At 39.5% G+C, this 57,671-nt stretch carries 46 protein-coding genes and 1 pseudogene (1 of these 47 running past the window's edge); 29 read left to right on the top strand and 18 right to left on the bottom strand.

Annotated elements, in window-relative coordinates; all coding sequences use genetic code 11:
- Window positions 1-414 carry the 5' portion of a pilin gene (locus tag PX700_RS03850; protein ID WP_479519908.1) on the bottom strand. The gene continues 33 nt to the left of window position 1, outside the view, so 414 of the gene's 447 nt are visible here — the first part of the coding sequence; the start codon lies at window positions 412-414; its stop codon lies beyond the left edge, outside the window.
- 493 nt (window positions 415-907) lie between these two features.
- Window positions 908-1,759: a carboxylating nicotinate-nucleotide diphosphorylase gene (nadC, locus tag PX700_RS03845; RefSeq protein WP_479519907.1), complete on the bottom strand. Its 852-nt coding sequence runs from the start codon at window positions 1,757-1,759 to the stop codon at window positions 908-910.
- Window positions 1,760-1,992: 233 nt separating this feature from the next.
- On the opposite strand from nadC, the gene ampD reads away from it, so the two are divergent.
- Both ampD and ampE read left to right on the top strand, forming a co-directional pair.
- Complete coding sequence (gene ampD, locus PX700_RS03840) at window positions 1,993-2,547, top strand: 1,6-anhydro-N-acetylmuramyl-L-alanine amidase AmpD (RefSeq protein WP_479519906.1); 555 nt, start codon at window positions 1,993-1,995, stop codon at window positions 2,545-2,547.
- A gap of 13 nt (window positions 2,548-2,560) precedes the next feature.
- Window positions 2,561-3,412 (top strand): beta-lactamase regulator AmpE, encoded by an 852-nt coding sequence (ampE, locus tag PX700_RS03835; RefSeq protein ID WP_165740943.1) that lies wholly within the window; start codon window positions 2,561-2,563, stop codon window positions 3,410-3,412.
- A gap of 622 nt (window positions 3,413-4,034) precedes the next feature.
- On the opposite strand, the gene PX700_RS03830 is transcribed toward ampE, so the two are convergent.
- Window positions 4,035-4,487 (bottom strand): REP-associated tyrosine transposase, encoded by a 453-nt coding sequence (locus PX700_RS03830; protein WP_415637453.1) that lies wholly within the window; start codon window positions 4,485-4,487, stop codon window positions 4,035-4,037.
- Between the two features lie 869 nt (window positions 4,488-5,356).
- Here PX700_RS03830 and pdhR point away from each other — a divergent pair.
- The 5 genes from pdhR (at window position 5,357) to PX700_RS03805 (ending at window position 13,348) form a co-directional block, all read left to right on the top strand.
- Complete coding sequence (gene pdhR / locus PX700_RS03825) at window positions 5,357-6,106, top strand: pyruvate dehydrogenase complex transcriptional repressor PdhR (RefSeq protein ID WP_007586129.1); 750 nt, start codon at window positions 5,357-5,359, stop codon at window positions 6,104-6,106.
- Between the two features lie 90 nt (window positions 6,107-6,196).
- Window positions 6,197-8,863, top strand: coding sequence for a pyruvate dehydrogenase (acetyl-transferring), homodimeric type (aceE, locus tag PX700_RS03820; protein ID WP_479519905.1), 2,667 nt, complete (start codon window positions 6,197-6,199; stop codon window positions 8,861-8,863).
- Between the two features lie 10 nt (window positions 8,864-8,873).
- Window positions 8,874-10,796: a pyruvate dehydrogenase complex dihydrolipoyllysine-residue acetyltransferase gene (gene aceF, locus PX700_RS03815; RefSeq protein ID WP_479519904.1), complete on the top strand. Its 1,923-nt coding sequence runs from the start codon at window positions 8,874-8,876 to the stop codon at window positions 10,794-10,796.
- Between the two features lie 184 nt (window positions 10,797-10,980).
- Window positions 10,981-12,405, top strand: coding sequence for a dihydrolipoyl dehydrogenase (lpdA, locus tag PX700_RS03810; RefSeq protein WP_479519903.1), 1,425 nt, complete (start codon window positions 10,981-10,983; stop codon window positions 12,403-12,405).
- Window positions 12,406-12,667: 262 nt separating this feature from the next.
- Complete coding sequence (locus tag PX700_RS03805) at window positions 12,668-13,348, top strand: tRNA-uridine aminocarboxypropyltransferase (RefSeq protein WP_415637457.1); 681 nt, start codon at window positions 12,668-12,670, stop codon at window positions 13,346-13,348.
- 10 nt (window positions 13,349-13,358) lie between these two features.
- Here the strand turns inward: PX700_RS03805 and PX700_RS03800 are convergent, their stop codons facing one another.
- Window positions 13,359-13,874, bottom strand: coding sequence for a hypothetical protein (locus tag PX700_RS03800; protein ID WP_479519902.1), 516 nt, complete (start codon window positions 13,872-13,874; stop codon window positions 13,359-13,361).
- A gap of 910 nt (window positions 13,875-14,784) precedes the next feature.
- Here PX700_RS03800 and PX700_RS03795 point away from each other — a divergent pair.
- From PX700_RS03795 to PX700_RS03780, 4 genes are read left to right on the top strand one after another with little or no spacing between them, the layout of a single operon-like run.
- On the top strand, window positions 14,785-15,789 hold the full coding sequence (locus PX700_RS03795) for a Fe(3+) ABC transporter substrate-binding protein (protein ID WP_479519901.1): 1,005 nt from the start codon (window positions 14,785-14,787) through the stop codon (window positions 15,787-15,789).
- On the top strand, window positions 15,789-17,420 hold the full coding sequence (locus PX700_RS03790) for an ABC transporter permease (protein WP_479519900.1): 1,632 nt from the start codon (window positions 15,789-15,791) through the stop codon (window positions 17,418-17,420). Before PX700_RS03795 ends, PX700_RS03790 begins: the two co-directional genes overlap by 1 nt.
- The gene (locus PX700_RS03785; RefSeq protein ID WP_415637461.1) at window positions 17,421-18,470 is read left to right on the top strand and encodes an ABC transporter ATP-binding protein; all 1,050 of its coding nucleotides are present in this window, start codon (window positions 17,421-17,423) and stop codon (window positions 18,468-18,470) included.
- Between the two features lie 48 nt (window positions 18,471-18,518).
- A complete protein-coding gene (locus PX700_RS03780; protein WP_479519899.1) occupies window positions 18,519-19,418 on the top strand; it encodes a Dyp-type peroxidase in 900 nt (299 codons plus the stop codon).
- A 16-nt stretch (window positions 19,419-19,434) separates the two neighbouring features.
- Here the strand turns inward: PX700_RS03780 and argR are convergent, their stop codons facing one another.
- Window positions 19,435-19,902: a transcriptional regulator ArgR gene (gene argR, locus PX700_RS03775; RefSeq protein ID WP_002957753.1), complete on the bottom strand. Its 468-nt coding sequence runs from the start codon at window positions 19,900-19,902 to the stop codon at window positions 19,435-19,437.
- Between the two features lie 225 nt (window positions 19,903-20,127).
- Between argR and mdh the strand changes: the two genes are divergently transcribed.
- Complete coding sequence (gene mdh / locus PX700_RS03770; protein ID WP_193154889.1) at window positions 20,128-21,060, top strand: malate dehydrogenase; 933 nt, start codon at window positions 20,128-20,130, stop codon at window positions 21,058-21,060.
- A gap of 86 nt (window positions 21,061-21,146) precedes the next feature.
- Here mdh and ispB read toward each other — a convergent pair whose 3' ends face one another.
- The gene (ispB, locus tag PX700_RS03765; protein ID WP_415637462.1) at window positions 21,147-22,118 is read right to left on the bottom strand and encodes an octaprenyl diphosphate synthase; all 972 of its coding nucleotides are present in this window, start codon (window positions 22,116-22,118) and stop codon (window positions 21,147-21,149) included.
- A 422-nt stretch (window positions 22,119-22,540) separates the two neighbouring features.
- Here ispB and rplU point away from each other — a divergent pair, with 422 nt between their 5' ends.
- The 7 genes from rplU to PX700_RS03730 all read left to right on the top strand — a co-directional run bounded on the left by rplU (window position 22,541) and on the right by PX700_RS03730 (window position 27,244).
- Window positions 22,541-22,852 (top strand): 50S ribosomal protein L21, encoded by a 312-nt coding sequence (gene rplU, locus PX700_RS03760; protein WP_002957748.1) that lies wholly within the window; start codon window positions 22,541-22,543, stop codon window positions 22,850-22,852.
- Window positions 22,853-22,868: 16 nt separating this feature from the next.
- Window positions 22,869-23,126 (top strand): 50S ribosomal protein L27, encoded by a 258-nt coding sequence (rpmA, locus tag PX700_RS03755; protein ID WP_002957747.1) that lies wholly within the window; start codon window positions 22,869-22,871, stop codon window positions 23,124-23,126.
- 140 nt (window positions 23,127-23,266) lie between these two features.
- Window positions 23,267-24,424: an Obg family GTPase CgtA gene (gene cgtA, locus PX700_RS03750; protein ID WP_007586086.1), complete on the top strand. Its 1,158-nt coding sequence runs from the start codon at window positions 23,267-23,269 to the stop codon at window positions 24,422-24,424.
- Between the two features lie 72 nt (window positions 24,425-24,496).
- Window positions 24,497-24,988, top strand: coding sequence for a type 3 dihydrofolate reductase (gene folA, locus PX700_RS03745; protein WP_415637464.1), 492 nt, complete (start codon window positions 24,497-24,499; stop codon window positions 24,986-24,988).
- Between the two features lie 78 nt (window positions 24,989-25,066).
- Window positions 25,067-25,444, top strand: a complete 378-nt coding sequence (locus PX700_RS03740; protein ID WP_415637465.1) for a DUF3718 domain-containing protein — start codon at window positions 25,067-25,069, stop codon at window positions 25,442-25,444.
- Window positions 25,445-25,754: 310 nt separating this feature from the next.
- Window positions 25,755-26,639, top strand: a complete 885-nt coding sequence (gene galU, locus PX700_RS03735) for a UTP--glucose-1-phosphate uridylyltransferase GalU (protein WP_166419663.1) — start codon at window positions 25,755-25,757, stop codon at window positions 26,637-26,639.
- A 131-nt stretch (window positions 26,640-26,770) separates the two neighbouring features.
- Window positions 26,771-27,244, top strand: coding sequence for a peroxiredoxin (locus PX700_RS03730; protein ID WP_415637466.1), 474 nt, complete (start codon window positions 26,771-26,773; stop codon window positions 27,242-27,244).
- Between the two features lie 104 nt (window positions 27,245-27,348).
- Here the strand turns inward: PX700_RS03730 and PX700_RS03725 are convergent, their stop codons facing one another.
- Complete coding sequence (locus PX700_RS03725) at window positions 27,349-29,475, bottom strand: S8 family peptidase (RefSeq protein ID WP_479519898.1); 2,127 nt, start codon at window positions 29,473-29,475, stop codon at window positions 27,349-27,351.
- Between the two features lie 328 nt (window positions 29,476-29,803).
- On the opposite strand from PX700_RS03725, the gene PX700_RS03720 reads away from it, so the two are divergent.
- Window positions 29,804-30,988 carry a BaiN/RdsA family NAD(P)/FAD-dependent oxidoreductase gene (locus PX700_RS03720; RefSeq protein WP_479519897.1) on the top strand — a complete coding sequence of 395 codons (1,185 nt, stop codon included), beginning with the start codon at window positions 29,804-29,806 and terminating at the stop codon, window positions 30,986-30,988.
- Window positions 30,989-31,272: 284 nt separating this feature from the next.
- Here the strand turns inward: PX700_RS03720 and PX700_RS03715 are convergent, their stop codons facing one another.
- The 4 genes from PX700_RS03715 to coaBC all read right to left on the bottom strand — a co-directional run bounded on the left by PX700_RS03715 (window position 31,273) and on the right by coaBC (window position 37,301).
- The gene (locus PX700_RS03715) at window positions 31,273-32,289 is read right to left on the bottom strand and encodes a Fic family protein (protein ID WP_479519896.1); all 1,017 of its coding nucleotides are present in this window, start codon (window positions 32,287-32,289) and stop codon (window positions 31,273-31,275) included.
- 188 nt (window positions 32,290-32,477) lie between these two features.
- Entirely contained in the window at window positions 32,478-35,276 is a 2,799-nt protein-coding gene (locus PX700_RS03710; protein ID WP_479519895.1) for a S9 family peptidase, read from the bottom strand.
- A 132-nt stretch (window positions 35,277-35,408) separates the two neighbouring features.
- Window positions 35,409-35,996, bottom strand: coding sequence for a nucleoid occlusion factor SlmA (gene slmA / locus PX700_RS03705; protein ID WP_007581932.1), 588 nt, complete (start codon window positions 35,994-35,996; stop codon window positions 35,409-35,411).
- Window positions 35,997-36,107: 111 nt separating this feature from the next.
- Window positions 36,108-37,301, bottom strand: coding sequence for a bifunctional phosphopantothenoylcysteine decarboxylase/phosphopantothenate--cysteine ligase CoaBC (gene coaBC, locus PX700_RS03700; RefSeq protein WP_479519894.1), 1,194 nt, complete (start codon window positions 37,299-37,301; stop codon window positions 36,108-36,110).
- Between the two features lie 143 nt (window positions 37,302-37,444).
- Between coaBC and radC the strand changes: the two genes are divergently transcribed.
- The 4 genes and pseudogenes from radC to PX700_RS03680 all read left to right on the top strand — a co-directional run bounded on the left by radC (window position 37,445) and on the right by PX700_RS03680 (window position 40,184).
- Complete coding sequence (gene radC, locus PX700_RS03695) at window positions 37,445-38,119, top strand: RadC family protein (RefSeq protein WP_024598926.1); 675 nt, start codon at window positions 37,445-37,447, stop codon at window positions 38,117-38,119.
- A 274-nt stretch (window positions 38,120-38,393) separates the two neighbouring features.
- On the top strand, window positions 38,394-38,630 hold the full coding sequence (rpmB, locus tag PX700_RS03690) for a 50S ribosomal protein L28 (RefSeq protein ID WP_016708423.1): 237 nt from the start codon (window positions 38,394-38,396) through the stop codon (window positions 38,628-38,630).
- Window positions 38,631-38,641: 11 nt separating this feature from the next.
- The gene (rpmG, locus tag PX700_RS03685) at window positions 38,642-38,797 is read left to right on the top strand and encodes a 50S ribosomal protein L33 (RefSeq protein WP_004335545.1); all 156 of its coding nucleotides are present in this window, start codon (window positions 38,642-38,644) and stop codon (window positions 38,795-38,797) included.
- A 202-nt stretch (window positions 38,798-38,999) separates the two neighbouring features.
- Window positions 39,000-40,184 (top strand): annotated as a pseudogene (locus PX700_RS03680) (BaiN/RdsA family NAD(P)/FAD-dependent oxidoreductase).
- Here PX700_RS03680 and PX700_RS03675 read toward each other — a convergent pair.
- The 3 genes from PX700_RS03675 to PX700_RS03665 all read right to left on the bottom strand — a co-directional run bounded on the left by PX700_RS03675 (window position 40,181) and on the right by PX700_RS03665 (window position 44,806).
- Complete coding sequence (locus PX700_RS03675) at window positions 40,181-41,299, bottom strand: GGDEF domain-containing protein (protein WP_479519893.1); 1,119 nt, start codon at window positions 41,297-41,299, stop codon at window positions 40,181-40,183. The pseudogene PX700_RS03680 and the gene PX700_RS03675 overlap by 4 nt on opposite strands.
- 181 nt (window positions 41,300-41,480) lie before the next feature.
- On the bottom strand, window positions 41,481-42,587 hold the full coding sequence (locus PX700_RS03670; protein WP_479519892.1) for a DUF917 domain-containing protein: 1,107 nt from the start codon (window positions 42,585-42,587) through the stop codon (window positions 41,481-41,483).
- Window positions 42,588-42,664: 77 nt separating this feature from the next.
- Window positions 42,665-44,806: a TonB-dependent receptor gene (locus tag PX700_RS03665; protein ID WP_479519891.1), complete on the bottom strand. Its 2,142-nt coding sequence runs from the start codon at window positions 44,804-44,806 to the stop codon at window positions 42,665-42,667.
- Window positions 44,807-45,001: 195 nt separating this feature from the next.
- Here PX700_RS03665 and PX700_RS03660 point away from each other — a divergent pair, with 195 nt between their 5' ends.
- Window positions 45,002-45,532: an Lrp/AsnC family transcriptional regulator gene (locus PX700_RS03660; protein ID WP_479519890.1), complete on the top strand. Its 531-nt coding sequence runs from the start codon at window positions 45,002-45,004 to the stop codon at window positions 45,530-45,532.
- A gap of 23 nt (window positions 45,533-45,555) precedes the next feature.
- On the opposite strand, the gene PX700_RS03655 is transcribed toward PX700_RS03660, so the two are convergent.
- From PX700_RS03655 to PX700_RS03640, 4 genes are all read right to left on the bottom strand, one after another.
- Window positions 45,556-46,830: a purine-cytosine permease family protein gene (locus PX700_RS03655; protein ID WP_479519889.1), complete on the bottom strand. Its 1,275-nt coding sequence runs from the start codon at window positions 46,828-46,830 to the stop codon at window positions 45,556-45,558.
- Between the two features lie 397 nt (window positions 46,831-47,227).
- The gene (locus PX700_RS03650; protein WP_479519888.1) at window positions 47,228-48,427 is read right to left on the bottom strand and encodes an AGE family epimerase/isomerase; all 1,200 of its coding nucleotides are present in this window, start codon (window positions 48,425-48,427) and stop codon (window positions 47,228-47,230) included.
- Entirely contained in the window at window positions 48,424-49,401 is a 978-nt protein-coding gene (locus tag PX700_RS03645) for a carbohydrate kinase family protein (RefSeq protein WP_479519887.1), read from the bottom strand. The genes PX700_RS03650 and PX700_RS03645 overlap by 4 nt, the downstream gene beginning before the upstream one ends.
- A gap of 16 nt (window positions 49,402-49,417) precedes the next feature.
- Window positions 49,418-50,719 (bottom strand): MGH1-like glycoside hydrolase domain-containing protein, encoded by a 1,302-nt coding sequence (locus tag PX700_RS03640; RefSeq protein WP_479519886.1) that lies wholly within the window; start codon window positions 50,717-50,719, stop codon window positions 49,418-49,420.
- A gap of 194 nt (window positions 50,720-50,913) precedes the next feature.
- On the opposite strand from PX700_RS03640, the gene PX700_RS03635 reads away from it, so the two are divergent.
- From PX700_RS03635 to PX700_RS03620, 4 genes are all read left to right on the top strand, one after another.
- Complete coding sequence (locus tag PX700_RS03635; RefSeq protein ID WP_479519885.1) at window positions 50,914-53,355, top strand: TonB-dependent receptor; 2,442 nt, start codon at window positions 50,914-50,916, stop codon at window positions 53,353-53,355.
- A 196-nt stretch (window positions 53,356-53,551) separates the two neighbouring features.
- On the top strand, window positions 53,552-55,132 hold the full coding sequence (locus PX700_RS03630; protein ID WP_479519884.1) for a sodium:solute symporter family protein: 1,581 nt from the start codon (window positions 53,552-53,554) through the stop codon (window positions 55,130-55,132).
- A 10-nt stretch (window positions 55,133-55,142) separates the two neighbouring features.
- On the top strand, window positions 55,143-56,384 hold the full coding sequence (locus tag PX700_RS03625) for a glycerate kinase type-2 family protein (protein WP_479519883.1): 1,242 nt from the start codon (window positions 55,143-55,145) through the stop codon (window positions 56,382-56,384).
- Between the two features lie 74 nt (window positions 56,385-56,458).
- Window positions 56,459-57,616, top strand: coding sequence for an ROK family transcriptional regulator (locus PX700_RS03620; RefSeq protein WP_415637486.1), 1,158 nt, complete (start codon window positions 56,459-56,461; stop codon window positions 57,614-57,616).
- Window positions 57,617-57,671 lie beyond the last annotated feature (55 nt).

Below are 57,671 nucleotides of genomic sequence, written 5' to 3'. Positions count from 1 at the left end.
GTTTAAAGCACTTGAGCTAATTGTACATACCCAGCTAACACTACCAGTAGTTGCTGTTGGTGTGAACTTTAAGGTTCCTAAATCCAAGTCGCTAACTGAGGTATCTTTGATTCCGGCTGTTATCTCACCACCTGCACTAACAGTTACTGATTCAACATAGGTTGATGAAATATTCGTATCTAGGCCTACTTTTGCATTAGTTCCACAATCAGTAGTTGCACCAGTCGAAATTATGCATTCACTAACAGCAGTTTTTGCCGACCCTGCAAATGTTATAACTTCACTCATTTTTGCTCGAGTCGTGTAATCTTGATACGCAGGTAGTGCTACTGCGGCTAAAATACCGATGATTGCTACTACAATCATTAATTCAATTAGGGTGAAACCCTGTTGTTTTTGAGTCATTGTTTTCATGTTTCCTCTCCTAAAGGATAGATTTTGTAAGTTGAATCATTTAAGTAGCAAAGTGCTTAACTTAATTTAACCGATTAACTTTACATTTTTACTTAAAATTAATTTTATTGCGCTTTAGCTTTAGAGTATGAAACACAAAAGCTAGGCATGAATTCATTATATTTAGTGCTAACTATAAAAGTTTACTAAAAGCACCACACGTTGTAGCAATAAATAGTATAGGCATAAAGTAGGTAATTTAGTTGTTTTAGTTTTTAAATTTATTTTTTAAAAACTAAAGATAAACTAAAGCTCTAGTTATTTATGACTAGCGTTTAAAATAAGATAGTACAACATAATTAGTTTACCATTTTATTTTAGTATTTAGCACCTACCTTTTTAAAAAAAGCAATTTTTGTTTAATAAAATGTTAAAACTAAGTCTTTCGGGTTATTTAATGCTTTTTTATTCCATATGTCAATCAATTGCGGGTGTTAATTGGTGTTTTTTTGTTTTAAAGCTTCTCAAAACGCATCGATAAATCGATTGATTGTAAATTTTTTGTTAGCGCCCCGCTCGATATAAAATCGACGCCTGCTTGTGAATAGGTTTTGAGTGTTTCTAGAGTCATGTTGCCCGAAACTTCTAATTTTGCACGTTTATTGGTCAAAACCACAGCTTGTTTAATTTGCTCTACACTAAAGTTGTCGAGCATTATTATATCGGCGCCGGCATCAATAGCTTGCTTAAGTTCTGGGAGTGATTCTACTTCTACTTCGACAGGTTTGTTTGGATGGTTTTGTTTAGCTTGAGCTACTGCTTTGTTTATTGTGCCACAAGCCGCTATGTGATTCTCTTTAATTAAAAAGGCGTCAAACAGCCCAATACGATGGTTTGCACCACCACCACATTTTACTGCGTATTTTTGTAATGCGCGCAGACCGGGGATTGTTTTACGTGTATCAAGTAGTTGCGTTGTTGTACCACTTAACTCTTTTACATAATGTGCTGTAGTAGTTGCAGTGCCTGATAAAGTTTGCACAAAGTTAAGTGCAGTACGTTCGGCGGTTAATATTGAACGAGCCGAGCCAATAGCGGTAAATAATGTGCTGTTTGCTTTAACTGAGTCGCCATCATTTATGAGTACATTAACTTCAACACTTGGGTCTACTTGTTCAAATACTTCAAGGATGATGTCTTTTCCGCAAAAAATACAGTCTTCTCGAGTGATTACTTTGGCGCTTGCTTGCTCGTTTTGTGGGATTAGTTGCGCAGTAATATCACCTTCTTGCGCGGTTTGATAATTTAAATCTTCGTCAAGTGCAAGAGTAACAAGCTGAGTAATAAGGGAGTGCGAAATAGACATAGAATGCTCATAAGCGTTAATAAATTAAACAAATTTTACTATGTTTATAAAAGAAAGAGAAGCGATTGCCTTTTCGCCAATCTAAATATAAGCGCAAAGTAAATTAGCACCTACGCGTTGGGCTAAATTATTTGTAGGAGAGGCTTTATACTTCGCTTGTTACTATCATTTTTTTAATAAATCCTTTAGCATCAGCGCTATGTATATCTTGGTATTTATATAATAAACGTATCATGAAAATAGATTTAAGTGGCGTTTTAAGTGCTGTAACGCAGCGGCCTTGTTCGCATTTTGATGAGCGCCCTGTTGAGGCTGAAATTTCTTTATTGGTAATTCATAATATATCTTTGCCAGCCGGGCAGTTTGGAACGCCTTTCGTTGATGAGTTATTTATGGGGAATGTCGATTGTAGCGCACACCCGAGCTTTAGCGACTTAAAGGGGTTACGTGTATCGGCCCATTGCTTTGTAAAGCGCACCGGTGAGGTTATACAATATGTACCTTTTGAAAAGCGTGCTTGGCATGCTGGGCAATCTGAGTTTGAGGGCGTGCCTGCTTGTAATGACTTTAGTATTGGCATTGAGCTTGAAGGTACCGACACCACACCATATTCTTTAGCGCAGTACAAAACATTAACTACACTTAGTAAATCTATAATGCAACGCTACCCAAAAATTACCCCTTCGCGTATTGTGGGGCATTGCGATATTGCCCCAGGGCGTAAAACTGATCCTGGCAGTAGCTTTAATTGGCCATTGTTTTTTAATATGCTTGAACAACTAAGTTAAGAGAGTTATTCCCATGATTTTAGTTTCTATAATAATTGCATTAATACTGGAGCGCTTAGGGGCTCGGTCTAATTACTGGCAGATAAGTTATTACGCAAATGGTTATTTAAATCGCTCTAATAAATTACTTGGTGATAAGGGCTTATTTAGCTCTGCACCGGGCTTTTTAATTTGGCTACTACTCCCGGTAATAGCTATGGCACTAATTTATTGTTTATCTGATTTTGTTTTGTGGCAGTTGGGCATTAATATTGCGGTGCTTTTGGTTTGCTTTGGTTGTGCTAAGCAGCGTGCTTTGTATAAGTCGTACTTAAATGCATTAACGCGAGATGATGGTACTGCTGCGTCATTATATGCATTGCAAATAGGACAAAAACGTACTGAAGGCGAAGAAAATGGCGAAACCTTTGGGCAAACATTGGCATGGGTAAACTTTAGATTTTACTGTGCGGTTATTTTTTGGTTTGTTGTTTTAGGCGCACCAGGTGCGGTTTTATATGCACTGGTACGTACTTTAGCTGATTTAGTACGAGAAGATCATAAAGTAATATTTGCTAAGCGTTTTAAACTTATACATAAACTCCTATTTTGGCTCGATTGGTTACCTGCGCGTATTACAAGCTTTGGTTATTTAGTAATAGGTAACTTTAATAAAGGCACGAGCTGTTGGTTACGTTACGTACTTAACTTTAAATCTCCAAATCGCGAAGTAGTAACATGTACTGCACTTGCTGCAGAGCAAGTTGAAAAGCGTTATTACGGCTGTACCTACGAAGCCACGTGTATGATTAAGCTGGTTAAGCGTAATGTGCTTTTTTACTTAGTACTTATAGCGTTGCTGACATTATTTGGCGGGCTATCGTAGTCGCGATTTTATATTGCGCATTGTGTTTGATGTTTAGTTGATTGCTTGGCTAATGGTCGCGGGGTAAACCCGCTGCTACGATATTGCGTAGTCGCGATTTTATATCGCGCATGTGTTTATGTTTAGTTGATTGCTTGGCTAATGGTCGCGGGGTAAACCCGCTGCTACGGTATTTGCGTAGTCGCGATTTTATATCGCGCATGTGTTTTATATTTAGTTGATTGCTCGCATAAGAGTCGCGGGGTAAACCCGCTGCTACGGTATTTGCGTAGTCGCGATTTTATATCGCGCATTGTGTTTTATGTTTAGTTGATTGCTCGCATAAGAGTCGCGGGGTAAACCCGCTGCTACGGTATTTGCGTAGTCGCGATTTTATATCGCGCGTGTATTTTATATTTAGTTAATTGCTCGCATAAGAGTCGTGGGGTAAACCCGCTGCTACGATATTTGCGTAGTCGCGATTTTATATCGCGCATTGTGTTTTATATTTAGTTGATTGCTCGCATAAGAGTCGCGGGGTAAACCCGCTGCTACGGTATTTGCGTAGTCGCGATTTTATATCGCGCATTATGTTTTATGTGTAGTTGATTGCTCGGCTAATGGTCGCGGGGTAAACCCGCTGCTACGAGTCTAGGTAAATACTGTCCCAATATGGGTAGTCTGCAATGTTTTCTATTAAATTTGCACGTAAAGGGTTTGCTACTATGTACCTAGCACAGCTATTTAAATCTTCGGTATTTCTTATTAAGTGATCATAAAACCCTTTTTGCCAAAGCTTTTGCCTGCCAAATTGTCTATACACTGTGGCTGAGCGTCCTTTGAAGCTTCTAATTACCTCACTTAATGTTGCGCTATCAGATAATTGTAATAACCAATGAATATGGTTTGGCATTATCACGAAAGTATTTGATTTAATCAGTTGCTCTCTTTCTAATCCCCTCATTTCATTGATAATAGCTCTATTAATTATTAAGCTTGTGAATAGGTTGTTTCGCTCATGACAAACTAGTGTAATAGCATAATAGTGGTTTGCTTTTGATACTCTTCCCTTTCGTAATAAATATGAACGATGCATAACATACTCGTATTTTAGCAATCACAGACCCACGAATTTAAAGCATATGCAATTTCTATAAATTTGCGTAGTCGCGATTTTATATCGCGTATTGTGTTTTATGTGTAGGTAATTGGTTGGTAAATAATCGTGGGGTAAACCCGCTGCTACGGTATTTACGTAGTCGCGATTTTATATCGCGTATTGTATTTTATGTTTAGTTGATTGCTTGACTAATGGTCGCGGGGTAAACCCGCTGCTACGATATTTGCGTAGTCGCGATTTCATATCGCGCATTGTATTTTATGTTTAGTTGATTGCTTGACTAATGGTCGCGGGGTAAACCCGCTGCTACGATATTTGCGTAGTCGCGATTTCATATCGCACATTGTGTTTTATATTTAGTTGGTTGCTCGCATAAGAGTCGCGGGGTAAACCCGCTGCTACGATCTTTGCGTAGTCGCGATTTTATATCGCGCATTGTGTTTTATATTTAGTTGATTGCTCGCATAAGAGTCGCGGGGTAAACCCGCTGCTACGGTATTTGCGTAATCGCGATTTTATATCGCGTATTGTGGTTTACTTTTATCCTGATGTTAATTTCTTTAATAAATTCAACTAGAGTTAACACTCTATTTTTCTGGTCAGACCATTTGTTTTCATCTCATTAACTTTGTAATTATTTTTGCAAATTGTGCTTTGTTTAATCTTCGTTCAAAATGCGTTACGCTACGTTACCCGTATAAGTAGACTGTAAATTGACAGCTATTAGGGTTTTTGATACCTTATTGAAAATTTTTGGTATGACCAATTTACCTTTTGGGTAAATCATACTGCTTAAAGCCCCGTTTTGTGGGCTCTTGGTATTTATACAACGCGGACGTTGATTCATGTCTTTAAAGATTAAAGCGGCAAAGTTATCTGATGTTATTTTACAGCAACTTGAGAACATGATTCTTGAAGGCTCGTTAGCACCAGGTGAAAAGTTGCCACCAGAGCGTGAACTAGCAAAGCAATTTGAAGTGTCTCGCCCGTCACTGCGTGAGGCAATTCAAAAATTAGAAGCAAAAGGTTTAGTTACTCGTCGCCAAGGTGGCGGCACGTTTGTAAAAAATCAGCTCGAAGAAGGGCTTACTGATCCACTTTTTGATTTGATTAGTAAACACCCTGAGTCGCAGTTTGATTTACTTGAATTTCGTCATGCATTAGAAGGGATTGCTGCTTACTACGCGGCACTGCGCGGGACCAGTAACGATTTTAGCAAAGTGAAAGAAAGCTTTGATAAAATTGCCCTAGTTAATGATGATTTACAGCAAAAAGCAAAAGCAATTAATGCATTTCACTTTAGCGTGGCAGAAGCCTCGCATAATGTGGTTTTACTGCATTTAGTTAGAGGTATGAAAGCGCTGCTTGAGCAAAATGTATTGCAAAATTTAACTGTTTTATTAAAAAAGTCAGATATTAGCAGTCAGTTAGCCCAGCATAGGCGTTTATTAATGGATGCCGTTATTGACGGTAATCCAGAACAAGCCCGTTTAGCAAGTAATGCGCACTTAGCATTTATAGAAGAAGCACTACTTGAAGCAGGCAAAGAACATTCGCGAATTGAACGTAGTTTAAGACGCACTAAACAAAATTAAGTTAGTACATAACTACTTTGAACACACAAATTAAGTAGCTGTGATATTAAATTAACAATATTCGTATTTTAAACATAAGGAAACCTCCATATGTCTGAAGTCAATAAAATTGACGTAGACGCGCTAGAAACACAAGAGTGGTTACAAGCTCTTGAATCAGTTGTGCGCGAAGAAGGTGTTGAACGAGCTCAGTTTTTACTTGAGCAAGTATTAGAGCAAGCCCGTTTAGACGGCGTTGATATGCCAACGGGTATTACCACGAACTACGTTAATACTATTCCTGTAGATCAAGAACCTGCTTACCCAGGTGATGTAAACCTTGAGCGTCGTATTCGTTCAATTATACGTTGGAACGCGATTATGATCGTTTTACGTGCATCTAAAAAAGATCTCGACTTAGGCGGCCATATGGCGTCTTACCAATCATCTGCTGCATTTTATGAAGTGTGTTTTAACCACTTCTTTAAAGCGCCAAATGACGTAGACGGTGGTGACTTAGTTTATTACCAAGGTCATATTTCTCCGGGTATATATGCACGTGCATTTGTTGAAGGTCGTTTATCGGCTGCGCAACTAGATAACTTCCGCCAAGAAGTTGATGGCGAAGGCTTACCATCGTACCCACACCCTAAGTTAATGCCTGAATTTTGGCAGTTCCCTACGGTATCAATGGGCCTGGGTCCTATTTCGTCTATTTACCAAGCGCGCTTCTTAAAATACTTAGATGGTCGTGGCTTAAAAGATACTAAAAACCAACGTGTATACGCGTTTTTAGGTGACGGTGAAATGGATGAGCCAGAATCACGTGGCGCTATCTCTTTTGCTGCACGTGAAAAACTAGATAACCTTTGTTACTTAGTTAACTGTAACTTACAGCGTTTAGACGGCCCAGTTATGGGTAACGGTAAAATTATTCAAGAGCTAGAAGGCTTGTTTAAAGGCGCTGGCTGGAACGTAATTAAACTAGTATGGGGCAGCGGCTGGGATATTCTTCTAGCTAAAGACACGACTGGTAAATTACTACAGTTAATGAACGAAACTGTGGATGGCGATTACCAAACATATAAAGCTAAAGATGGCGCGTACGTACGCGAAAACTTCTTTGGTCGTTACCCAGAAACAGCAGCACTTGTTGCTGACATGACAGATGACGAAATTTTCGCGCTTAAGCGTGGTGGTCATGAGTCATCAAAATTATTTGCTGCATTTAAAAAAGCAGAAGACACTAAAGGCCGTCCAACTGTAATTCTTGCTAAAACTGTAAAAGGTTACGGCATGGGTGAAGCAGCTGAAGGTAAAAACATTGCGCACCAAGTGAAAAAAATGGACATGTCGCATGTTGCACATTTACGTTCACGACTTGGTCTTGATGATTTAGTATCTGAAGAACAGTTAAAAGAGCTTCCTTACCTAGAGCTTGAAGAAGGTTCCCCTGAGTATAAATACCTACATGCTCGTCGTGATGAACTTAAAGGTTATACACCTAAGCGTATTCCACGTTTTAGCGAAAAATTAGCGTTGCCAGAAGTAGAGGCATTTAAGCCGCTACTTGAAGAGCAAAAGCGTGATATTTCTACGACTATGGGTTTTGTTCGTGCACTTAATATCTTATTAAAAGACAAAGGCATTGGTAAAAACATCGTACCAATTATTGCCGATGAAGCGCGTACGTTTGGTATGGAAGGTTTATTCCGTCAAATCGGTATTTATAACCCGCATGGCCAAAACTATACGCCACAGGATCGTGATATCGTTTCTTACTATAAAGAAGCAACATCTGGTCAAGTGCTTCAAGAAGGTATTAATGAGTTAGGTGCAATGTCGTCATGGGTTGCTGCTGCAACTTCATACAGCACTAACGATTTACCAATGATCCCATTCTACATTTACTACTCTATGTTTGGTTTCCAACGCGTTGGCGACATGGCATGGATGGCGGGCGATCAACAAGCACGTGGTTTCTTATTAGGTGCTACTGCGGGTCGTACAACGCTAAATGGTGAAGGCTTGCAACACGAAGATGGTCACAGTCATATTCTTGCTAATACGGTTCCTAACTGTATTTCATATGACCCAACTTACGCTTTTGAAGTCGCTGTTATTGTACAAGACGGTATTCGTCGTATGTACGGTGATGACCAAGAAAATATTTACTATTACCTAACGCTTATGAACGAAAACTACCATCAGCCAGCTATGCCAGAAGGCGCTGAAGAAGGCATTCGTAAAGGTATTTACAAGCTTGAAAGTTACGAAGGTAAAAAAGCCAACGTACAGCTACTAAGCTCAGGTACTATTATGACTGAAGTACGCAAAGCTGCTTCAATCTTAAGCGAAGAATATGGTATTGCATCAGATGTTTACTCAGTAACATCTTTCAACGAATTAACGCGTGATGGTCAAGATGTTGAGCGTTTCAACATGCTTAATCCTGAAGGCGAGCAAAAAACAGCATTCATCACAAGCGTATTAAACGACTCTGTGACTGTTGCAGCAACGGATTACATGAAAAACTACGCAGAGCAAGCGCGTTCATTCATTCCAAGCAGCAACTACAAAGTGTTAGGTACAGATGGTTACGGTCGTTCTGATAGCCGTGAAAACCTACGTCGTCACTTTGAAGTTAACGCGAGCTACGTTGTTGTTGCTACGTTATCTGAACTTGCTAAACGCGGTGAAGTTGAGAAGTCAGTAGTTGTTGAAGCACTTAAAAAGTTCAACATCGACACTAACAAACTTAACCCACTGTACGCATAAGAGGTTTGCAATGAGTATTGAAATTAAAGTACCAGATATTGGTGACGATGAAGTAGAAGTAACCGAAATACTAGTAAGCGTTGGCGACAAAGTAGATGTAGACCAATCATTACTAAATGTTGAAGGCGACAAAGCATCAATGGAAATACCGGCTTCGCAAGCGGGTACAGTTAAAGAGATTAAAGTAAACGTTGGCGATACCGTTACAACGGGCTCTTTAGTATTTTTGTTTGAAGGCGAGAGTGAAAGCACTGATGAAGAAAATACATCAGCCGCTGCTCCAGCTAAATCTGAAGAGGCAGCACCTGCTGCTTCTACAGGTTCTTCAACTAAAGAAGTAACCGTACCAGATATTGGCGATGATGAAGTTGAAGTAACAGAAGTTATGGTTGCTGTTGGCGACACCGTTTCAGAAGAGCAATCTATCTTAAACGTTGAAGGCGACAAGGCTGCAATGGAAGTACCTGCGCCATTTGCTGGTACAGTTAAAGAAATTAAAGTCGCCGCTGGCGATACTGTTAAAACTGGCTCACTAGTATTTGTTTTTGAAGTAGCAGGCAGTGAATCTGCATCACCGGCTAAAGAGTCGGCTCCTGTAGAAGCGCCAGCAGCTAGCTCAACAGCAAGCGTAGCACCAAGTACTAAAGAAGTGAATGTGCCTGATATTGGTGGCGATGAAGTTGAAGTAACTGAAATTATGGTTGCAGTTGGCGATACGGTGGAAGAAGATCAATCAATCTTAAACGTTGAAGGCGATAAAGCGGCAATGGAAGTACCAGCTCCATTTGCCGGTACAGTTAAAGAAATTAAAGTAGCCGCAGGCGATAAAGTATCGACAGGCTCATTAATTTTTGTATTTGAAGTTGCAGGCAGTGCGCCAGCGGCATCTGCACCCGCTGAAAAATCAGCACCTGAAGCAGCGGCACCAAAAGCAGAGTCGGCACCGGCTCAAGCAGCACCTGCAAAAGCAAGTAACGAAAGCTTCACAGAAAACAGCGCGTATGCTCATGCATCGCCAGTTGTTCGCCGTTTAGCGCGTGAGTTTGGTATTAACCTAGCTAACGTTAAAGGCACTGGTCGCAAAGCCCGTATAGTTAAAGAAGACGTGCAAAACTATGTTAAAAACTTAGTTAAGCAAGTTGAATCAGGTCAGCTGTCTGCTAGCAAAGGTAATGCTGGTGGCGGTGAGCTGGGTCTTATTCCATGGCCTAAAGTAGATTTTGCTAAGTTTGGTGAAATTGAAGAGCAAAAACTGTCTCGTATTCAAAAGCTGTCGGGCAAAAACTTACACCGTAACTGGGTGCAAATCCCACATGTTACACAGTTTGACGAAGCTGATATCACAAGCCTTGAAGTATTCCGTAAAGAGCAAAATGTGCTTAGCGAGAAGAAAAAACTGGGTGTTAAAATTACGCCTCTTGTGTTTGTAATGAAAGCAGCTGCAAAAGCACTTGCTGAATTTCCAAAATTCAACTCATCGCTTTCTGAAGATGGCGAAAGCTTAATTCTTAAAAAGTACATTAACATTGGTGTTGCGGTTGATACGCCAAACGGTTTAGTTGTACCAGTGTTTAAAGATGTTGATAAAAAAGGCATTATTGAACTATCACGCGAGTTAATGGAAGTATCTGTTAAAGCACGTGACGGGAAGCTTACATCGTCTGATATGCAAGGTGGTTGTTTTACTATTTCAAGCCTTGGTGGTATTGGCGGTACGGCATTTACGCCGATTGTTAATGCACCAGAAGTGGCTATTTTAGGTGTATCTAAATCTGAAATGAAACCTAAATGGAATGGTAAAGAGTTTGAACCTAAGTTAATGGTTCCACTTTCTATGTCATACGACCATAGGGTGATTGACGGCGCATTAGCAGCACGCTTTACTGTGACTCTTGCAAGTTACATGAGCGATATTCGCCAATTGGTGATGTAATCGTTAGATAATAAATAGAATCAAATCCCAGCCAGTTGTTTTTAGCTGGGATTTTTACCATTTGCAATGATACAATCTTTGTACGAATTGCATCACTTTGTGCGCTGCTTACTCTTTCTGCCTTGCAGAAACATGGCAGTTAAATTTTAGGGCAGTGTCCCGTTCAAACAATTAAGGTAAAAGCATGAGCAACGAATTAAAAACTCAAGTTGTTATACTAGGCGGTGGTCCTGGTGGTTATTCTGCGGCTTTCCGTGCTGCTGACTTGGGCTTAGAAGTTACATTGGTAGAATCTCGTGAAACATTAGGCGGCGTATGTCTTAATGTTGGTTGTATTCCTTCAAAAGCACTTTTACACGTAGCTAAAGTGATTGATGATGCAGCTGAAATGTCATCTCATGGTGTTACTTTTGGCGCACCAAAGATCGATCTTGACCAAGTTCGTACTTGGAAAGATTCTGTAGTTGGCCAGTTAACTGGTGGACTAGAGGGCATGGCTAAAATGCGTAAAGTGAAAGTTGTATCTGGTTACGGCAAATTCACTGGCAGCAATACTTTAGTAGTTGAAGGCGCAGATGGCGCAACAACTATCACGTTTGATAACGCGATTATTGCAGCAGGTTCTAAACCAGTTAACTTACCTTTCATCCCACAAGATGACCGTGTAATTGATTCAACTGGCGCGCTAGAGCTTAAAGATGTACCAGAAAAACTACTTGTACTTGGTGGTGGTATTATCGGTCTTGAAATGGGTACGGTTTACCGTGCTCTTGGTTCTGCAATTGATGTTGTAGAATTTGCTGACCAATTAGTGCCAGCAGCTGATAAAGACATTATCAAGATTTACCAAAAATACGTAAGCAAAAAATTCAACGTAATGCTTTCAACTAAAGTTGTTGGCGTTGAAGCTAAAAAAGACGGCTTATATGTAACATTTGAAGGTAAAAACGCACCAGCAGAACCTGTACGTTACGATAAAGTGCTTGTTGCTGTAGGTCGTACTCCAAACGGTAACTTACTTGATGCAGATAAAGCAGGCGTAAACGTTGATGAACGTGGCTTTATTAATGTTGATAAGCAATTACGTACTAACGTTGACCATATTTTTGCCATTGGTGACTTAGTTGGCCAACCTATGCTTGCGCATAAAGCGGTTCATGAAGGTCATGTTGCTGCAGAAGTTATTTCTGGTCAGAAGCATTTCTTCGACCCTAAATGTATTCCTTCGATTGCTTACACTGACCCAGAAATCGCTTGGGTAGGTGTTACTGAGAAAGAAGCAAAAGAGCAAGGCTTAAAAATTGAAACTGCGGTGTTCCCGTGGGCAGCATCTGGCCGTGCTATTGCATCTGCTCGTACTGAAGGTTCTACAAAACTTATTTTTGATAAAGAAAGTGGTCGTATAATCGGTGGTGCTATGATCGGTATTAATGCGGGCGAAATGCTTGGCGAAATCGGTTTAGGTATTGAAATGGGTGCAGATGGTGAAGACTTAGCGCTTACTATTCATGCTCACCCTACATTGAACGAATCAATCGGCCTTGCAGCTGAGATTTTTGAAGGTTCAATCACTGACTTACCAAACAAAAAAGCAGTTAAAAAGAAGTAATTTAACTTTTTAGCATTTGTTTGAACAACCCAAGCCTGGCTTGGGTTTTTTTATGGGTGAAAGAACAGGTTTTAAATTACAGTGTTTTAATTATGCGTAGGCGCGGCTTTATGCCGCGCTTTTTAAATTAAAAACTTGCGCGAGGTATGCTCCGCATACGGGTTTTTATTACTGATTGCTAAAATTCTCGTCACAGCCCTTACATATCTATTACCATCAAATATAGTTACAATGCGCGCCTAATTAATTGAAGGTAAATACAGTGAAAAATGCAGTTTTGGCATTACGTGCTCAGCAAATAAGTGAATCTCGCCGTGAATTCAATGCGCGAGGCGGTAAATTAGATCGCTGTGAACAATGCTTAATAGCTAAACATTACTGTATTTGTAAAGGTGTTGAGCACGCTCAGTGCGATGCTGCTGTATGTTTACTGATGTACCATAATGAAAGTTTTAAGCCGTCTAATACAGGGCGATTAATCGCAGAGATTGTTCCTAATAACTATGCGTTTAGATGGGATAGAACAGACCCAGATCCTGCTTTTTTAGCTTTAATAAACGATCCCCAATATCAGCCAATGGTAGTATTTCCTGCTGAAGATGTAGAAGAGGGAAGAGCCATTACCGAAGTGAATATTGAAGAGGGTAAAAAGTTACTATTTATATTTTTAGATGGTACGTGGCGCGAAGCTAAAAAAATGATTCGTAAAAGCCCCTACCTAGATAACTTGCCAGTACTTTCTGTCACTGCTGATAAACTATCTGATTACCGCTTACGTGTTGCCCCTCATGCGCATCAGCTAGGCACTGCTGAAGTGGGGATTATGGTGTTAGCACTTGCGGGTGAAGTGGATGCCTCAACAAAGTTGGAGCAGCACTTTATTAAGTTTCGTGATGCGTATTTATTGGGTAAGCGCAATAAAGGCAGGCCATTAGAAGACTAAATTTATGCAGCTAAGCAAATGCTTGCTGCTCTTTTAAGTGAGTTATTGCTTTGTTTTGAATTGCCCTGAAGCCTTCTTCAGAGGTTAATTGCAAAACCGTATTATAGAGTTGGCTTATACTATTATGAGCCTGAATAAATGAGGTACAGTCCTCACCAATCATTTCTTTAGCTTCTTCGACTCGCTTTAAAAAGTAACAGCTAATATTGGTTTTTCCCTTAAAGTTAGTAGTCGCAATAGCGTTAGATATTCTATTAAGCTGATAACTAAACTCATCAGATCTGGCACCTTCTCCCCACTTGCCGGTGCGAATATCACTTTCTAATTGGATAATTACGTTAATTATATTTTTAAATTCGCTTATTGGCATATCAAAAAAGTTATAACCTGCAGGATTAAACAATACTTTATAAGGATTTTCTTGAGGAGTTTCCGTTGTAAAAATTCCGATAGGGCTAGCTGTATTTATGCTTGATGCTTTTAGTGAGAAGGTATTGCTTTGGGTCGTCTTAAAGTTCATGTCCATTGAGTATTTATAATCCTTATATTGTTTAGTTATCGGCGCAGCCTATTAAAAATTTAGTGAAATTTAAAACAAATACTCAGTTTCTTATCGATAAATAGACACCGCGTCTAAATCGATTGATGGTACTTGCTAAGTCCCAAATTTTAGACAAAGAAAAGCGCGCTCTATCTCTAGGCGCGCTTGCGGAATCTTCTAATTTTCTGCATCCTGCAATTGAACTTAATCAACTCCAATTTTTACTAATCCATGTTTATTACTATATTACTTTTTAGTTCTATGTAATGTAGGCCATCCGGGCCTGTATCCTTAAATTCCTAAACATCCTGTAGGGTAAATACTATTACCAAATCCTTAATTACACTTCCTAGTGTATCCCTATTTTAACCAATCCATTGTGTTGCCTTAAAAGGCCTGTCCTTTTATTCCTTCAACATCCTGTTGAACAACTTAGCCTGTTGTTATCCTTATTCGCATCTTCCTGACGCTGTCCTTTTTTACAACATTTCGTTGTGATACTCATCCTGAGCCTGTCCTAAATCCGTATTTTACTGGTAACCTAATCATTGGTTGGTTGAGTAAGCAGTCCATTTCCTTTTACTCAATAAGCGTCGTTGCTTGGTTGATGCGTAAATTATAGTGCAATAGAGCAACTAAAATAGGGATAAAACTACATTCAATTAGTATTTCTGCAATGGTAATAAAAATAAAACTCATATAATACAGTTTGTTAGTTGTTTTTTGAGTGTTTTTTATCTTGATTTTTACTCATTAGCTGTCACATCCGTGAGATATCTCTTACACGGCATTTCCTTTTTGGGCGTTATTTACATATTTACATTTATTTAAAGTGTGCACTTTTTGAATGAGCACGGTAGAATTCGATGATAATAACAATTATTTAGGTGAAATAATGAAGACAGTATTTACACTTGTTTTAGGGTTAGCAGTATCGGCACCTGCCTTTGCAAGTGACGTTGTTAATATCTATTCTTTTCGTCAGCCGTTTTTGATTCAGCCAATTTTAGACGATTTTACAAAACAAACGGGAATAAAAACCAATGTTGTTTTTGCTAAAAAAGGGTTAATTGAGCGTGTTAAACGCGAAGGTAAACATAGTAAAGCTGATTTAGTATTAACATCTAACTTTAGTGCGCTTATTCAATTAGAAGATTTAAAATTAACACAAACTATAAAAAGTGACAGTGTAAATAATAACGTGCCTGCAGCTTTTCGCGATGGCGACGGGCAATGGGTTGCGCTTACTAAGCGAGTGCGTAATGTATACTCATCAAAAGAGCGAGTTGGCGCATTACCTGAGCTCACTTATGAAGATTTAGCTGACCCTAAATACCAAGGGCAGATTTGTACGCGTTCTGGCAAACATCCATATAATTTAGGTTTAGTGGCTTCTATGATTGCACATCATGGTGAAGCGCAAACTAAAGAGTGGCTTGAAGGTGTTAAGGCTAATTTAGCACGTAAACCGCAAGGTAACGATCGTGCTCAAGTTAAAGCCGTTAAAGAAGGTCTATGTAACTTAGCATTAGGTAATAGTTACTACCTTGGCAAAATGCTAGAAGATAAAGAACAAAAAAGTTGGGCAGAGGCCGTAAATATTAACTTTCCGAATCAAACTAATCGTGGCTCACACATAAATGTATCGGGTGCGGTTATTACCAAATATGCTAAAAACCCTGAAAATGCGTTAAAGCTCATAGAGTATATGACCGACAGTAAAGCACAAAATATGTATGCCTCATTAAATATGGAGTATCCAGTTAAGTCGGGTGTTGAACTATCAAGTTTGGTTGCCTCTTGGGGGAGTTTTAAAGAAGACAGCTTGCCACTTGATGAGATAAGTAAATATCGTCCGTTAGCACTTAAGCTAATTGATGAGGTGAAGTTCGATCTTTAATGACTAATAAATTTAAGCTGTCTAAATGGCAGCTCTTTGCGTGGTCGACAGGCTTAATACTATCGGCTCCGTTGTTTTTTCTTCTTTTTGAATCTCTACAAGGTAGCTCTGAGGTGTTTTCTCACCTGTGGGATACCGTGCTTTGGGATTACATAACCAATACCGTATTGCTTGTTTTAGGTGTTTGTGTCCTTAGCTGCGCCATTGCATTACCTCTTGGCTGGCTAACAGCTTATTGTACTTTCCCCGGTAAAAAACAGTTTGAATGGGCACTTATGCTGCCCCTTGCTATGCCCACCTATATTATTGCCTATGTATACACTGATTTATTAGATTATGCGGGCCCGGTGCAAATAGCGCTGAGGGAATGGTTTGGCTGGCAATCACCTAATGACTATTGGTTTTTTGATATTCGTACATTACCCGGCGCCATAGTTATGATTGCCTTGGTGCTTTATCCGTATTTATTTTTAATTTTTAAAACGGCTCTTCGCGAGCAGTCATTTAAATTAGTACAAGCTAGCCAGTTAATGGGGCTATCTCCTTGGCAAAGTTTTTTTAAAGTAAGCTTGGTGCTTTCTCGTGGGGCAATTGTTGCGGCTCTTGCGCTTATAAGCATGGAAACCATGGCTGACTTTGCAACCGTCAGCTATTTTGCCGTAAGTACATTAACGACTGCCGTATACGATACGTGGTTTGGTTATTACTCACTTACAGCGGCAGCTAAAATATCGGGTGTGATGTTATTACTGTTATTTTTAGCATTAATGGCAGAGCGCTTTAGTCGTCGTAACCAAGCGGTATTTGAACGCCAATCAAGTGTAAATAGTGAATCTCTCTATGTATTAAAAGGAAAGTCAGCTTGGCTCGCAACGGCATTTTGCAGCTTTATTTTACTTATCGCGTTTGTAATTCCTATTGCAGTACTTATAAATTACGCCATTACCTACTTTGATAAAGCATGGAATGTAGAGTTTTTTAGTTACGCTTGGCAAAGTTTAAAAGTGGCAGGGGTTGTGAGCCTAATAACGATTACGCTAAGTATTTTTGTTGTGTTTTATCAGCGCGTGGCAAAGCAAACATATCCGCTTATTCCAGGGCGTTTAGCAAGCACAGGATATGCGTTGCCTGGAACAGTACTCGCTATTGCGGTTTTATTACCTCTTACATTATTAGAAAACACCATTAATACCGTGCTAGAGAGGTATAATTTAGATATTGGCTTACTGCTTACAGGTAGCATTCTTACTATTATTATTGCTTATATTGTTAGGTTTTACGCCATTGCACACGGAGCAATTGAGTCGAGTTTTTTACGTATTAGCCCATCACTTGATATGGCAAGCCAATCAATGGGTAAAAGCCAAGGGCAAACGCTGCGTTTAGTGCACCTACCTTTACTGCGAAGAGGATTGCTTACTGCTGCATTATTGGTATTTATTGAGTGTATGAAAGAACTGCCGGCTGCGTTATTGCTCAGACCGTTTAATTTTGAAAGCTTAGCTACTCATGTATTTCAGTATGTGAGTGACGAGCAATTAGAGCTTGCTTCAATATCGGCATTATTTATTGTTATTGTTGGGTTTATTCCTTTGTATTTTATTAATCGTTCTATGGAGCAGCGTAGTTAAATGAGTAGTTTAATTTTACAAGGCGTGAGCTATCACTATAACGGTACACAGGTTATTCACGATTTAGATTTAACGGTAGGTAAAGATGAAATAGTATGCTTACTTGGTGCGAGTGGATGCGGCAAAACGACCACATTAAAAGCGATTGCAGGTTTAATTGAAGCCAAGCAAGGGTCTATTTTTATAGACGGTAAATTAGTGAGTGATGAGCAATCGTTTGTCTCGCCAGAGCATCGCAACATCGGCATGATGTTTCAAGATTATGCGTTGTTTCCGCATTTAACGGTAGCAAATAATATCGCATTTGGGCTTAGTAAAATGAGTAAAGCTCAAAAGCAGCAACGCGTTGATGAAATGCTTAAGCTTGTGCATTTAATTGGCTGTGCCGACAGGTTCCCGCATCAGTTATCGGGTGGTCAACAGCAGCGCGTAGCTATTGCTCGTGCATTAGCTTATAAGCCTAGTTTATTGCTACTTGATGAGCCCTTTTCAAATATCGACACACAAGTACGCTTTGAATTAATTGCCGATATCCGCCGAATTATAAAGGCAACTCAGGTATCTGCTGTGTTTGTTACACACTCAAAAGAAGAGGCGTTTGCCTTTTCAGATACACTTGCCATTATGCATCGCGGTAAAATTGAGCAACAAGGCACGCCTGAGCAGCTTTTTGCAGCGCCATGTTCAAAGGAGGTTGCAGAGTTTCTGGGTCAGGGCATATACTTAAGCGCAGAAGTGTTAACCGCAACTGAATACAGAACACCATTTGGTTTAGTCGAATCTTATGTTGAGAGTAAGCATAACGTAAGCGTAGGGCTTATATATGTGCGCCCTCATCAAATAGAATTAGTGGCAGATAACCAGAGTGACAAGTTCAGCAAGCGAGCTACAATCATAAGTCGTCGCTTTATTGGTTCGGCGTATGTTTATTCGCTTGTTATTGATGAACAAGAAATTGAAGTTGCTGCACAATATGGCCAGTCATTTGAAAATAATGAACAGGTTATAATAAAAATAAAACCTCACACGGTGAATTTTTTCGAATCGTAATTAATTTGTTATTCGCTGTGTTTTTATCTGTAAAACTAAGGAATAACAATGGCGCAAGCGCAATCAGGGATTTGTGCTGAAGCAAACTTACACGGTTTGCACTTATTTTTTAATGTGTTTGATGGTCAAGATGAATCACTTCGCGCAAAGTTAAAACAAGTAAGCGCTATTGAAGAAGAGTTTAGCGATCAATTTTCAGAATCAATGCTCTCTTGTATGGTTGCTATTGGTGCCCAGTATTGGCCGCATATCCTCCCTGAATACATCCCAAGCGAATTACAGAGCTTTCCTAATATAAACCACAGCGATCACCAAATGAGCGTACAACCGTGCGATTTATTTGTGCAAATTCGCTCTGACCGTGAAGACGTTAACCATTTATTTGCGCTGCAAATTTTAAAACTATTTGCCCCCGATGTTGAGCTGGTGGAGCAAATTCGTAACTTTCGCTTTTTAGATGGTCGTGATTTTAACGGTTTTATTTATGGTGGCGACACCGCGCATGGAAGAAAAAAGCGCGCTACGGCTTTAATTAGTAACCCTGGCAATTTTGAAGATCAGGGGAGTTATATTCATGTTCAGCGTTATAAGCATGACTTAACTATGTGGCAGCATTTATCATTGAGTGAGCAAGAACAAATAATGGGGCGTACGCGCCTTGATAACACACTAATTACCCCCGCGATTGAAACCAGCCATGCTTCGCGAAGTGAGCTAAAAGACGAAGACGGCCAACCGCTACTATTAAATCAAAGCATGCCTTATGGCGATGTATATGAGCAGGGAATGTTATTAATTACATGTGCTTGTACGGGTACTGCATTTGAAAAAGTACTTAATAGCCGTTTAGGGGAAGGAGATTGTTACGACCACTGGCTTGATTTTACTCAAGCCGATATGGGTTCTGCTTTTTTTGCACCTTCAGTCGGGTTTTTAAAACAGATTTAGTTTACTAATTTAGTTATTAAACCGTATCAAATAAAATGCGAACACGTTCAAGCGTTACGTCTATTTCAGATATTTTAGCTGGGGCGATAAAAATAGTATCGTCGCCTGCAATTGTGCCTAGTACGCCATCTGCTTTACCTAATGAATCTAATAAGCGCGCAATAAGCTGAGCCGCACCAGGGCTGGTACGAATGATGATCATCATTTCGTTGTGCATAATGTCGATTACTAATTGGCGTAACGGGCTCTTGGCCGTAGGTACACCCATTTCAGCTGGTAAGCAGTAAACCATTTCTTGTTTAGCATTACGTGTGCGTACAGCGCCAAATTTACTTAACATGCGTGACACTTTACTTTGGCTAATGTTGTCAAAGCCTTGATCTTTTAACGCATCAACTATTTCGCCTTGAGAGCCAAAGTTTTCTTCTTTTAAAAGCGATTTAAATGCTTTTACTAGTGCTTCTTGTTTATCTTGTGGTTGCATAGTCTTCATTCGTTTTTGTTATTTATGCCGTAAATTCTACACAATAATGAATAATTATGCAGCAGTTGTTTAGTTAACTTGCCAGTTTGATGCGTTAAATCACAAAAGTTTACGACTATGGTCGAAAATATACTTGAAATAGACAGGATAAATTTGTTTTTAGTCGCTAATTTCATTATCTTAAGAGCCACAAATGTTTCCTACCTCAAATTACGGAGAATTCCAATGAAAGTTGCTGTATTAGGTGCTGCAGGCGGTATCGGCCAAGCGTTGTCTTTATTATTAAAAACAGGCTTACCAGCTGGCTCTGAATTATCACTTTATGATGTTGCACCAGTAGTACCAGGTGTTGCGGTTGACCTTTCTCACATCCCAACAGATGTTAAAGTAGCAGGTTTTGGCGCAGATGAATTAAACAAAGCGCTTGAAGGCTCTGATATCGTTCTTATCCCAGCGGGTATGCCACGTAAACCAGGTATGGATCGTGCTGATTTATTTAATGTAAATGCTGGCATCATCAAAACGTTAGCAGAAGGCATTGTTGCTAGCTGTCCTAAAGCGTTAGTAGGTATTATTACTAACCCAGTAAACGGCACAGTTCCAATTGTTGCTGAAGTATTTAAAAAAGCAGGTACTTACGACGCTAAACGTGTATTCGGTATTACTACGCTTGACGTTATTCGTTCAGAAGCATTTGTTGCTGAACTTAAAGGCGTAGACGTAGCAACTGTTAAAGTACCAGTAATTGGCGGTCACTCAGGAACAACTATTCTTCCTCTACTTTCTCAGGTTGAAGGTGTTTCTTTCACTGATGAAGAAGTTGCTGCACTTACTCCACGTATCCAAAATGCGGGAACTGAAGTTGTAAATGCTAAAGCCGGTGGCGGTTCAGCTACATTATCAATGGGCGCAGCTGCTGCTCGTTTTTGTATGTCTTTAGTTAAAGGCCTACAGGGTGAAGACGTTGTAGATTACGCTTACGTTGCTGTTGAAAATGGCGATGCAGAGTACTTTGCACACCCAGTACGTTTAGGTAAAAACGGCGTAGAAGAAATTCTTTCTTATGGCGAACTAAGCGCATTTGAAACAAAAGCAAAAAATGACATGCTTGAAACACTGAAAAAAGACATCAAAGAAGGTGTTGATTTCATGGCGTAATAGCCAAAGTAGAATAACAAAAAAGCCTGCATTTGCAGGCTTTTTTATTGCTCAGAATTAATGTCACACTGTGTAACTAGTTAAAACTAGTGGTCGCGGTCAACCGCAATACGTGCAAGGCTTATGAGCGCTTGCTTATAGTCAGACTCTTCTAAAAAGTCTAAACACGCAATGGCTTTGTCAGCTTCAAGCTCTGCTTTTTGCATTGTAAACTCAAGCGCATTGGTTTGCTTTAGTGCCGATAAAATTTCTTCTAAATGCTCCATACCATTGCAGTGCTCTATTGCGTCACGAATAAGCTGCGTTTGCTGCTCGCTACCATTTTGCATAGCATAAATAAGTGGAAGCGTTGGTTTGCCTTCAGCTAAATCATCACCAATGTTTTTACCCAACTGCTCAGCATCTGCATTGTAATCGAGTACGTCATCCACTAACTGAAACGCAGTCCCTAAATGCATGCCGTACAGGTTTAGTGCATCAAGCGTGGTTTGATCTTGCTCAGTGATAATAGCAGCAAGCCCTGTAGCGGCTTCAAACAACTTAGCCGTTTTAGAGTAAATAACCTGCATATAACTGGCTTCGGTTGTATCTGGGTCGTTGCAGTTCATTAGCTGCAATACTTCGCCTTCAGCAATAATGTTTGTTGCATCGGCAAGTACTTGCATAACCTGCATTTTTCCAAGGCCAACCATAAGCTGAAATGAACGAGTGTAAATAAAGTCACCAACCAATACGCTAGCGGCATTACCAAATTCAGCATTTGCTGTAGGCGTGCCACGTCGTAAGTTTGATTCATCAACAACATCATCATGCAATAGCGTTGCTGTATGAATAAACTCAACAATTGTTGCAAGCGTTATGTGATCTTTACCCTGATAACCGAGTGCTTTGGCCGCTAAAATCGCCAGCATGGGACGAACGCGCTTGCCGCCACTGCTAACTATATATAAACCAAGCTGATTAACTAACGCCACATCTGAGCGCATTTGCGCATGTATAAGTTGATTGACGTCATTCATATCGCTTTCGATTAACGCCTGGATAGCTTTTATATCCATTGATCTCCGAGCCAATTTTTATGTGTGAACGGCGCAGATTGTACAACAAAAAATGCACTAGCTCGATATTTTGTGACGATTGATTGAAAAAACACTATTAAAGTACTTAATTTAGCCTGAATTAGCCAAGATAACTGATTAATTGCTAATCAATATACCCTTTACGGTGTGCTTAGATATTAAGCTGTGAGGGTTATATTTGAGTGCATTAATTTATTTCGTCCAAGAGTTAAAAAGCGCTTGGCAAAAGGGCTAATTAATATAAAATGGGGTAAATATTGAATTGCTCTCAAAGCAGCTACTTTTTATTCATTTTAATTACAAAATAGGCTTGCTAGTTATTTCGCGTTAGCGTAAACTTCGCGCCCTATCGAAGAATATTTTAGTTGCGCCGATTTGAGGGTGCACAGACGGAGTTAATTATGTACGCGGTTTTCCAAAGTGGTGGTAAACAGCATCGTGTGACTGAAGGTCAAACGATTCGTCTTGAAAAATTAGACGTTGAAACTGGTGCGGCAGTAGAATTTGATTCAGTACTTTTAGTTGCTGATGGTGAGAAAATCGAGATCGGTGTACCGTTCGTAAACGGTGGCAAGATAACAGCTGAGGTTGTTTCACATGGTCGCGGTGAGAAGATTAAGGTTGTTAAATTTAGACGCCGTAAGCATTCTCGTAAGCAAATGGGCCATCGTCAATGGTTCACTGAAGTTAAAATCACTAGCATTAGCGCTTAATTAGAGGTACTTAGAAATGGCACATAAAAAAGCAGCTGGTAGTACTCGTAACGGTCGCGATTCAGAAAGCAAACGCCTAGGTGTTAAGCGTTTTGGTGGCGAATCAGTTCTAGCGGGTAGCATCATTGTTCGTCAGCGTGGAACTCGTTTCCACCCTGGTACTAACGTAGGTATCGGTAAAGACCACACTATCTTCGCAAAAGCAGATGGTAAAGTTCAATTTGAACAGAAAGGTCCTTTAAACCGTAAATACGTAACTATCGTAACTGAGTAATCAGTAAGGTAGTTAAAAACCCCGCCTTTGCGGGGTTTTTTGTTTTGTAGTCAGTCAAAATATATACCCAAGCCTGCATTTGTGTTGGCTTGGGTATATAATAGAGTTATTAAACAAGCCAATCCCTAAAGTGAGTAATCATGAAGTTTGTAGATGAAGTAGAAATTCGCGCAGAAGCTGGAGACGGTGGCAGCGGCATCGTGTCTTTCCGTCGTGAAAAATATGTTCCAGATGGTGGACCAGACGGCGGTGACGGTGGAGACGGTGGTAGTGTTTATCTACAAGCTGATGAAAACTTAAATACCCTGATTGACTATCAGTTTGAGCGCTTCCATAGAGCCGAACGTGGTACTAACGGTCGTAGCCGTAACTGTACAGGCCGAAAAGCCGATGACTTATTTGTTATGGTGCCTGTAGGCACGCGCATCATGGATGTTGATACCCAAGAGGGACTTGGCGACTTAACTCAAGATGGTCAACGGATTTTGGTTGCAAAAGGTGGTTTCCACGGCTTGGGGAATGCACGTTTTAAATCAAGTACTAACCGAGCACCTCGTCAAAAAACATTGGGCACACCCGGTGAAGTACGTAACTTAAAGTTAGAGTTACTATTATTAGCTGATGTAGGCTTACTTGGGTTACCAAATGCAGGTAAATCTACGTTTATCCGCAGTGTATCGGCAGCTCGCCCTAAAGTAGCTGATTATCCGTTTACGACGCTTATTCCTAATTTAGGTGTAGTTCGTCCTGAAGCAAATAAATCATTTGTTATAGCGGATATTCCGGGTCTAATTGAAGGTGCATCTGATGGTGCAGGCTTAGGTATTCGCTTCTTGAAGCATTTAGAGCGTTGTCGTGTGTTATTGCACATTATTGATGTAATGCCGGTAGATGGTTCAAACCCTGTTGATAATGCATTCTCAATTATTAACGAGCTACATCAATACAGCCCTAAATTAGCTGAAAAACCACGCTGGTTAGTTTTTAATAAAATAGATTTATTACCAGAGGATGAAGCAAAAGCGCTTTGTGAAGCGATTGCAGAAGAGCTGGGTGAAACTGAAAATATTTATCATATTTCAGCAATCAATAAGCTTAATACTCAACCTTTAATCCATAACATAATGACACTACTTGATAGCATGCCTAAAGAGAAGTTTGTACAAGTTGAAGATGAAGAAGTTGAATTTAAGTGGGATACCTATCATGAAAAAGCCACTAAAGGTAAGGGCAATGATGATGATTGGGACGACTGGGATGAAGATGATTACGACGTAGAAGTAGTCTACGAGCGTTAATTAAATAGAATTTATTAAAAAGGAGCTTATGCTCCTTTTTCTTTGTTAAGAATAAAGTACTAGGTGTTTATTATGATAATTTCAATGATTGCTGCAATGGCAAATAACCGTGTAATTGGCCTAGATAATAAAATGCCATGGCATTTACCAGCAGATCTTCAGCATTTTAAAAAGGTAACTACGGGTAAGCCGGTGATCATGGGTCGTAAAACATTTGAGTCGATAGGTCGTCCTTTACCAGGGCGTCGTAATATTATTATTACTCGAAATAGTGAATATACTGCGCAGGGCATTGAAACTGTAACTACCCCAGAAGCCGCATTAAAGCTAGTTTGTGATGTAGAAGAAGTAATGATTATTGGTGGCGGTAATATCTATGAGCAATTTTTACCAAAAGCTGATCGCTTGTATTTAACTTTTATTGATTTAGATGTTAATGGCGATACACAGTTTCCTGATTACAATAAAGTCGCTAATTGGAACGTAAAAGAAGAGCAAGATAACCTTCCTGATGAAAAGAACAAATCTAGTTATAAGTTCGTAACCTTATATAAAGCACGTTAACATTATTGCGTAATTTTTAGTAGGTTGATATAATATTAAACAGTCTATATAGGAATAAAGTACCATAAAGGGTTTGTCATGTTTAAATTATCAAAGCTAGTAGTAGTTACTGCTGTTGTAGCAGTAAGTTCGTTTTCGTATACCGCACCTGTAAGTGCAGAAGATCAATTAGCAGTATCTATTTGCGAATATATTGCTGCAGACGATAAAAACCGATTACGTAGTAAGCTTAAAAGTTCTCGCGTGAAAATTCGTAATATTTATGATGCAGTGCAATGTAACGGTAATAACTTGCTACGTCATGCCGTTGCTAGTAATGCAGTGGATACTGGTGAGTATATAGTTAAAAACTTATCAAAAAGTGCGTTAGCTGATGGCGCTGATATTAGTTGGGTAGAAGGCAATTTTGCTAGCTCACCGCTTATTGCAGTGATTAAAGAGCGTGCTGGTCTTTAGTTATAAAACATTTTATAATTTTATCATCAATATTGTGCGTCCAAAAGTTGATAGCCTAGGGTTGTTATAAATAATAACACTAGGCTAACATATATTTAAGACGGTAAAGAATTCGTCTGTTTCTTAACCTCCCACTTTCATGCAAGATCATTAATAAGCTTCATAACTGACCAGCCTGCTTTAAACTGCCATAAATATTCCTTTCAGAAAACAGCTTCAAATTTGTCTTTTCAAAAGATGTAACTTTATTCAGCTCGTATCTATTTTGAATCTGGTAGTTTATTTACAAACTTAAACACCAAGGATAGATATGAAAGCTGTAATTCCAGTAGCAGGCTTAGGGACGAGAATGCTCCCTATGACAAAAGCTATTCCAAAAGAAATGCTCCCAATAGTCGATAAACCACTTATTCAATATATTGTCAGCGAATGTGTGTCTGCTGGTATTAAAGATATTGTATTAGTGACACATAGCTCTAAAAATGCAATCGAAAACCACTTTGATACAAGTTACGAGCTAGAAGCGACTCTTGAAAAGCGGGTTAAACGTGCTTTATTAGATGAGATTCGCTCTATTTGTCCGCCTGATGTCACCATTATGAGTGTACGCCAAGGTGAAGCTAAAGGGCTAGGGCATGCTATTTTATGCGCGAAGCCGATAGTAGGCGACAATGATTTTGTCGTACTCCTGCCAGACGTGATACTTGATGCTTATACAGCAGACCAAAAAACTGAAAACTTAGCCGCAATGATTAAACGCTTTAAAGAAACTCAAGCAAGCCAAATAATGCTTGAGCCGGTAGCTAAAGAAGACGTTAGTAAATATGGTATTGCTGATATAAACGGTGTTGAGTTAATGCCAGGTAAAAGTGCTGCAATTAAAGCGATGGTTGAAAAGCCCGATGCAGATTTAGCACCTTCAAATCTTGCAGTTGTAGGGCGATATGTACTGAGTAAAAATATTTGGCCTCTACTCGCAAAAACCTCTGTAGGTGCTGGCGGTGAAATACAGCTTACTGATTCTATTGATGCGTTAATGGCGCAAGAAACTGTTGAAGCATTTCATATGAGTGGCCGCTCTCACGATTGTGGAGATAAGCTCGGTTATTTAAAAGCAATTGTAGAGTACAGCATGCGGGATAAAAAGTTAGGTAATGACTTTTCTCGCTTTATAAACGATTTAAATTTACCTTAACTGCAGAGCATATTCTACGTTCTACACTAGGCTGCTCTGAGCTACTAAGTTAGCCTTACTTTTTCTACACTGTAATAAATTACGTAGTATAGTTGTTACTTATTCTGTATTAATCTTTTCAAGGAACTACCATGATTGAGCAAGGCCAAGAATTACCAGCGGTTACACTAACGCAATTAACTGACGATGGTATGCAGTCTCTTACAAATAAAGAGTTGTTTGAAGGTAAAAAAATCGTGTTATTTGCAGTACCAGGTGCATTTACACCAACGTGCTCTAACGCACATTTACCTGAATTTATTACCCTTGCGGATAAAATTAAAGCAAAGGGCGTTGATGCTATTTACTGTGTATCTGTTAATGATGCATTTGTAATGAAAGCATGGGGCGACTCACAAAACGCACAAGAAATTTCAATGCTTGCTGATGGCGATGGAAGTTTTACTAAATCGTTAGGGCTTGATAAAGATACTGCTGGTTTTGGTGGTGTACGTTCAACGCGTTACGCTATGATTATTGAAAATGCAGTAGTAACTGGTTTATTTGTAGAGCAAGACAAAGAGTTTGTTGTAAGCCGTGCAGAAGCAGTACTAGAGAAGCTATAACAGTAATAAAGTATAGACTTTAGCTTTAATTACTCAGCTATTTATTATAAAAAAACCGATGTTGAAAACAACATCGGTTTTTTATTTACGGTTAAAACTTAAAGCTACGGTTGGTATTGCCCGCTAAGTGTTAAACCAGAGAAAGTGCTATAAGCGTTAACGCTTAAGTGCCAAGTACCTGCTTGCGGGTTTGTGAATGTACATGTTTCTGCATTGCCACTTTTATAAGGGCGACAATCGTACGTAGTTGTTGTTGGTTGGCTGCCGTATTTAACAAATAAATCTGCATCACCACTTCCGCCTGACGTTGTTACTGTAAATGTACTCATTCCTGCTGGCACATCTAACGTGTAATGTTTCCACTGACCAGTATTGGCTGTCACATCGCTTATAGTGCCGCCGCCTGCTTGTGGAGTACCTGAACCGCCACCCGATGATGAACCACCAGTAATATTACCTACCAAGCTAACAGCTGAATACGCAGAGTAGCCGTTAAGCATTACGTGGTAAGTTCCCGCAGTAGGGTTATCAATAGAACACTCTTCGCTATTACCGCCCTCATAAGGACGACAATCATAGGTAGTCGTTGTAGGTTTACTGCCTGCACGTACGTATAAATCAGCATCGCCAGTACCACCACTCATAGTGAATGTTACGTTAGTTGCACCGCTTGGTACGGTCATCGTGTAAAATGCTTGTGCATTTGCAGCCCCACTTAAACCTGTTTTAGCTTCACCATTAATAAGCTCGCTATCACCGCCTGTAGGCGGAGTAGTGCCGCCACTTGCTGCTGCCACTGCTGCGGCTGCATCAACAATACCCGTACCACAGCTAGTACATGTAGCAGGGAACGAACGGGTTGTTGATTTTAAAATACTTTCTATTTCGTCAGGCGTTGCATCTGGTTTTGCTTGCTTAATAAGTGCCGCAACACCAGCAACATGAGGCGCAGCCATTGATGTACCTTGTGAGTAGCCATAGCTGTCGCTTGAAGGTGTAGACGAACCTGAGTTATAAGTTGATAAAACACCCTCTGAGTCGTTTGCAAAACTTTGTGCGCCACCTGGCGCTGCAACATCAATGTTACTACCATAGTTTGAGTAATAAGCTCGGCCGCCATTACGACCAACCGATGCAACGTTTACTACACCATTACAGTTACCTGGATTGTAGTTTGCTGAGTTATCGTTATCGTTACCTGCAGCAATAACAACCACAGTGCCGTTACTACGTGCAGTGTTAATTGCATTTTGAGTTGTAGAGCTACATGAACCGCTGCCACCTAAACTCATATTTATTACATCTGCAGGGTTTGAGTTAGCAGGAATGCCTGAAACACTACCGCCAGATGCCCAAATAATACCATCTGCAATATCAGAGGTTAAACCACCACACTTACCAAGTACACGAACAGGAACTACTTTTGCGTTATAAGCTACACCAGCAACGCCTTCGCCATTGTTAGTTACTGCTGCAACTGTTCCAGCAACGTGAGTACCATGCCAGCTAGAGTTTTGTGCACCGTTAGTGCCACATTCATTCGCAGCAACTGCATCACCAGGATCTCGAGCATCGCTATCGCGACCACCGCCGTCATTCGCTACCGATAGGTTAGAGATCATATCGTAACCCGGTAAAATATTAGCATTTAAATCGGCATGTGGGCGGTAACCCGTATCAAGTACAGCTACAACTACACCGCTACCTGTTGCAGTATCCCATGCAGTAGGTAAGTTTAAACCACCGGCTTGCTCGTAGTAATGCCATTGATCATCAAAGCGCGGATCGTTAGGAGTCGAAAACGGCTTTAACATTTGATCTACTTCAATGTATTCCACATTGCCTGAATTAACCATTTCTTGCATAAATTCTTGCGCTTCTGCTGTACTTAATTTTTTATCAGCACGCATGACGTGGTGGTTATTAAGTGCCATTGCACGAATATATTTAGCTTTTACTTTGCCTTTTTTAGGAGCGAAGTTTTTAACAAAGCTCTGTGCACGCTTTTTCATATTAGACGGACTTGCGTCTGCAGTTGAAAAACTCGCCATTTCGTTATTATTTTTATATTTAATAATGAACTGAGTTTCAAAGCCACCTTGGCTTTGTAGCTTAGCTGACGTTTCAGCCATTGAGCTTGAAACCGATTGAGCCATGCCTGATGTTGCAGCAAAAAGCGTACTAACTGTAAGTGCAATTGCGCATTTTTTAAAAGTTTTACTAGTTGTCATAATTATCCCTAGATTTTTATTTATTATTTCGCGATGTAAAATCACGATGCGGGAACGAAAGTAAACTATCTGTTAACCAGGTTAAAATATCAATTTAGTATGTACCTCTTTCATTTAGTTATAACTCAGGTTTTTAGCGGTTTGCTCGTTGTTTAGTATTTGTTATATAAATTAAAAATAAGTATAAAGGATTGTTTTATTGTGAGGGTAGTTATTCCCCACTTATTACTGATGCGTTTTTGTTGTGTTATTACCAATAATTCAAATGCTGCGTTGTTAGCTATCAAACTTTGCTATAATCGAGCAAATTTTTTAATGAGATAAATAAATGACCCAAGTAGATGTAATTGTAATAGGTGCGGGAGCAGCAGGATTAATGTGTGCAGCGCAAGCTGGATACCGTGGCCGAAGCGTTACAGTACTTGATATGGGAAAAAAACCAGGTCGTAAAATTTTAATAAGTGGTGGTGGGCGTTGCAATTTTACAAATGAAAATGCAACTCCGGATAACTACTTATGCACAAACTCTCATTTTGTTAAATCATGTTTAAGTCGCTATACACAGCATGACTTTATTGAGCTGGTGGACAGGCATGGCTTGGCGTATCACCATAAAACACTAGGCCAGCTTTTTTGCGATAACAATGCACAAGACATTGTTGATATTTTACTGACCGAATGTGAGTGGGCGGGAGTAAATATAAAGCTACGCAATGAAGTGATCAGCGTATCAAAAACCGAAACTGGTTATAGCGTTACCACAGAGCAAGATACATTAACCTGTGAGTCGTTAGTTATTGCATCGGGTGGCTTAACTATGCCTAAACTGGGTGCAACACCAATTGGCTATAAGGTTGCAGAGCAGTTTGGGTTAAATGTATTGCCAACCATGGCAGCACTTGTACCATTTACTTTGCACCAGCACGATAAAGACCGTTTTGAAGGACTTTCGGGAATTAGTATCCCATGTGAAGTTTCAAGCGAAGACGGCACTGTATTTAAAGAAAATATCCTCTTTACTCACCGAGGGTTATCGGGCCCTGCAATATTACAAATAAGCTCATTTTGGCGAGCAGGGCAGGCTGTAACTATAAACCTATTACCTGAAATTGATTTAAGGCAGCAACTTGCTGACTGGCGAGAAACGCAAGCCCAAAAGTCGTTAAAAAACAGCCTTGCGACCATTTTACCTAAACGCTTTATAGAAATACTGCACGAAAGCAAAGCGATTCCAGATTGTAATATTAATCAGCTTACACATGCTCAAATAGATGAGTTGGTAAATTATATTCACGCTTGGCAAATTAAACCCAATGGCACTGAAGGTTATAGAACAGCAGAAGTGACATTGGGCGGTGTAGATACCGACGAGTTGAGCTCAAAAACCTTTGAAGCCAAAAAAGCCAAAGGCCTATACTTTATCGGCGAAGTAACCGATGTAACAGGTTGGTTAGGGGGCTACAATTTTCAGTACGCCTGGAGCTGTGGATTTGCTTGTGGGCAGTATTGCTAAATTTTTATAAAGCGTAATAGTCTTTGTCTATATATTAAAAATTGTAATTCAGTAGGCTTAAATAAAATTAGGTCTACTGAAAGTACATTGAACCTTGTACTTTATCGTATTTTTGTTGTTATTTATCTTCCCAGTAACGTTAGCTTTATTAAGCTATCAATTACCTCAAGGTTAAATAATTTACGCATTCACGTACGCTATACACTCTTCTTATTTGTTCACGCTTTTATCACCTTAAGCAAGTTGCTGCTAAAATTTATAACTTGCACCACTTGAATGTTTTCTTACTCAACTAACCTGTATTTTTGCAATTTGCTGTTTGGTTTATCAGGTATTGTCATTTCAATTAGCGCGGCATCTATAGCTGGTTTTAGGTAGCGTTCTCTAAAGTGCTTTCTATCTTTTAAATTCAATTTTGCCTGTAATTGTTTTCGATTTAAAGAACCTTCCACTTGGTATAGCACATTTAACAAGGCTTTAACTTGTGGGGTCTGTTGGGGTTTTTGTGTTGGGGTTTTTTCTTGGGGGGTCGCTTCTTTGTCTGATAATGAATCACTAAATGCTAAAAGCATACGTAAAACATTTTCGAGTATGTATTCTATAAAGGCGCAGGAGTCGCCTGTTTCTGTACTGGTACCTATTGCTGCATGGTACTGCTCTTCACTCATCGCGACGATGCTTTCTATAGGTATTAGATCAAATAATGGATTCCATTGTTTTAATATTTGGGTGTGCCAAATACACCCAATACGGCTATTACCATCAACAAAAGGATGTATAAATTTAAGCTCATAGTGAAACACCGAACTTTTTATAAGTGGGTGTTGATCGGAACTTGTAAGCCAGTTAAATAGCTCTTCCATCATTTTTGGAATGTGCAAAGCTTGTGGAGCCATTTGCAATTTTTTGCCTTTGTCGTCGACATTGCTGGAGCGGTAATTACCGGCGCCAGCTCCTTGCGATAGCGTGAGGATTTTATGTCCACTCAAAAAGTCACTGCAGAGATTAGTATTCAAATTAGGTAATTGGTTGTACGTATTAATAATATCGCTTTTCTCTTGAGCAATTTCAGCCGATAAAAAGTCATCATTACGATGTAGTGTATCTATTTTTCGGCTTGTTAAATCACGGTTTTCAATAGCGAGAATGCTTTGAATCTGGTTTTCAATAATGTTCTCGCGATCTTGATTTATGTCGTGTTTACTATAAAAAGCAGACAACTTACCAAGGGCTTCGGCAATATCAGAAATATAATGAATAGTTTTTGTTGTGATCGTAAAGGGAGGTTGAAATTGACTCATGAAATAATACATTTTAAGCTTTGATTCTATCTATAAGATACGCTGATCACACTCAAAAGTCAGCGTTATTGGTACAATTTAAATTATTAAAACAAGATAAAGCCCTCTTTATAAAGAGGGCATGAATAAGCTGTGCCTAAAAGCAGGTAAATAATAGCCAATTAATTTGTTAGGATGAAAATCTGTTTTCACTCTTCTATAAACGCTTCGCCTTGTGTCATCCACTTAGCAGCTGGTTTGCCTTTTAAGTAATGATCAAAGTACTGCATCATACGCACTGAAAAATCGACCTGATTAGGAAATTTTTTCAAGTGGTGTGGTTCACCTTCGTATTGTAAAAATGTAGCATCTTTTCCTGCACGGCGTAGCGCTAGGTAATACTGCACGCTCTCATGCCAAGGCACTGCATCATCTTTGTCGCCAGACATGATTAAAATAGGCGTATTAACTTTGTCTGCAAAAAATACCGGTGAGTTTTCTATATAAAGCTCTGGTGCTTCAAATAAGTTTTTACCTATACGGCTTTGCCCTGTTTCGTATTGAAATTGGCGTGCAAGACCTGACTTAAGACGAATGCCACTATACGCGCTGGTCATGTTAGATACTGGCGCACCCGATACAACCGCTTTAAACATATCTGTTTGGGTAATCATAAACGCACTTTGATAACCTGCCCAAGAGTGACCTTGTAAACCAATTTTATTTTTATCGGCTATGCCTAAATCTATTAATTTTTGGGTGGCGTTTATCATGGTTTGCGTTGACGATTTACCCGGGTGACCTATTTCAAAACGAATGTCAGGTAAAAATACTGCATAACCGTTTGAGGTAAACATAGGGAAATTAGGGCGATGGTTTAATTCCATTTTTGGAAAATCAAACATACGCTGGCTCATGTAACGGTAAAAATACACAACTACAGGCACTTTATCGCCTTTTTTATAGCCCGCTGGTTTTATTAGTACGCCTTGTAGGTCTTCGCCATCAAAACCTTTATAGCTAATTAGCTCTGGTTTTTCGCCCCATGCAAAACTACTAATTTGTGGGTTTAGCGTGGTCACTTGTTTTGGTGCGCTAAAGCTAAAATCTGTTTGGTAGTAATCAGGAAATTGACTATAAGTTTGCTCGGTAAATATGTATTTATCAGCAGTTTTTGCTTTTTTAACTACATCAAAGCGTTTATTACCGCTAAGCACGTTAGTGATTGTGTTAGTGGCTAAGTCGAGTTTTGCAACTTCGCTTTGTTTAGTTTGTAAATTAATAGCAGAGACAAGCAATGTATCGCCTTTTTTAAAGCCCACTTGGGTTTTATCAAGCTTAATAACACGGTACTGCGTATTGCTTTGTTTACCATTAGTTAAGCGTTTAGCTTGCTTAGTTTTTACGTCAAACGTCCAAATATCGTATTTACTATAAGCAAGCACTTGGCTGCTATCGGTCATCCAACCAGCAAAACCATAACCAGGTTGAGTAGATGGGTAGTCGTGTTTGTCATCAGCAAAGGTTGCCTGAATAGCTTTTGTAAGCGGTGTTACTTTATTGTTTTTTAAATCTTTTAGCTGTATTTGGCTATCGTTAAAATAAGCCGCAAATTCACCATTTGGTGCAAGGCTTGGTCTAAATGGATAGTTGCTAATAATGGGGGTTTGCTTACCTGTATTTATATTTACTGCAAAGTAATCAGCAAAAAAACCGCCGTACATTATTTTTTCTAGGTAGGGAATGTTAGATGAGCCAAGTAAAGAGGCATCTCGCTCGGGGTTTAGTGCAACTTCAGGCATATTAGTGGTACTTAGCTGTACCACTTTTTGCGAATTAACGTGATATACCGCGCTGTAATGGCGATTTTTATTAACTTCGTTCCATTGTTGTTCTTCTCGTGGTTTTATTTGCGCATCGTTGTTGTGCCATACATCTAAACCTTTATGCTCACGTATGGTATCAAAGTCGTACAGTGAGGCTTCGTCGGTATATACTTTGGCTTTTACTTTAGCTGCTAATTTTGGATGGTTTTCAAAATATAAGCGCTCGCCATTTTCTGACCACTTGAGAGAGGCTGTTTTACCTAAAACCCATGTTTTATCAGGTGATGTTATTGTTGAAAGTTTATCGTTTTTATATAGCTGTAAACTATAGCTACGGCGACGCGTGTCATCATTTACATAATTACCCAATGTAAACGCTGCAATGTTGTCAGTTGGGTGCCACGCTATTTTATTTGCGATTACGCCCGGCTCGTCAATTAATACACTGCTATTAAAGTCACTTAGCTCAATTAACGCTATTTGGTTGTTATTACCATCGCTGTAACTTTGACTCACTAATAGCTGGCTGTTGGCTGAGTTAATAGCATAGCTAAATACGTTTTCTATTGTATGGGTGCGTTTATCAGATAAATTTACGATAACAAGCGCATAGCTCTTATCTTTTTTATCGGGCGTGATAGCGTTGTCTTCTTCGTTTTTAGTGCTATCGCTTTTAGTACTATCGTTTTTAGTACCGTCGGTTTTATCGTCTGCTTTTTTGTCATCGTCTTTTTTATTTAAACGATAAGCAAGCCACATTCCGTCATCAGATAACGTGTAATCTTTTATATCAGCAAAGCTTTGTTGTTCACCTGATTGTGTATTTACGAGTACCAAGTTATTTTTAAGGGTGTCTTTTTTTTTGGTTGTTTCTTTTTCAAGTAAGGTAGGTACTTGTGTAAAAGCGACCCAGTTAGCTGCTTTATTAATATAAGGCTTAGTGCCGCGCTCTACTTCTGCGATGAGTGTATTGCTTTGTAGTGAGTAAACTTGGCCTGTTGCATTACCACGATACGGCGTTGCACTAAAAGTGAGTACTTGACCATTGTCAGACAGTTGCGTGCTTTTAGCTGATTTAAAACCAAATACATCTTTAAATTGTAGCGATTCTTTAGCGTGTATGGCGGCGCTAGTTAAGCTAGCAATGAGTGCTGTGCTTAATAGGGTGAGTTTTGTTTTCATTATTGATTCTCATATTATGACATGGTTTCATTGTAACGAGTTTGGTTCATAATTCGAGCGGATCAGATAAATAGCAGCTACATACGACAAAACGACCCGTAGGTCGTTTTTTAGTATTTAATTTAGCAAACATTACAGCCAAATTTTTTGTAGCTCAAGCCATTGTTTTTCAAATTGAACACTTGGTTTTGCTTTAAAGTCGCTGCGTACAAACTGATTCATTTTGCCTTCAACGTAGGCAAGTAAAAAGTTTGCAAGAGTAAGCTCATCACTTTGGAAGTTTTTACCTTCACGTAATTTACGCTCACGAAGTACTTGTTTAAACTGAGTTTCTAGTTTTTCAAACAGACTTTGTACACGCTCGCGTAAACGTTCCTGCTCACCTTGTAATGCGTCGCCGGTTAAAATACGGGTAATGCCTGGGTTTTTTTCAGCAAAGGTTAGAAGTAATAATAAAATGTTGTAAATGCGCGTTTGACTTTCTTTTTCGTTTTCAATAATAATATTTATACGCGATAAAAGAGTGTCTTCAATAAACTCAATTAAGCCCTCAAACATACGTGCTTTGCTAGGGAAATGACGGTACAGCGCGGCTTCAGATACGCCTACTTCAGCAGCTAGTTTTGCTGTAGTGATGCGTTGACCTAAATTAGTTTCTAACATTTGTGCGAGTGCTTGCAGTATTTGCTCTTTGCGATTACTTCTTTTTGTCGCAGGCATGAACATTCCTTTTTATTAGTTATTCTTAGTGGCGCAGTTAAGAACCCTAGTCATTTTTTGTTCAAATGAATGGCGTATGTTAATGTTTTATTCAGTTTGTTTCCAGCCTTTTTATAGATGTTTAGCCAGCTGTTCGATCACCTTGAGCGCTATTTCTGTTTTACTTGTTGTTGGTAATTCTAGTTGTTCATTATGCCAGTACAGTGTTAAAGCATTATGATCTGAATTAAACCCTAAGCCACTTTTTGATACGTCATTAGCGCAAATCATATCTAGATTTTTATTCTTTAGTTTACCTTTAGCATAGCTTTCTACATTTTGAGTTTCGGCGGCAAATCCAACAGTATAAGGGCGGTTTTGTGTAAGGTTGGCAATGGCTGCAATTACGTCAGGGTTTTTAGTTAAAGTAAGAGTGAGTTCGTCGTCTTGCTTTTTCATTTTTTGAGTCGCAATGTTTGTAGCTCGATAATCTGCTACAGCGGCGCAGCCTATAAATGCATCTGATTGTGGTGCATAGGTAAGTGACTCAGTTAATAACTGCTCAGCGCTTTCAATATTTATTAAATTTACGCCAGTAGGGGCTTTAATGTTTACAGGGCCTGAAATTAAATTAACCTTAGCACCGAGTTGCAACGCGGCTTCTGCCAGTGCATAACCCATTTTTCCAGAGCTGTGATTTGATATAAAACGTACCGGGTCGAGAGGTTCACGCGTTGGGCCTGCTGTTATTGTAATTGTTTTTCCTGCAAGTAATTGCGGTTGCTCTTTTGCTATACATAGCTCAACTAGCTCATGTGGCTCTAACATGCGTCCAGCGCCGATATCGCCACAAGCTTGCTCACCTTTACCTGGGCCCCAAATAAGTACGTTACGTGCTTTTAATGTGGCTAAATTAGCTTGTGTAGCTGCGTGTGCATACATTTGCTGGTTCATTGCTGGTGCAACGGCGACTTTTGCAGGCGTTGCCAGCAGTAACGTCGTTAGTAGGTCGTCAGCAATGCCGGCTGCCATTTTAGCAATAATATTACACGTCGCTGGAGCAACTAAAATTAAGTCAGCCCATTTTGCAAATTCAATATGCCCCATTGAAGCTTCAGCAGAAGGGTCTAGCAATGAGTCAGAGACTGTTTCGCCACTAACGGCTTGCATAGTTAAAGGGGTAATAAAGTGCTTAGCTGATTCAGTCATAACTACTTTTACTTCACAACCAGAGTCTTTTAATCGCCTAACGAGTTCTGCACATTTATAAGCTGCAATGCCGCCGGTAATACCTAGTACAATTTTTTTGTTTGTTAAGTTAGTCATGGTTGTTCATCAGTCTTATTAAATATTGCGCTTAAAATAACAAATCTTTACCCGTACAGCGAAGTTTTTTAATTCGAAATAACAGGCTAAATTTTAAATTTGCATTACATTTATAAGACACTTTCGCCTCTCAAGGATGAATAATGCAACTTACTTCACTACCAAACTCACTGCGACCTCGTGAAAAATTGATCGCAAAAGGGGCTAAAGCACTCAGTGACGCAGAGCTTCTTGCCATATTTTTACGAACAGGATTGCCAGGAATGAATGTAATTGAGTTGGCTCAGCATTTATTAAACGAGAATAAAACACTGCATAATCTGTTTAATGCCAGTATTGAAGAGTTTTGCTCTCAAAAGGGGTTAGGGACTGCTAAATATGTACAGCTACAAGCTGTGTTAGAGCTAAGCCAGCGTTATATGCAGGAGCGTTGCCAACGAGACGCCGTGTTTAATTCGCCAAACTCAGTTTACGATTACCTGACTATTCAAATGCGAGGCTTGCAGCAAGAAGTATTTATGGTGTTATACCTAGATAGTCAAAATAGATTAGTAAAAGACGAAATACTTTTTTATGGCACAATTAATTCTGCCAGTGTTTATCCGCGTGAGGTGGTAAAGGCTGCCCTTAAAAATAACGCAGCCGCTGTTATTTTTGCGCATAATCACCCAAGCGGTATTGCAGAACCGAGCCAAGCAGACAAACTTATTACTAATAAATTGCAGCAAGCACTGCAATTGGTCGACATAAGTGTGCTTGATCACATCATTGTGGGCGGAGAAACGTGTGTTTCGTTTGCCGAGCGAGGCCTGATTTAGCTTTGTTAGATACAGAAGTGTGTTAAAAATGAGCTGTTTAACGTATTTTGGCAAATTAGTTTAATTTAAATGCAGTTTTTACTTTCCCTAAGGGCATTCGATCTTTATAATTAGCCGCTATCAAATTTACATATATGAGCTGATTGGATAGATCAGTGTTTGATCTTTGCCTGTAAAAGCTGTATAAAGAGCGCCCTTCGATTTATCTCTAGGGCAGAAATACACGGCCTTAGATTAAATTAAGCTCGAGCGAAGTTATTGGAGATATATAGACATGTCTAAAGTATGTCAAGTTACAGGTAAGCGTCCTGCGGTTGGTAATCACCGTTCACACGCGAGAAACGCGACTAGACGTCGTTTCCTACCTAACCTACAAACACACCGTTTCTGGGTTGAAAGTGAAAAACGTTTTGTAACATTACGCACTACTACTAAAGGTATGCGTATTATCGATAAAAAAGGCATCGACACGGTTCTTACAGAAATCCGTGCTCGCGGCGAAAAAGTTTAAGGATCTGAATCATGCGCGATAAAATCCGTTTAGTTTCAACTGCCGGTACTGGTTTTTTCTACACTACTGACAAAAACAAACGTAACATGCCTGAGAAGATGGAAATCAAAAAGTTTGATCCAAAGATTCGTAAACATGTTCTTTTTAAAGAAGCTAAAATTAAGTAATTTTAGTTCTTTTAGAATTTAAAAACCCAGCTTAGGCTGGGTTTTTTGTTTTTTGTAATAAATAGAGTCGATTGATTAACTCAAGCGCTTATATCAATTCGTTAAAGTGTTCTAATGTTTATGCTGATTGGTACAATTAAAAAACTAAATTTGTTGTTTCGTCTTAGCTATAATCGAGCAATTTTTTTAATGAGATAAATAAATGACCCAAGTAGATGTAATTGTAATAGGTGCGGGAGCAGCAGGATTAATGTGTGCAGCGCAAGCTGGATACCGTGGCCGAAGCGTTACAGTACTTGATATGGGAAAAAACCAGGTCGTAAAATTTTAATAAGTGGTGGTGGGCGTTGCAATTTTACAAATGAAAATGCAACCCCGGATAACTACTTATGCACAAACGCTCATTTTGTTAAATCATGTTTAAGTCGCTATACACAGTATGACTTTATTGAGCTGGTGGATAGACATGGCTTGGCGTATCACCATAAAACACTAGGCCAGCTTTTTTGCGATAACAATGCACAAGACATTGTTGATATTTTACTGACCGAATGTGAGTGGGCCGGAGTAAATATAAAGCTACGCAATGAAGTGATCAGCGTATCAAAAACAGAAACTGGCTATAGCGTTACCACAGAGCAAGAAACATTAACCTGTGAGTCGTTAGTTATTGCATCGGGTGGCTTAACTATGCCTAAACTGGGTGCAACACCAATTGGTTATAAGGTTGCAGAGCAGTTTGGGTTAAATGTATTGCCAACCATGGCAGCACTTGTACCATTTACTTTGCACCAGCACGATAAAGACCGTTTTGAAGGACTTTCGGGAATTAGTATCCCATGTGAAGTTTCAAGCGAAGACGGCGCTGTATTTAAAGAAAATATCCTCTTTACTCACCGAGGGTTATCGGGCCCTGCAATATTACAAATAAGCTCATTTTGGCGAGCAGGGCAGGCTGTAACTATAAACCTATTACCTGAAATAGATTTAAGGCAACAACTTGCTGATTGGCGTGAAACACAAGCCCAGAAGTCGTTAAAAAAACAGCCTTGCAACTATTTTACCTAAACGCTTTATAGAAATACTGCACGAAAGCAAAGCGATACCAGATTGTAATATTAATCAGCTTACACATGCCCAAATAGATGAGTTAGTAAATTACATTCACGCTTGGCAAATTAAACCCAATGGCACAGAAGGCTATAGAACAGCAGAAGTAACACTTGGCGGTGTAGATACCGACGAGTTGAGCTCAAAAACCTTTGAAGCCAAAAAAGCCAAAGGCCTATACTTTATAGGTGAAGTAACCGATGTAACGGGTTGGTTAGGGGGCTACAATTTTCAGTACGCCTGGAGCTGCGGATTTGCTTGTGGGCAGTATGCTTAGGCGTTAACTTTATTTAGATTTAGCTGTTTTATATAGTCTGGATAAGCGGTAATAGTTAAATTGTTATCGCTACAACAGACTAAATTACGGCCATTATTTTTAGCTTCGTATAGTGCTTTATCAGCCCGTTCCAATACCTTTAGTACAGTATCACCCGTTTGAATAGGGGCTAAACCTATACTGATAGTAAGAGATATATTTGCAATTGGATGAGTGCCCACATACTCTTTTAGCTGATTAGCTTGTGCCACCGCATCGGTTATGGAGGTGCCTGATAAAATAACAGTAAACTCTTCACCTCCCCATCGTGCAATTAGAGAGCTATTTGGCATTTTATTTTTTAGTGTATTGGCAAATTCACTTAAAACGCTATCACCTACTAAATGACCATAAGTATCGTTAATGTTTTTAAAGTAATCTATGTCGCAAATAAGTAAGCAGTTAGATGTTTTTGACACTTCATTTTTAGCAATTAACTGAGATAATTCAGAATCAAATTTTTGTCTGTTATACAGGCCAGTCAATTTGTCTGTCTCAGCTAAGTGTTGTATTTCTATATTACGCGTTGCTAAATGTTGGTAGGCTGAAAACCGTGTTTTTTCGTAAAACCTAAAAATCAAAATATGCGCAAGGCCTACTTCAATAAGATTAAATAAAGAGCCTAAGCCAATTGTTATGGTTTGCTGCTGTTGTAAGTAAACAAGATATGCGCAAATAGTAAAAGCGACTGCACTAAATAGGCTTCCCCAGTTTCTTCCAACTAAAAAAAAGCTAAAAGGCGGGATTAACGTCGCCCAAAATAAAGAATGTGCATGCCCACCTACAGAAATAACAAACATCATTATTAAGCCAACGACCATTAGGGTAACAGCCCATGCGGCTAAATTTACGTTAGCTGTTTTGTTAAACCAAGTATAAATACCTAATGATATAAAAAGCCCTAGAGCATCAATAAATGCAATGCCATAACTTTCAAAGTAAAAAAGGTTGAGGAGTGTTAAAACCAAAAAATAAATTGTAGTTATTAGCAAAGAGTTAGCTATTAAGCGCGTGCGCCAAAAATCTTTATGATCTTTAGGGTACTGTGGAAACTCTTTGTACCAAAAACCTAACATAATGAACAACTCTTTAACCTCTGAATTTAGTGATTATTACTTATCTTAGGCTTTTATTATAGTTTTTTAACTTCAATTAAAAGGGTATTACAGATTGGAAGCGAGTTATTTATATGAAAGCTTAACGGGTTAAGCGCTAACCACGCTAAGCTTTATAATAATTCAGGTTATAGCTGAATAGTTAACTCTTTATAGCAGGGCGATAATCACTCTTAACGCCTGCGTAATTAGGGCCAAATATAGAAAGCCCTTTTGGCGTTGTGAACTCAACAGGTGCTGGCAAAATAATAACGGATACAGGCATATCTATTTCATAATTTGGGTTGGTGATTGGCGTACCCGCTTGTGTGTTTAGGCAACAAATTAAATCAGGGATGGTAACGTGGACATCGTCATTTAAAAACGCTGCCATATTTTCGTTTTTAACTGTAATTTTATAACTATTACCAACAAACTCACCAGTACCAGTAAGAATAACTTCACCTATAGTAAACCCTTCAAGTGTTTTAAATTCAAAGGCACTAACAACGCCTTTAAACGCAACGAACCCTTTGCCTTGTTTTGCAACTACATTAATCGTGTTGTCATTTGAGTTATTGGCTTCACGCATTGCTCTTCCAAGCTTTAATGCTTTACTTATCGTGCCGTGAATAACTGCATCTTTCATTTGTTCAATAGGAAGAATATGATCGATAGCTGCTATGTCGTTACGGCTTATTTTAGCCAATGCTCGCACTACGGTCTCGGCGCGTAAGTCGTCCATTACGTTTTCACAAATAAAGCACTCGCCAAATTCGTTAGCGGTAATAATTGGTGCTGCAGGTAAGTTGTTTAAATAATAGGTTGAGTGGGTTATTTCAGGGACTGCTCGCCCAGCAGGGTCTGCATCAATAATATAGCCGTCAAACATAGCCGCTAAATAAAAAGATACCGCAGTATTGGAACCACCTAGTTCGCAGCAAATAGTCCCGTAAATAGACTCTTTATTCATGTACTCAAGGGTGCGTTCGTAAGCTGCTAAAATAGAATGCTTACTTGTACGTGGGAGGTTAGCATAAGCGTGTTCTTCATCATCTGTTAGTGGCGAAATAGCCCCTAAAATATAAGGCGTGCATACAAGTTCGCCTGCGGGTACTTCATCTGCGCTAATAAGTTTAAACGTTTTGCCAAGTGCAAGGGCTTCGTCAATATAATTTATGCCTTCGCTTAGCTCACCGCCACCGCCAGTACCTAAAATGGCGCAGCCGTATAAAATATCAATAAGTTGTTCACGATTAAGAATTTGCATGTGTGTATCGCTATTAGTTATATAAAAAATAAGAGGCTGCTTTAAGGGTATTTAAAGCAGCTATTTGAGAATTGAGATTAAAAGTCGTAGCTTAGCTCTACGCCGTAACTACGTGGTTTATTAGGTTGGCGCGCAAGTTCAGTAATCCCGTCGCCATATAAAAATATATCTTCAATGGCACGTTCATCAGTGAGGTTGTCGACGTAAACTTGCACCGTCCACTGCTCAGACTTAACGCCAATACCTGCATTTAGGTAGGTATAACGTGATGACTCTACATCTGGAATATCAATGCTAAAGGTTTTAGGGCCTTCAATTAATAGCTCGGCACGGGAGAACAATGACCACTGGCCGTTTAATTGCGTATTATGATTGGCCGATATGCTGTAGTTATATTCAGGTACCCAAAACTGTGGTTTGCCAGCAAGCTCTGGGCGCAGTTCAAAACTTTTTATTTCTGAATCAATAATACCGGCGCTTAGGTTTATGCTTAAGCTGCTGGTGGCTGCATAGGCCGCCTCTAGCTCTAGGCCTTTGGTTTGTACTTCATCAATTGATAAGTTTTCGAGGGTGAAGGAATCTACGTTAAATTGCGTAAATTGGGCATCGTCTTGATCAATTATAAACGCGGCGCCATTGAGTGTTACTTTGCTATCAAACAAGGACGTTTTAAAGCCCATTTCGTAACTATCAGACACTTCTTGATTAAATGTACGGCTAATCCCTTCTGCTGGTTCGTTAAAACCGCCACTTCTAAATCCGTGCGAATAACCTGTATATAGCAAAAAGTCATCAGTAACTTGATATCCTAAAGTTACTTTTGGCTGTAATTGGCTAAACGACTTTTTAGCGTAAGTATCTGTTTTATTGGTTGGGTCAAACGATTCTCGCGTATCATGATCGTAGCGTAGAGCCGCGGTTAGCTCTAACTGCGAGGTAATGTCGTAGTTAAATTGCCCCGCAAGGGCCCATGCATCGCTGCTGTTATTATCGATAATAGATAAGTAAGGTTCATCGTTTGCAAAATCTTTACGGGTGAGTATTTGTGCACCAGTAAAGTCATCATAAAAAAGTACCGCAGTGTCGCGGTCGCGCTGTTGATAAAATGCCGACACAGACCATCTAAATTCCTGATCTGACTGAGATATAAACCGAGACTCAACAGTTAACGATTCAACATCGTATAATCCCTCAGTTCCAAATGGGGCTCTAAACAAGCCATCTTCATCTATAAACGTCGCATCGGCTGAGTAGTCGCCATCGTAAAAATGCTCATTTTCAGAGTTACTGTAGGCGGTTACAAATTCAAATTTACCCAGATCGTAATGCTGGGTCAGCTTAGCGCTTAGCTCATATACATCGCGCTCGTCTTCGTTAATAATATTTTGCGAGGTATTAATTGAGAAGTCTTCAATGGTGTCATCGTTTACGCCTTGATAGTAAGCAAAACCTGCTTCGCTTGACGTGTATTTGCCTTTAAGATTTATTGATGTGTCTTCAGTTAATTCAAATTCTAATTGCGAAAATACAGACTGTTCTTTTAATGGATCGGCTTTATCGCCCGTGTAAGTATTTTTAATAAGGCCATCGGTATCTTTTATATAACCACCGGCTCTAAAATAAGCGGTGTTTTCATCATTTAACGACCCTGACACAACTGCATTTAGGTTATAGGTATTACCATTACCAATTGAGCCTTTTACCTTACCTTCAAAGTCTTCAATCGGTTTTTTTGTCGTAACAATCACCGCACCACCAATTGCGCCTCTGCCGTACAACGCACCTTGTGCGCCACGCATAACTTCAATGCGTTCAATATCTACTAAGTCTTGGTTAATAAACTCTAAATCGGGGGCGGTTACACCATCAACAACAAATGCAAGCGGCGGATCGCCCACTTGCGGTGTAATTAACCCACGAATAGTTATACGCGCAAGGCCGGGTCTAAAGTTATCAAGTTGCGATAAATTAGGCGTTAAATTAGCAACATCACGAAAGCTGGTAATACGAGATTTTTCAATAGTATCGGCGCTAAAGGCGGTCACAGAGTCTGGCATGTTTTGAATTGACTCAACACGTCCTCGAGAAATAACAGAAATTTTTTCGATAGTGTTGGCTGTATTATTTTGTTCTTGTGCATTAACGTGTGACAAGCACGATAAACTCACCGCCGATGCTAAAAGCGTTTTATGGAATTTTGTTCTATTGTATCTGCTCATGTTATATGTCCTAATGTCACGACTAAGGTAATGTTTTTAACGTACAAACATTGTCGCTTTTTCAGACAAAATAATATTTTGTAAAACCTTAAATGAGCACAAACATATTGTGAAAATATCCAATAGGCGCTAAGTTTTATGTACATTTTGACAATAGGTTTACAAAATTAATTATTTTTTAATGTGAAACCAGTTATGAAAAAAACAATAAAAATAGACAGATATAACCAAAAAATATTAGCGATAGTGCATCTTACTGCCGATCTCACCAATGTAGAGTTAGCTGAGCGAGTAAACCTTTCTCCTAGTGCGTGTTTTCAACGCGTTAAAGCATTAAAAGAAGCCGGGTATTTTCGTACATTTCATGCCGATATAAATCTTGAACAAATATGTGAACATGTATTTGCTTATATGGAATTTACACTTGAGGACAACAGCTTAGCAGCTAGGCGTAAGTTTTTAGCTGAAATACACGATATCCCCGAAATAATGGATTGCATGCAGCTAAGTGGTGATATTGATTATATTTCGTTTTGCTGTTTTGCCGATATTCAGGCGCTTAACGCAATGTGCGATAAGTTAACGGGCAGTAGTAATTATACGATTAAAAAATTAACTACACGTATCGTGCTTGAGCGAGCCAAGTTCTTTTTGGGCTACCCGCTTGAAAAACTAAAGTGGCGAGACGAAATGAAAATAGAAGAAGACGAACAAGGCGCTGATTAAGCGCCTTGTTTAGTTATAAGTACTTATGGTTTGTTAACTGGTTTTGGCTTGATCAATTTTACAAAAAAAGTATAAGTAATTGCGGTTAAAATAATGGCATCAATAACGGTAATGCCACTCAATGACACGTTAAATATCGCCCCATTACACACTGCAAATGCCGCACCTACAAACCAAGCCGTAAATGCAGGTACAGAAAAGCGCGCGTTATTAGTAAGCGTATTTGCGTTATACGCGTGAGGTTTTATAAATAATGCATCAACAATAATAACGCCTGCAACGGGCACAAAAATATCTGACAAAAAAGCCAAAAAGCTAATAAACATATCTAAAATATTTATAAAAGCGGCACCAATTCCTACTAGCCCTAATAAAACAATAACCCACTTTTTATGCCAGTGCGCAAAAGTAGCCTCCACACTGAGTGCGGTACTGTATAGGTTTAACGAATTTAAAATCCAACTTCCTGCAATTACTATAAAAAATGCCGAAAAACCTAAATTAAGCGCTAGCATTAAACTCAATATTTCGGTTTCTTGCATGGCGGCGGCTGCAAATACAGCAACAAAAATAACGAGCAGTTCAATAATCATATAAGCAATAAAAGAGGTGTATACGCCGCCACGTTTTTGTTTAGAAAAACGGGTTATATCGGGCAAGATAATTGCGCCAATAATAACGCCACCAACAATAGCGGCTACAGCATCTTCAAGTGATAAGTCAGCCGACTTTTCTAAGTTTATAAAATCAACGAATGGCATGTTATCTAATGCGCCAAATAGCATCATTGCGGTCACTACAGCTAAAATAGGGATCATAATAGAAGCCAGTACATTAATAGCTTTAAATCCGTATAACGTAGTTATTAGCATTGCGCAGCCAGCAGCTATATCAATTGGCCACTCAGGCATAATAATATTAAATTCAGCACTTAGTAGGCGTACTACTGCATTCGAAAATAAGTCAATATTTACCCCAAACCAGCCAATTAATGACAAAGCAAAGGCTATATTTACAATGCCAGCACCGGCATTGCCAAACGCTATTTTTACTAACAAATAAGAGCTTAAGCGGCTTTTTACACCTATCGAGCCCATGGCACCGCCAATGATGGTTAAAATAATTGAGCCAATAACTAATGCCCAAAGCGTATTGCTTACACTCGAATTATGATGAATTTCTAAGCCGGTAATAAAGGTGGGCAGTGAAAAACTTAGCATTGCGGCTATGGCTGCAATGCGCGGCCAAGCAACAAGTTCTTTGGCGTTAATTGTGTGGCGGTCGTTCCCGTTAGGCATTACCTGTTTCTCTTTTTTATTATCTTTAATATTACTATACGCCGCTGGCGTGCAAAATTTTTTACTATTGCTGTGTTATTCAAAATATTAGGTTTTAAAAGTAGGGCGTGTACAAAATTATATTTTGTAGTAATACCAACCTGCATAAATCTTTGATCAATTTAACGAATTAAATTGCACTATAACGTCGTTAAAAATTTTTTATTTAGAACAACTAGATACAAAAATTTTTGCCTAGTTCTAGCGTAATTTTCTCAACGTTAAATAGACCCCGTATATAAGCAGATTGGTATAATTATTATTGTGTATTCAAAGGCGCTACCAATTAGGCAAAAAAAACCGCCAAAATGGCGGTTAAAAGGTCTACACAACACAACAAAATATAACTATTTTTTCGTTATTTTAATAACGCCAACACATCAAAGCAGGCACCCATAGTGTGGTAATCAGTTTTACCAATAGGGCTTTTTTCGGTATCCATTTTTTTGTTATCTACGGTTAAAATTCTAAACCACGCACCGTATTTATGATCAACTAAATGCAGCCACGAATACTGCCAAATTTTGTCGTACCATTGCTGGTATTTTTCATCACCTGTTGCTTGATAAAGATAGGCAGCACAACACAGAGTTTCGGCTTGAACCCAAAAGTATTTATCGTCATCGCAAATAGTTTTATCTGGGGCAAAACCGTAGCAAATACCGCCGTGTTTTTTATCCCATGCTACATCTATTGAGTTATCAAATAATGCTTGAGCGCGCTCGATAAGCCATTTTTGTGGTTTATGTTTATTTAAAAACATAAGCAGTTTTGACCACTCTGTTTGATGACCAGGCTGAAAGCCCCACGGACGAAATAAATTTTTAGGATCGTCTTTGTTGTACTCTAAATCGACCTGCCAATTTATATCGTAATGCTCCCAGATTAATCCGCCCATTAAATTAGCTTGGCGATTAATCATGTTGTCGGCAAGAGTAAGCGCACGGTTTAAAAATATCTCGTCTTTTGTGGCTTCATAAGCCGCAATAAGTGCTTCGCAAGTGTGCATGTTGGCGTTTTGGCCACGGTATGAATCGCACTTTGTGAAGTCGCTGTTGTGCTGATCTTTATATAATCCGGCTTTTGCATCCCAAAAATGTGTTTCCATTGTTTGAAATGTATCGTTGAGGTATTCACGCGCCTCTGTAACGCCCACACGGTATGCCCAGCTGTACGCTAAAATAACAAACGCAAAACCATAACAATGGTTAGTGTTATCAAGCACGGTAGCTTGGCCGTTTTCAACTTTTAATAACCAGTTGTAGCCGCCAGTTTGCTCAACAAGGTGATGCTTACGAATAAACTCAATCCCCGACTTAACACGATTAAGATACTTTTCGTCATTAAAGGTTTGATACGCGCGTGCATAGTTAAATACAAAACGAGTAGAGCTTACTAAATGGCGCGTTTGTTTATCAAACACCTCACCATTATCAGAAAAGTTTTGGTAAAAACCACCGTGTTCGTCGTCAATATTTGGCTCGTAAAACGCTAACGTGTCGCTAATGTGCTGCGTTAAAAACTCATGGCTTTTAAAGTTATCAGGTGTGCTTTTCATAGTGCGCTCCTAAAATCATTTAGAGATTTTTCATTAGGTAGGGAGTTAAATGCCCCTTTGTAAGATGCGGCGTGGGCACCACATAACGAAGCAAATTCAAAAATAGTATTTAGCTTTGAATTATTTTCACAAAGCGTACTAAAGCTCACAGGTGTAAGTGCTTGTAAGCCTAGTTGATATAATAGGCCACCTACAAAGGCATCGCCGGCGGCAGTAGCATCAACCATAGTTACTTTTTTAGGGATAAGCATTTGTTTGCCGTGTTTAGTAAACCAATACATTGGGTTACTTGCATCAGTAACTACAAATAGCTCACAGCCGTTACTCAGTGTTTGGGCAATAAATTCATCACTCGATTGCTCACCCGCAAGGTATTCAAGCTCTTCTTTTGAGGCTTTAATAATTGAGCAGTCTTTTAATAATGGTAAAATATGTTCGCGAGGGTTGGCATTGCTTGGCCACAAATTAAGGCGCAAGTTAATATCAAAGCTCACAATTGAGTTATTTTGTTTTGCAAATTTAATACCGTAAGCGGTGGTGTTTCTGATGTTTTCGTCGGTTAACGTGTTTGAGCAAATATGAAAAATATCGCATTGCTCAAACCATTCGCTACTAAAGTCATTATTACTAAAGTGCAGATCGGCGGTGTTATCACGATAAAACTCAAACGTACGATCGCCGTCGTTATCAAGTGACACAAATGCAAGGGCGGTTTTGGCTTGGTTGGTAAAACGCATAAAATCGGTTTTTACACCTTGCTCTTTTAATGCGTTATGTAAAAAATCGCCAAAGCTATCAGTGCTTAGCATTCCTGCAAAGTAGGCATTACCGCCTAGCTTTGCAATGGCTACGCTTACGTTTGCAGGCGCACCGCCTGCAAACTTTGTAAACGCTTCGTGTTCGTTGTTGTTTTGGCTCAATTTATTTGAAAGTAAATCAACCAGTACTTCACCAAAGCATATTGTGTGTTTCATGATGTTGCCTTAGTTGTTAGTCAAGTAGCCAATGTAATGCTATTGCAGCTGTCCACGAGAAATCTTTACCACCACAGCCTGCGCCTGTTTCTGGGTTAAAGTATTCGTAGTAGCCTGACTTAACAACGAGGTTGCGTGTATCATCTTGAATTTTTTCAGCAGTTGTTACAAAACCAGCTTCTTTAAGGCCTGTGGCTATCATCCAGTTAATGTGTAACCAAATAGGGCCGCGCCAGTAGCGTTGTGGCTCGTATTTTTCTTCTTTAGGGTGGGTAGAAGCCACACTAAATTGGCTCGACTCAATAAAATCTTCAGTGGCTGTATTAATTATTTTAGTTTGCTCATCGCTTGTTAAACCTGCATATACAGTTAATAGCGCAGCTGATGTTTTAACTTTCGCTAAGCTGTTAGTTAATACATCACGACAATAAAAATACTGACTTTGCTCACACCATAAAGTGTTTATGGCTTGCTCTGTTTTTTGTAATCGCTGTGCTAAGTAATCAGTGCGGGCATCGTTTAAACCAAGTTGTTCACCCATTTTGAGTAAATCTTTGGTTGCACGGTGTAAAATAGCAATAATACCTAGGTCATTCATTTTGTACGGGCTGGTTTCGTAAATTACTTTACTGTCAAAGTTGTTACGTTTAAAAAAGTCTACAAGGTATAAAAAGCGGTCGTATTCACTTTTATGTGGACGTTGAGAAGAGTCTACATGGCTTGTATCACGGCGCGTATATTCCCAATCCACACATGGCACAGCTTGAAGAGCGTCATCCCACGATGGACTGTTATCCATGCCCGACTCCCACGGGTGGTAGGTTACAACTAAACCTGTTTTTTCAGGATCTCGGTCGTTGTACCACCATAAATGATAGTCAACTACTTGTGAAAATAACGCTTTAACTTTCTGTTCTGCAAGTGTTTTGTCTTTCGCACTGGCAAGCATCTCCTTCATTACAGTAGCAACTACTGGCGGCTGTGAAATAGAGGTACTTTTGATTTTTTTATCCGATCCCCATACGTCAGGACCTGGAAAATAAGTATCTGAATCTTTATGAAACAAGATGTGCGGCACCATGCCGTCATCCCATTGGCCTGAAAATAACACATCAATTTCTTGCCATGCGCGGCTTTCGTCAGACTTCATCCAACCTAGCGCTGTAATGGCTGAGTCCCAGTTCCACTGAAACGGGTATAGGCCATGTGTTGGTACTGTATAGCCACCTAAGTCGTTTGCTATAAGTGTTTTAGTAGCAAGGTCTGCAAGCGATGAAGCCGTTGCTGAGTCAATTTTACCGCTGTTTATAGTAGTCATATTGGGTGCTCTTTGTGTGTTATTTTCGATTTGGATAATATTAAAGCACTCATTATGGGTTGTAAATGTTTTTTTTCTGTGCTTAAATCCTGTTCGAAGTAACAAAAAACTAACATGTTCACTTGATTATTTCGGCTTTGCTTAGCCACACTCTAAGTAAATACACAGACAACTAGCACAATTGGAGAATACCCGTGAATAAAACTACGATCGCCTCTATTGTATCTTTATGCCTCGCACAGGGCGCTTATGCAGCAGAAGAAGCTGCACCAGATACAGCAAAAAAAGCTAACAACGTTGAGCGTATTATCGTCTCTGGTACCAGTAAAGGGCGTGTTATTTCAGACACTCCACAATCAGTAACATCTATTAGCGAAGACGAGCTGGTAAAGCTTTCTTCAAGTAGCCAAGCAGATGTGCTTCGCTATATTCCGGGTATTAAAGTAGAAGGCGGTGGCGGTGAAGTAGCTACAAATCTACAAGTCAGAGGATTACCATCGTCGGGTCAATTCCAGTTTACGCCGCTGTCTTATGATGGTTCACCTAGTTTGAGTGTTTTTGGTTTGAACTCATCGGCGTTTGATGTGTATTACCGTAACGATTTGGGTATTGAACGCGTAGAGTTTGTGCGTGGTGGTGTATCTAATTTATTTGGCCAAGGCTCTGTGGCCGGCATTATTAACTATATTTCTAAAACGGGCAGTGATGATCCGCAAAGTACCGTACAAATGGAGCTTTCTGATCAAGGGCGTACACGCTTAGATTTTGCAACGAGCGGTCCACTTAATGAAGACGGCTTATATTACGCATTTTCTGGTTTTTACCGTTACGACGAGGGCCCGTTAGATACAGGCCTTGAGACTAAAGGTACTCAGTTACGTGGTAATATTCGTAAAGAATTTGATGATGGCTCTGGATCATTTACGGTTTACGGACAGTACATTGACGACCAAGCTCAGTTTTATTTACCTATTCCACTTGATGGCGAAAGCCGTGAGCGCTTAATCGGTAACGATGGTCGTGAAGTAGAATCACTGCAAACAGCGCAAGTATCTAACTTAACGTACGATACAGCAAATGGTCGTTATGAATCGCCAATCAGTGATGGTGTGGTTACTAAAGGTGGTTCTATTTCAGTGGTATTTGAAAAAGAACTCGCTAACGATTTTTCTATTAACATGCGCAGTAAATACGCTAAATACCAACACGAATTTAATTTATTTTTAGATGGCGACGGTATTATTAATGTACCTGAAAGCCAAGACGACTTTTTAGCTAACCGTGGCTTAGGTGATGCAAGCGGCGCTGAGTTTTCTTATGTTAATTCAGGTATCGCACTTGCAAGTGATGACTTACTATTTGCTAACCGCATTTTAGACCGTGACCGCCCAGCTGAAGATTTTTCTGCAGAATTTAATATCATCAAAAGTATTTATGTAGGTGATTTTAGCCATGATATTACAGTCGGTACATTTTTCTCTCACAGTGAAGCCGACGACGATAACGTTATTACGACTTACTTAGGTGAATTTAATAACAACCCTCGCTTAATCGACTTAACGTATACCGATGTTAATGGCGACGAAATTCAGTACACACAAAATGGCATTAGTGGCCCAGGTATTTCTTATACTAACCAAACCATTAGCGCTACCCGCCGAGCACTTTATATAGCGGATCAAATGGAAAGTGACGATTGGATTTTTGACTTTGGTGTTCGCTACGAAGAAATTGAAGGCAAAATTAGCCGCGAAGGCAGCCAAGTTGTACAAATAAATAATGACCCATCACTCGCATCTAACTTACAAGTAAACACAACCGGTAGTGGTGTAATGACCTACGGTGAAGTAGATACTTCAGAGTTTGCTGTATCGGGGGCGGCGTTATATCGCTTAACTGATAATTTAAATGTATATGCCAATGCATCTCGCGGGTTTTTCTTCCCAGAAATTAGAGGTATTCAGTTTAATGACTTAGGCGAACCAGCTAGCTACGAAGCTGAAATTGTAGAGCAGGGCGAACTAGGTGTTAAGTTTTTTGATAACGACTTTAGCGGCAGTGTTGCGTTATTTAGAACTGACTTAAAAGATAGACGCAGCGTAGACTTTGTAAACGATGGTAACGGTGGCGTATTAGAGCTGCCAGTAATGCAGTCAACTAAAGCAACCGGTGTTGAGCTTACAGGTCGTTACGATATTACTGATGAGTGGGCTGTTGATGCCAACATGACCTACACCGATCACGAATTTACTGAATTTGATTCAGACCCTTCTATTATTGGTAACGAGTTACGTCGTAAACCAAAAATACTATTCAATACATCTATAAGCTATACCACAGATGACTGGGATGCTTCTATTTATCATAACTTTACAGGTAAAAACTTTGCTAACGATGCAAACTCTGTAGAACTTGATTCATTCCATTTATTTAGATTTGATGCAGGTTATAACTGGCAAGTTGCACCAGAGCAAACAGTACGCTTAAGCGTTGGGGTATTTAACCTGTTTGATTCTGACGGTGTTACTGAAGGTTCGCCACGTTTAGGCAATAGCCAAACGGCAGATAATCCATACTTTGTAGGTCGCCCGATTCTCCCACGACGCGTTACTTTAAGAGTTAAATACGACTTTTAAATAAATGCTTTATGCCTATTAACTCACTTTTGGGTTAATAGGCTTTTTGCATTGTGATGCATTTTTCAGCTAAGTTAGTTACAGGTTTACCTTTTTGAATACGATTGTTTAGTAAAAAGGTAAAGGCAGGTAGCCGTTTGGTATTTTAATTTTGAAAAGGCGCAGTGTTTTCATATTGTGAATACGCGAATTAATTATGAATATATTAGATTTTTCAATAGTTGCTCTTTATCTTGGTGCCTTATTGGTAATGGGATTTATGCTACGCGAACAAACCAATAAAAATGATTACTTTTTAGGGGGCAAAAGCTTAGGTTGGAAACCATTGGCTTTGTCGGTAATGGCCACTCAGCTTTCGGCTATTAGTTTTATTTCGGCTCCTGCATTTGTTGGTTTGCGTGAAGGTGGCGGTATGCAATGGCTCTCGTATGAGCTGGGTGTTCCGCTGGCGATGATTTTAATTTTAGCAACTATTTTACCCAAGCTTTATAAAAGCGGCATTGTTAGTATTTACGATTATTTAGAGATGCGCTTTGGCCGCTCAACCCGTGTACTTATTAGTGTGGTGTTTCAATTTAGTCGTGCGTTTGCCACCGGCATTATGATTTACGCGGTATCGCTTATTCTACAAGGCACCATGGGAATAGAAGCATGGCAGGCCATTGTATTAACTGGCGTTATAACTGTTTTATATTCACTACAAGGCGGGATGAAAGCGGTAGTATATGGTGATGCGATTCAAATGATCATCATTGTACTGGGGACTATTGCTTGTATAGGGTTTGGGCTTTATCACTTAGGTGGCGTTGACTCGTTTATTAGTAATGTTGACTCGAGCCGATTAGAAGCGATTAAGTTTGATTCATTTGGTTTTAGCGGTGATGGCTTTGGCTTTTTACCGATGATTTTTGGTGGTGTGGTACTTTATGCTTCTTACTATGGGTGTGACCAAACGCAAGCGCAACGTGCTCTCAGCGCAAAAGATCCTAAAAACCTACGCTACATGATTTTAGCAAATGGGGTAGTGCGCTTCCCAATTACCATTTTATATTGTGTGTCGGGTTTAATTGTTGGCACACTGGCTATGACTAACCCTGAATTTTTAGCAAAAATTCCAGCAGATAATCCTGATTGGATGATGCCTATATTTATTCTAGATTACCTACCGCATGGCTTAATTGGTTTATTGGTTGTCGCTATTTTGTCGGCAGCGATGTCGTCACTAAGCTCTGCGATTAATTCACTTTCGGCCGTAAGTATTGAAGATTACAGCCGTATATCTAACAAAGAGCTCGACCAACCATCTTACTTAAAGTTAGCTAAATACTTAGGTTTAGCATGGGGCGCAATTACACTTGTGTTATCACTTTTTGCAGGCGATATTGCACCAACCATTATTGAAGCGATTAACAAGGTAGGTTCGTTATTTTATGGCCCAATACTGGCGGTATTTTTAGTTGCTGTACTAAGTAAACGCAGTGCTGCATTGCATGCCAATATTGGCTTAATTAGCGGTGTATTAATTAACTTGTTGGTGTCGGTATTTGCGCCTGATATTTTCTGGTTTTGGTGGAACTTTATCGGTTTTGTAAGCGCCGCTGTGATTATTTATGTGACGAGTCGTTTAATTCCACGAGAAGTAAACGAAGTAACAAAAGTACAAAATGCCGAGACAGTGTCAAACTCAATTTTAACTGGTAAAGATATCGTTATGCTACTTAGCATGTTTATTGTGATGATATTAATTTGTTTAGCTATTCCTTCAATTTTTTCGTGAGCTGTGACTAATGGATTCTAAAAAATCGTTTTTAATTGATTTATTTACCGCTGCGGTAAATGCCTGTAAACCCAGTGCTTGCATGAGTAAGTATTTAGAAAATATAGATGCAAGCAAAGGGTTGTGTGTAGTGGGAGCGGGTAAAGCCGCCGCCGAAATGGCCGCTGAAGTTAATCGCTTTTATGGTGAAAGATGCTTTGGCGCAGTGGTAACGCGTTATGGATACGAAAGTAGTAGCGATACTGGGCGAATTAAAGTGCTTAGTGCAAACCACCCAACACCAGATGATAACAGTTTAGCTGCAGGTAAAGAGTTATTGGATCTTGTAAAAAACAATCCGGCTGATATTCCTATTTTGTTTATTATCTCGGGTGGCGGTTCGTCGTTGATGTGCCTACCTGTTGATGATGTACCTTTTTCACAAAAGCAAAAGCTTAACCAATTTTTACTGAGAAGTGGTGCAAGCGTTGATGAAATAAATGTAGTGCGTAAGCAGTTGTCACTTGTTAAAGGCGGCAAGTTAGCGCAGGCCGCTAAGTCGGATTACGTTACGCTCATTATTTCAGATGTAGTAGGGGATAAACCAAGTGATATAGCATCAGGTCCGACTATTAGCGATGGCAGTACTAAAGCCGATGCACTGGCTATTTTACAAAAGTACAATTGGCCGGTAATTAAAGAGGTTCAAGCGCATTTATTAAAACCTGAGCAAGAAAGAGCTGCCGATACCACAGGTGAGTACTTTATTGTTGCAAATGCGCAGCATGCTATTGATAGCGCTATAAGTGTTGCACAGCATCAAGGCTGGGAAACCCTGGTGCTAGGATATGATATTCAAGGCGAGGCTAAAGAAGTAGCAAAGCAACATGCGGCTATCGCACTTGAGCAAAAAGCCCAAGGCAAGCGCGTTATGTTGTTCTCTGGTGGAGAGCTTACCGTAACTGTTGCTGATGTTTATGGCGATGGTGGGCCCAATCAAGAATACTTAATGGCGTTGGCTGAGGCACTTAATGGCGAAGCGGGTATTTACGCACTTGCTTGTGATACCGATGGTGTAGATGGTAGTAAAGATGTAGCGGGTGCTTACATAAATAGCAGTACGATTGCTCGCGCACAAGATGCTGGCGAAAACTTACACGCACAGTTAGAAGGTCATAATAGCCATCAGTTTTTTAAAGCCATTGATGATTTAATTATTACTGGGCCAACTAACACAAATGTGAATGATTTTAGAGTGATAGTGATTGAATAGGCGCAGTTTGCCTACTTGTTCTTTATAATGGTTTCACGTAATCTTGTGCTCCAATTTTGTTAGGGTTAATACCTATGTTTTCGTTAAACAACAGTAACTTATTACGCTCTGGTTTTGAGCTTGGAAAAGGCGAAAAGCTATTTCAAGATATTGAGCGCGATATTATAAAAGTGGTGTTTTGGGAGAAGTGCGTAACACAGAGTCATATTGTGAGCGCAACTCGTATTCCACAACAAACTGTGTCGCGTTTACTTAAGTCGTTAACCCAGCACGGCGTAATAGTGCAAAGCGATACGCTAATTCCAAATAAAAAAGGTAAGCCAGGGTTTGGCATTGCCCTTAACCCCGATTACGGATTTACCTTTGGCTTAGCTATTTTGCTTGATGCTATTTCGATTGCCGTAATGGATTTTACCGGCAAGGTGGTTTACACCCATATGCAGCTAATGTCGGATATGAGCATTAATAATGTACTTAAATGTGCACAAAAGCTGGTGGAAGATATAAGTGCTGAGCGCGACATCCCAAGTGAAAAAGTACTAGGAATGGGCGTGGGTATCTCTGGCTTTTTTAGCTCAATGGATGGGAAAATGAATACCCATCATATGCTGGAAGAGTGGTCGCAGGTTGATATTATCGATATTGTGTCGCAGTATTTTCAGCTTCCTACTTGGGTTGTTAACGATGCAACAGGCGCAGCTGCAGGTGAGGGCGTTGCTGGTATTGGTCGTGAGTACAAAAACTTTGTTTATATGTTTGTATCGGCCGCATTTGGTGGCGGTATTGTAAATAATGGCGATGTACTGCGTGGTACTTACGGAAACGCAGGTGAGCTTGGCGACATGCTACCGCCTAAATTGTATGCGCACCCTAATCTTGAATTACTAAAACGTATTTTGAAAAAAAATGGCGTAGCCGTTACTTCTATTTACGATCTGCACGACAACTTTGACCCCGATTGGCCAGGCGTTGAAGAGTGGCTGTTTAAAGTTCAAGACTCATTTGATTTAGTGGCAACTTGTTGCTCTGCATTATTAGATGCTGAAGCGATTATTATTGGTGGCCATATTCCAAAAGAATTGGCTGAAAAGGTTATTGCACGTACTGAGGTTTATGCACAATTTAGACGTGGCGCCAAGCGGCCAATGCCTAAGTTGGTGGTATCTAATATTAATAATTTTCCGGTATCAATTGGCGCAGCTACTTTGCCATTTAGAGAGCTGTGTTTGTAATTGTTTATATTGAATTGAGGAAAGTTTAAAAATAAAAAGCCGATATTAAAAATAT

The organism is Pseudoalteromonas sp. TP27, assembly GCF_056470645.1.
Note: the sequence above shows the minus strand (reverse complement) of the source record. Positions and strands in the feature narration are given on the sequence as shown.

Excerpts from the sequence above, each read along its gene's own strand:
- argR (WP_002957753.1), bottom strand. The coding sequence starts at position 19,902 with ATGCAACCACAAGATAAACAAGAAGCACTAGTAAAAGCATTTAAATCG.
- galU (WP_166419663.1), top strand. The coding sequence starts at position 25,755 with ATGAAAGCTGTAATTCCAGTAGCAGGCTTAGGGACGAGAATGCTCCCT.
- PX700_RS03640 (WP_479519886.1), bottom strand. The coding sequence starts at position 50,719 with ATGACTACTATAAACAGCGGTAAAATTGACTCAGCAACGGCTTCATCG.
- cgtA (WP_007586086.1), top strand. The coding sequence starts at position 23,267 with ATGAAGTTTGTAGATGAAGTAGAAATTCGCGCAGAAGCTGGAGACGGT.
- PX700_RS03660 (WP_479519890.1), top strand. The coding sequence starts at position 45,002 with ATGAAAAAAACAATAAAAATAGACAGATATAACCAAAAAATATTAGCG.
- PX700_RS03645 (WP_479519887.1), bottom strand. The coding sequence starts at position 49,401 with ATGAAACACACAATATGCTTTGGTGAAGTACTGGTTGATTTACTTTCA.
- PX700_RS03720 (WP_479519897.1), top strand. The coding sequence starts at position 29,804 with ATGACCCAAGTAGATGTAATTGTAATAGGTGCGGGAGCAGCAGGATTA.
- rplU (WP_002957748.1), top strand. The coding sequence starts at position 22,541 with ATGTACGCGGTTTTCCAAAGTGGTGGTAAACAGCATCGTGTGACTGAA.
- pdhR (WP_007586129.1), top strand. The coding sequence starts at position 5,357 with ATGTCTTTAAAGATTAAAGCGGCAAAGTTATCTGATGTTATTTTACAG.
- PX700_RS03795 (WP_479519901.1), top strand. The coding sequence starts at position 14,785 with ATGAAGACAGTATTTACACTTGTTTTAGGGTTAGCAGTATCGGCACCT.
- PX700_RS03620 (WP_415637486.1), top strand. The coding sequence starts at position 56,459 with ATGTTTTCGTTAAACAACAGTAACTTATTACGCTCTGGTTTTGAGCTT.
- lpdA (WP_479519903.1), top strand. The coding sequence starts at position 10,981 with ATGAGCAACGAATTAAAAACTCAAGTTGTTATACTAGGCGGTGGTCCT.
- nadC (WP_479519907.1), bottom strand. The coding sequence starts at position 1,759 with ATGTCTATTTCGCACTCCCTTATTACTCAGCTTGTTACTCTTGCACTT.
- PX700_RS03730 (WP_415637466.1), top strand. The coding sequence starts at position 26,771 with ATGATTGAGCAAGGCCAAGAATTACCAGCGGTTACACTAACGCAATTA.
- PX700_RS03665 (WP_479519891.1), bottom strand. The coding sequence starts at position 44,806 with ATGAGCAGATACAATAGAACAAAATTCCATAAAACGCTTTTAGCATCG.
- ampD (WP_479519906.1), top strand. The coding sequence starts at position 1,993 with ATGAAAATAGATTTAAGTGGCGTTTTAAGTGCTGTAACGCAGCGGCCT.
- rpmG (WP_004335545.1), top strand. The coding sequence starts at position 38,642 with ATGCGCGATAAAATCCGTTTAGTTTCAACTGCCGGTACTGGTTTTTTC.
- ispB (WP_415637462.1), bottom strand. The coding sequence starts at position 22,118 with ATGGATATAAAAGCTATCCAGGCGTTAATCGAAAGCGATATGAATGAC.
- radC (WP_024598926.1), top strand. The coding sequence starts at position 37,445 with ATGCAACTTACTTCACTACCAAACTCACTGCGACCTCGTGAAAAATTG.
- rpmA (WP_002957747.1), top strand. The coding sequence starts at position 22,869 with ATGGCACATAAAAAAGCAGCTGGTAGTACTCGTAACGGTCGCGATTCA.
- coaBC (WP_479519894.1), bottom strand. The coding sequence starts at position 37,301 with ATGACTAACTTAACAAACAAAAAAATTGTACTAGGTATTACCGGCGGC.
- PX700_RS03725 (WP_479519898.1), bottom strand. The coding sequence starts at position 29,475 with ATGACAACTAGTAAAACTTTTAAAAAATGCGCAATTGCACTTACAGTT.
- mdh (WP_193154889.1), top strand. The coding sequence starts at position 20,128 with ATGAAAGTTGCTGTATTAGGTGCTGCAGGCGGTATCGGCCAAGCGTTG.
- aceF (WP_479519904.1), top strand. The coding sequence starts at position 8,874 with ATGAGTATTGAAATTAAAGTACCAGATATTGGTGACGATGAAGTAGAA.
- PX700_RS03710 (WP_479519895.1), bottom strand. The coding sequence starts at position 35,276 with ATGAAAACAAAACTCACCCTATTAAGCACAGCACTCATTGCTAGCTTA.
- PX700_RS03780 (WP_479519899.1), top strand. The coding sequence starts at position 18,519 with ATGGCGCAAGCGCAATCAGGGATTTGTGCTGAAGCAAACTTACACGGT.
- slmA (WP_007581932.1), bottom strand. The coding sequence starts at position 35,996 with ATGCCTGCGACAAAAAGAAGTAATCGCAAAGAGCAAATACTGCAAGCA.
- PX700_RS03790 (WP_479519900.1), top strand. The coding sequence starts at position 15,789 with ATGACTAATAAATTTAAGCTGTCTAAATGGCAGCTCTTTGCGTGGTCG.
- PX700_RS03655 (WP_479519889.1), bottom strand. The coding sequence starts at position 46,830 with ATGCCTAACGGGAACGACCGCCACACAATTAACGCCAAAGAACTTGTT.
- ampE (WP_165740943.1), top strand. The coding sequence starts at position 2,561 with ATGATTTTAGTTTCTATAATAATTGCATTAATACTGGAGCGCTTAGGG.
- folA (WP_415637464.1), top strand. The coding sequence starts at position 24,497 with ATGATAATTTCAATGATTGCTGCAATGGCAAATAACCGTGTAATTGGC.
- PX700_RS03650 (WP_479519888.1), bottom strand. The coding sequence starts at position 48,427 with ATGAAAAGCACACCTGATAACTTTAAAAGCCATGAGTTTTTAACGCAG.
- PX700_RS03800 (WP_479519902.1), bottom strand. The coding sequence starts at position 13,874 with ATGGACATGAACTTTAAGACGACCCAAAGCAATACCTTCTCACTAAAA.
- PX700_RS03625 (WP_479519883.1), top strand. The coding sequence starts at position 55,143 with ATGGATTCTAAAAAATCGTTTTTAATTGATTTATTTACCGCTGCGGTA.
- PX700_RS03715 (WP_479519896.1), bottom strand. The coding sequence starts at position 32,289 with ATGAGTCAATTTCAACCTCCCTTTACGATCACAACAAAAACTATTCAT.
- PX700_RS03740 (WP_415637465.1), top strand. The coding sequence starts at position 25,067 with ATGTTTAAATTATCAAAGCTAGTAGTAGTTACTGCTGTTGTAGCAGTA.
- aceE (WP_479519905.1), top strand. The coding sequence starts at position 6,197 with ATGTCTGAAGTCAATAAAATTGACGTAGACGCGCTAGAAACACAAGAG.
- PX700_RS03675 (WP_479519893.1), bottom strand. The coding sequence starts at position 41,299 with ATGTTAGGTTTTTGGTACAAAGAGTTTCCACAGTACCCTAAAGATCAT.
- PX700_RS03830 (WP_415637453.1), bottom strand. The coding sequence starts at position 4,487 with ATGCATCGTTCATATTTATTACGAAAGGGAAGAGTATCAAAAGCAAAC.
- PX700_RS03630 (WP_479519884.1), top strand. The coding sequence starts at position 53,552 with ATGAATATATTAGATTTTTCAATAGTTGCTCTTTATCTTGGTGCCTTA.
- PX700_RS03785 (WP_415637461.1), top strand. The coding sequence starts at position 17,421 with ATGAGTAGTTTAATTTTACAAGGCGTGAGCTATCACTATAACGGTACA.
- rpmB (WP_016708423.1), top strand. The coding sequence starts at position 38,394 with ATGTCTAAAGTATGTCAAGTTACAGGTAAGCGTCCTGCGGTTGGTAAT.
- PX700_RS03670 (WP_479519892.1), bottom strand. The coding sequence starts at position 42,587 with ATGCAAATTCTTAATCGTGAACAACTTATTGATATTTTATACGGCTGC.